Here is a 57,671-nt window from a genome sequence, read left to right as displayed (position 1 = left end):
AACTTCCGTCCCGGGTGCGGCCGTTGCCGGTGGCCGGGCAGCGGCTGGAGATCCGCGGGCACGCCGCGGTGGTGGACGGCGCCCTGCGTCCGGTGCCGCCGGCCGGGATGGCGCTGCTGCGCACGCTGGCCCGCCGGCCCGGCTGGGTGGTCTCCCGCGGGGAGCTGCTGCGCGCGCTGCCGGGCGCGGGCAGCGACGAGCACGCGGTGGAGACCGCGATGGCCCGGCTGCGGGTGGCGCTGGGCGCGCCCAAGCTGATCCAGACGGTGGTCAAGCGTGGTTACCGGCTGTCGCTGGACCCCCATGCGGAGTCGGACAAGTACGGCGGGGAGTAGGGGGAGCGGCCCGGCGGAGGGGGCGGCCCGGCGGGGCGGCTGGGCGCGGATCGGGGCCGGTCCGGCGGGGAGCGGCGTGCCGGCGCGGATCGGGGCCGCCCCATCGGATCGGGGCTCGCCCGCGCCCTAAGCCGGGTTGTTCACGCGGATCTTGGACTGGCCGTGCGGCCGCTTCTCCCAGTCCTCCATGAAGCGCGCCTCCAGGCCGTGCCGGTGGGCCAGCTCCAGCAGGGTCTCGGTCCGGTAGTAGAAGTCCTCGCGCAGCACCTGGTGTTCGGTGCCCTCGGTGCGGTCGAAGGTGAAGTCGAAGAAGCCGCCGGGGGCCAGGATCCGGCCGACGTGGGCGAGGCACTCGTCGATGACCTCGACCGGCGAGTGCGAGAAGACGCTGTGCGCATGGACGATGTCGAAATGGGCGGACGGCAGGAAGTCCAGCGTCAGGTCCTGGGTGATCGTCAAGTGCGGCAGCTTGTCCTGGAGTCCGTAGGTCGTCAGGGTCTGCTTCGCGGATATCAGGATGTCCGGCGAGATGTCGATGCCGTAGTAGTGGCCGGTGTGCAGATGGGCGATGAAGCGCCAGCCCGCGCGCAGATTGCCGCAGCCGATGTCCAGCATCCGGTGGCCGGGCCGCAGACCGTGCTCCGCCAGGTAGTCGAACTGCATCTCGCCCAGCGCCAGCCAGCGTTCATGGCTGCGGCTGCCGACCGCGGCCTCCGGGTTGCGGCCGGCGTCGGAGGCCATCACCGCCCGGTAGTACGCGATGTGGTCGGGGTGCTTGAGGCGCAGCCAGGTGTCGCGGGCGGTGCGCTTGACGTACGGGGTGATCCGGGCCGGGTGGCGGACCGCGTAACCGATCTTGTGGGTCAGGCCGGCGCGGTTCGTGAGCAGGGACTTGCGCGACATGGAGACCTTCGTCCTGGAGTGGCTGAGGGCATTGCGGCAGGCGGACGGACGGGCAGACGGACAAGCAGGCGGACGGACAGACGGGCAGGCCCGCAGACGGACGGGGCGCACATGCGGACAGAATGGACGAACCGGAGCGTGAGAGCGCGTGGATCACCCGCCAACGGACTATACGCTAGATGTATACACGCAGGGTCTACCTGTTGTGTCCAGGTGCAGCCCCTCCCCGGAGTGGCTGACTCCGGAGGGTTCCGGCCGGCCCGTGCGCCGGGCACTCTGGGGGCACAGGTGTGTGGTCCCTAAGGAGTGACAGGCACATGGCGGCGCATGGTGACCTGCGGTTCGACTGCGGGCGGATCTGCCTGGACCTGGCGGCCACGGCCGACGGCATCCCGGCCGAACGGCTCGCCGGCCCCGAGGAGTTGCGGGCCTGGCTGGTCGGCGCCGGCCTGGTGCCGCCCGGCACCCCGCTGGACGGTGTCGACGGCCGCTGGCTCGGCCGCTTCCGCACGCTGCGGGAGCTGCTGCGCCGGGTGGTGCACGACGAGCTGCGGGGCCGGGCGGCCGACGCCGATCTGGCGCTGCTCAACTCCGCGGCCGGGGCCGGAACGCCGCCCGCCGTATGTGCCGTACGGGCCGCGGACGGCGCCCTGGCCCGCACGCTCCCCGGCCCGCCCGACTGCGCCGGACTGCTGGCCGCGGTGGCCCGGGACGCGATCGGGCTGCTGACCGACGCGGAGGCCCGCCGGCAGCTCCGCCAGTGCGAGGGCGAGAGCTGCACGCTGGTCTACCTGGACACCTCCCGCGGCCGGCGCCGCCGTTGGTGCTCCAGCGAGGTGTGCGGCAACCGGGAGCGGGTGGCGCGGCACCGCAGGCGTACGACGGTGCGCAGGAAGCAGGAAGGAAGCGCCGGTCAGGGGCCCGTACCCGGCGCGGAAAAATATTCCGCCGGCCGCTGAACACCCCGTCCGTCCCGTCCGTACTCCTCACTGCAAGTCCGATTCATGGCGCGGTCCCCGGCGATCTTGGGCGATCTGGGCTATCGACCCGGGAGTTGGAGTGCGTAAGGATGCCGTCGTGGCAGACAGGACGACACCTGACGAGGAGCTCATGCGAGCCCTCTATGACGATCATGCGGGCCCGCTTCTCGCCTTCGTCCTGCGATTGGTGGCGGGCGACCGGCATCGCGCGGAGGACGTGGTGCAGGAGACGCTGGTCCGCGCCTGGCGCAACGCCGATCAGTTGCAGCGGGCCACCGGCTCCATCCGGCCCTGGCTGGTGACCGTCGCCCGGCGGATCGTGATCGACGGGCACCGCAGCCGCAAGGCGCGGCCGCAAGAGGTCGATGCGACGCCCCTGGAGACGATGCCCGCCGCCGATGTGATCGACCGGGCGCTGCGGCTGATGACGATCTCCGAGGCGCTGAGCGATCTGAGCAAGGCCCACCGAGAGGCCCTCGTCGAGACGTACTTCAAGGAGCGTACGGTCAGCGAGGCGGCACAAGTGCTGCGGGTGCCGGCCGGGACCGTGCGGTCCCGGGTGTTCTACGCGCTGCGCTCCCTGAAGCTCTCGCTCGAGGAACGAGGAGTAACGGAGTGACCCCGCCCATGCCGCCGGACCGGCACACCGACGTCGGCGCCTACGCCCTGGGCGTCCTGGACGCTGCCGACGCGGACCGGTTCGAGGCGCATCTCGTCGGCTGCGACCGGTGCGCGGCCGAGCTCGAACAACTGATGCGTCTCACGCCGGTGATGGCGGAGTTCAAGCAGTCCGCCCCCACCCCGCAGACGATCACCGCCGTCCCCGGCCCGGCGATGCTGGACGGGCTGCTCGACGTGGTCACCACCACCCGGCGCGGCCGCGCCCGGCGCCGGCTGTTCCTGGTCGCCGCGGCGGTCGTACTGATCGTCGGCGGCCCGCTCGCCACCTTCGCGCTGAAGGGGGCGGAGTCCCCGCAGAGCCCTCCGGCGCCGCCGCTGGCGAACGCCGTCCGGGCCCAGTACGCGGCGGGCGAGAAGGTGAGCTCCGTCGACCCGGACACCAAGGTGTCGGCGGGCGTCTCCATGGCCGCCAAGCCCTGGGGCACCCAGGTCGTCCTTGAGCTCGCCAACGTCAAGGGGCCGCTCGCCTGCGATCTGGTCGCCGTCGGCAAGGACGGCAAACGGCAGACCGTCACCACCTGGGCCGTCCCCAAGGGCGGCTACGGCATCCCGGGCAGCACCGCGAAGTGGAACCGCGAGCCCCTCTACGCGGCGGGCGGCGCGGCCCTCAACCGCGGCGACATCGACCACTTCGAGATCAACACACTGGACGGCAAGCGGCTGGCGAAGGTGAACGTCTGAGGCCCGCCCCCGGCGCCCCGGCCCGGTGCGGCCCGGGGCGCCGGTCACGCACCTCCCCGTGCCGGACCGGCGCGTCCCCCGACCGGCCCCACCCGGAGCCACGGTCTGCGTCACCCCACAGCCATGGCCTGCATCAACATCCGACCGAACTCGTCCGACTTTGTCCTTCTGACCAGGTGCGCATGATGCCCGGTTCGCGTACGGTTGACGGCTGCCCTACGCACAGCAGAAGGGGGCCTGGGTGGCCGCGCACAACGCCACGCACGCACCGGACCACGCTTCGGATTCCGTTCGCGCCCGCGAGATCGAAGCCGAGCAGACGCATCTGGACCGCGTCTACCGGCGCCTTGAGGAGAAGATCCACGAGGCCGAGTTCCTGATGGACGACGCCGCCAAGCGCGGCCAGGTCGGCACGCCCGGCGCGTACGCCGAGCGCGACGCCCAGGTCTTCCAGGCCGGCGTCCATCTGCACCGGCTGAATTCCGAGTACGAGGACTTCCTCTTCGGCCGGATCGACCTGCTCCTCGGCAAGGACGGCAAGAAGGGCCCGGACGGGGCCTTCACCTCCGTCGAGCCCGCCGACGGCGCGATCGAGGACAACCGCGCCGAGATCGCCGAGACGCTGCACATCGGCCGCCTCGGGGTCCTCGACGCGGACTACTCCCCGCTGGTCATCGACTGGCGGGCGCCGGCCGCCGCGCCCTTCTACCGGGCCACCCCGGTCGCCCCCGGCCGGGTCGTCCGCCGGCGCGTGATCCGCTCCAAGGGCCGCAAGGTCCTCGGCGTCGAGGATGATCTGATGCGCCCGGAGGTCACCGCGACGCTGGCCGGCCGGGAGCTGCCGGCGATCGGTGACGGTGCGCTGATGGCCGCCCTGGGCCGGGCCCGCAGCCACACCATGCGCGACATCGTGGCCTCCATCCAGGCCGAGCAGGACATGGTGATCCGGGCCCCCGCCGCCTCCGTCACCGAGGTCGAGGGCGGGCCCGGCACGGGCAAGACCGCGGTCGCCCTGCACCGCGCCGCCTACCTCCTCTACCAGGACCGCCGCCGCTACGCGGGCGGCATCCTGATCGTCTCCCCGACGCCGCTGCTGGTCGCGTACACCGAAGGCGTGCTGCCCTCCCTCGGCGAGGAGGGCCAGGTCGCCATCCGGGCCCTGGGCTCGCTGGTGGAGGGCGCCGAGGCGACCGCGTACGACTCGCAGGCCGTCGCCCGGATCAAGGGCTCCGCGCGGATGCAGAAGCTGCTGCGCAAGGCGGCCCGCGGGGCGCTGGAACTGGCGGCTCCGGCGGCGTCGCCGGACGGCACCGGCCCGGCCGCCGCGGCGGCCGAGGACGGCCAGCTGTCCCTGGAGGACCTCGTCGCCCCGCCCCCGGACAGTGGCGCCGCGCAGGAGACCCGCCGGGCCCGCCGCACGCGCTCCAGATCCCCGCGGCCCGCCGCGGCCGCCCCCGCCCGGCTGCGGGTCGTCGCCTTCGGCGGCCGGATCGAGTTGGACGCCGACGAACTGCACGCCATCCGGCAGTCCGCGCTCGGCGGCACCGCACCGGTCAACCTGCTGCGCCCGCGCGCCCGCCGGCTGATTCTGGACGCGCTGTGGGCCAAGTCCGGCGCCGCCCGCCGCTACACCGACCCCGAACTCGCCGCCGAGGCCCGCGAGGGCTTCGACGAGGACATCACCACCGAGCACGACTTCCAGGAGTTCCTGGACAGCTGGTGGCCCGAGCTGACCCCGCGCGGCGTATTGGCCGCGATGGCCGACGAGCGGCTGCTGGGCCGCTGGGCCCGCCGGACCCTCAACCAGCGCGAGGTACGCCAACTGGCCCGCTCCCTCCAGCGGCTGGACGCGCACGGACACGGCCCGCTGTCGGTGCACGACGTCGCGCTGCTGGACGAGCTGCAGCTGATCCTCGGCGCCCCGATGCGCCCGGCCCGCCCGCGCGAGGCCGATCCGCTGGACCATCTGACGGGCCTGGAGGAGCTCACCACCTACGCCGACCGCAACGGCGGCGGCCGCCGCCGGCGCGAGCGGCTGGAGGAGGAGCGCACCGAATACGCCCATGTCATCGTCGACGAGGCGCAAGACCTGACGCCGATGCAGTGGCGGATGGTCGGCCGCCGCGGCCGGCACGCGACCTGGACGGTGGTCGGCGACCCGGCGCAGTCGTCGTGGTCCGACCCGGACGAGGCCGCCGTCGCCCGCGACGAGGCGCTCGGCACCCGCCCGCGCCGCCGCTTCACGCTCACCGTGAACTACCGCAACCCCGCGGAGATCGCCGACCTGGCGTCCCGGGTGCTGGCGCTGGCGATGCCCGGTATGCAGTCGCCGAAGGCGGTCCGCTCCACGGGCCTCGAACCCCGCTTCGCGCTCACCTTCGACGGCAGCGGCCCGGCCGGTGACGAGGCGCTGGCGCGGGCCACGGTCGCCGAGGCCGAGCGGCTGCTGGGCGAGGTGGACGGCACGGTCGGTGTCGTGGTGGCCATGAACCGCCGCGAGCAGGCCCGCAGTTGGCTGGCCCCGCTCGGCGACCGGGTGGCGGCGCTGGGCTCCCTGGAGGCCAAGGGGCTGGAGTACGACGCCACCCTCGTGGTCTCACCGGCCGAGATCGCCGACGAGTCCCCGGCCGGCCTGCGGGTCCTGTACGTGGCGCTGACCCGGGCCACCCAGCAGCTGACCGTCCTGTCGGCCGAGCGGGACGAGCCGGACGCGTCCGCAGTGCCCGATCTGCTGCGGGACTGACCCCGGCCGGCCCCGCCCGGCACCCGTACGGCGGCCCCGGCCGGGCGCCGGGCACCGCCGTACGAGGGGTCTTCAGATCGGCCCCCCGGGACGGGATTCGCTTCCGGGGATGGTTTGTTAGCCTGGGTGACGGCACCGGCTCGATCCAAGCCCCCGGGCCCAACCATCGTCGCTACGAGCGACCACTTGCCGCGAGGCGAGCATGGCGGGTCGGTGCCGCTTGATCGTCGACTACGGGCGTCTCTCCTGCGGGAGAGGCGCCCGCAGTCGTTCGGGGCCGGCTGAACGGCGGGCGACGGGCGGATGACCGTTGCCCGAGATCTTCCTCAGGGCCGCCCACCGGGGTTCCGTACCCTCGCTCACCTCTCGTATGGTGAAATCTACTTTCCGAAAGTCGTGGCTGGTTACCGCGTACCGGCAGGTAGGTGCGACGATCGGTCAACATTGCTCCGGACCCGGTACCCCCGGGCCACGAAGCCGCTTAGAGAGCACCAGGGAAAGCAGAGGAAGTCGGCCATGGCAACGGCGCCCAGCGTCTCGTACTCGATGACGGTTCGGCTGGAGGTCCCTGCCAGCGGGACCGCGGTCAGCCAGCTCACCACGGCCGTGGAGTCCTCCGGCGGCTCGGTCACCGGCCTCGACGTGACGGCATCCGGCCACGAGAAACTCCGGATCGACGTCACCATCGCCGCGTCGTCCACCGCGCACGCCGACGAGATCGTCTCCAAGCTGCGCGGCATCGAGGGCGTCTCGCTCGGCAAGGTCTCCGACCGTACCTTCCTGATGCACCTCGGCGGCAAGATCGAGATGTCGTCGAAGCACCCCATCCGCAACCGTGACGACCTGTCGATGGTCTACACCCCCGGCGTCGCCCGCGTCTGCCAGGCCATCGCCGACAACCCCGAGGACGCCCGCCGGCTGACGATCAAGCGCAACAGCGTCGCGGTCGTCACGGACGGCTCCGCGGTGCTGGGCCTCGGCAACATCGGCCCCAAGGCCGCGCTGCCCGTCATGGAGGGCAAGGCGGCCCTCTTCAAGCGCTTCGCCGGCATCGACGCCTGGCCGCTGTGCCTGGACACCCAGGACACCGACGCCATCGTGGAGATCGTCAAGGCCATCGCCCCCGGCTTCGCCGGCATCAACCTGGAGGACATCTCCGCCCCCCGCTGCTTCGAGATCGAGGCGCGGCTGCGCGAGGCCCTGGACATCCCGGTCTTCCACGACGACCAGCACGGCACCGCCATCGTGGTGCTCGCCGCGCTCACCAACGCGCTGCGCGTCGTCGGCAAGAAGACCGAGGACGTCCGGGTCGTGATGTCCGGCGCCGGCGCGGCCGGTACCGCCATCCTCAAGCTGCTGATCGCGGCCGGCGTCCGGCACGCCGTCGTCGCCGACATCCACGGTGTGGTGCACGCCGGCCGGACGGACCTGGTCGACGCCGACCCGGATTCGCCGCTGCGCTGGATCGCCGACAACACCAACCCCGAGGGCGTCACCGGCACCCTCAAGGAGGCCGTGGTCGGCGCGGACGTCTTCATCGGCGTCTCCGCGCCCAACGTCCTGGACGGCGCCGACGTCGCGAAGATGGCCGACGGCGCGATCGTGTTCGCCCTGGCCAACCCCGACCCGGAGGTCGACCCGACCATCGCCCGGCAGACCGCCGCGGTGGTGGCCACCGGCCGCTCCGACTTCCCCAACCAGATCAACAACGTCCTGGTGTTCCCCGGTGTCTTCCGCGGCCTCCTCGATGCCCACTCCCGTACGGTGAACACCGAGATGATGCTGGCCGCGGCCGGCGCCCTCGCGGACGTCGTCCTGGAGGACGAGGTCAACCCGAACTACATCATCCCCAGCGTCTTCAACGAGAAGGTCGCCGGCGCGGTGGCCGACGCGGTCCGGAACGCGGCGAAGAGCGGCGAAGCGGCTGTGACAGCCGCCACGACGCTCTGAGTCGGCGCGTCGCTGGACACGCCGTCGTTGGGGCGCCCATAGGGTGGCGGGCAGCAAGCGACCGCCGCCCTGTGGGGCCGGCCCGGAGCGGGAATGATACGGAACGTGACCACCAACGAGGCAGTGGCACTTTTCGTGTGACCCTCCTGGGTGCCGGATTGGCTTTACCGCCGCAGGTAGGGGCAGGATGCGTAATCGGGCGCGAGGGTCTGGCACCAGACCCGGGTCCGGGGACTGTCCGAGGACCCTGGCAGCATCGGCTTCGATCTCACGCCTCATTGGCAAGAAGAACACGGGAGTACAAACATGAACCGCAGTGAGCTGGTGGCCGCTCTGGCCGATCGCGCCGAGGTGACCCGCAAGGACGCCGACGCCGTTCTGGCCGCCCTCGCCGAGGTGACCGGCGAGGTCGTCGCCAAGGGCGACGAGAAGGTCACCATCCCCGGCTTCCTGACCTTCGAGCGCACCCACCGTGCCGCTCGCACCGCGCGCAACCCGCAGACCGGCGACCCGATCCAGATCCCGGCCGGCTACAGCGTGAAGGTCTCCGCGGGCTCCAAGCTCAAGGAAGCCGCCAAGGGTAAGTAAGACCCTCAGCACGGCACGCCAGGGCGGCCATCCCTTCCAGGGGTGGCCGCTCTGTCGCGTTCCATGGCACGGGCGGCCGGTGGACGGCCCGATCCGGCCGTCCGCGGCCAACGGGAAGTCCGCCGGGCGTACGCCCGCCAACGAGGCCACCAGGGCCCTGCAGGGGCCGGAAATGCCGCCCGGCGCGGCCGGATCCGTCGGCGGCCCCGCGCCGGGCGCCGCTGGGGCGCCCCTGGGGGCGCCCTCGACGGCCGAACGGTCCGCGCGACCTCGGCGGTGCCGTTCCGGCCCTGTCCCGGTCCCGTACGGGGCCGCCGTACGGGTGAGACCTGGGCCGCGAGAACGGACGGCTTGAACGGCGCGCCGCGCCCGCCGAGTTGTCTGCCGCACGGACGACGCCGCACGGCAGCGGGCCCCGGCGGTGTACGCCGGGGCCCGCTGCCGTCGAGAAGACCGCTGTGCCGTGGTCAGTTGCTGCGCAGTGCGCCGTTCGGGAGCTCGACCTTGGCGCCCAGCTCCACGAGCTTCTCCATGAAGTTCTCGTAGCCGCGGTTGATCAGGTCGATACCGTGCACCCGGGAGGTGCCCTGCGCCGCCAGCGCCGCGATCAGATACGAGAAGCCGCCGCGCAGGTCGGGGATGACCAGGTCGGAGCCCTGCAGCCGGGTCGGTCCGGAGACGACCGCGGAGTGCAGGAAGTTGCGCTGGCCGAAGCGGCAGGCGGAGCCGCCCAGGCACTCGCGGTAGAGCTGGATGTGTGCGCCCATCTGGTTGAGCGCGGAGGTGAAGCCGAGCCGGGACTCGTACACCGTCTCGTGCACGATCGACAGGCCGGACGCCTGGGTCAGCGCGACGACCAGCGGCTGCTGCCAGTCGGTCTGGAAGCCGGGGTGGACGTCGGTCTCCAGGGCGATGGCGTTGAGCGAACCGCCCGGGTGCCAGAAGCGGATGCCCTCGTCACCGATCTCGAAGGCGCCGCCGACCCTGCGGAAGGTGTTGAGGAAGGTCATCATCGACCGCTGCTGCGCGCCGCGGACGAAGATGTTGCCCTCGGTGGCCAGCGCCGCGGACGCCCAGGAGGCGGCCTCCAGGCGGTCCGGGAGGGCGCGGTGGGTGTAGCCGTCGAGTTTGTCGACACCGGTGATCCGGATCGTCCGGTCGGTGTCCATGGAGATGATCGCGCCCATCTTCTGCAGTACGCAGATGAGGTCCTCGATCTCCGGCTCCACGGCGGCGTTCGACAGCTCGGTGACGCCCTCGGCCAGGACGGCGGTCAGCAGCACCTGTTCGGTCGAGCCGACCGACGGGTACGGCAGCCGGATCTTGGTGCCGCGCAGTCGGTGCGGGGCCTCCAGGTACTGCCCGTCGGCGCGCTTCTCGATCGTCGCGCCGAACTGGCGCAGCACGTCGAAGTGGAAGTCCACCGGGCGGCCGCCGATGTCGCAGCCACCGAGGCCGGGGATGAAGGCGTGGCCGAGGCGGTGCAGCAGCGGGCCGCAGAACAGGATCGGGATCCGCGAGGAACCCGCGTGGGCATCGATGTCAGCGACGTTGGCGCTCTCGACGTGCGACGGGTCGAGGATCAGCTCCCCCGGCTCGTCACCCGGGCGCACCGTGACGCCGTGCAGCTGCAGCAGCCCGCGCACCACGCGTACGTCGCGGATGTCGGGCACATTGCGCAGCCGGCTGGGGCCGCTGCCGAGGAGGGCGGCGACCATGGCCTTCGGTACAAGGTTCTTCGCGCCGCGAACCCGGATCTCGCCCTCGAGCGGGGTGCCGCCGTGGACAAGCAGTACGTCGTCAGTAGAGACGGTCATGGATCTCGCGTTCCTGGAGACGGGCAGGGGCCAAGCTGAAATGGTAAGGGCGGCCGGGGGTGAGTCCGTAGGCCCGTGCAGGTTTCGCGTGTGTAATGGCTTTGCGACAACACGCTCCGCTACCTTCCGCCTTGGATCTGTAATCGACCTTTGGCTGAAATTGCCGGGGATTGTCTTGAATGGGCTATCTGGTGTCGAGGTCGTGCGCCGGTGCTGCCGCCGTACGCCCTGCCCTGCTCTCGCACGGGCCTCGGCGTTGACTCCCCGCTCCGGGCAGAAGTGCGGGATCATGTGGCCATGACCGAGGTGTCCTCGCTCACAGGGCGGCTGCTCGTCGCGACACCCGCGCTCGCTGATCCGAACTTCGACCGCGCGGTGGTGCTGCTCCTCGACCACGACGAGGAGGGCTCCCTCGGCGTGGTCCTCAACCGTCCCACCCCGGTCGGCGTGGCGGACATCCTCGCCCCCTGGGCCGCGCTGGCCGGCGAGCCGGGCGTGGTCTTCCAGGGCGGCCCGGTGTCGCTGGACTCCGCGCTCGGGGTGGCCGTGGTGCCCGGCGGGATGTCCGGCGAGGGCGGCATCCCCTCCGTGGACGGGAGCGCGCTGGCGGGCGGCGACGGCGCGGAGCCGGCCGGCGCCCCGGCCGCCCCGGCGGCGGACCGGGCGGACGTCCAATCGGGTGACGAGCCGCTGGGCTGGCGCAGGGTGCACGGCGCGATCGGTCTGGTCGACCTGGAGGCTCCGCCGGAACTCCTCGCGGCGGTGCTCGGCAGCCTGCGGATCTTCGCCGGGTACGCGGGCTGGGGCCCGGGCCAGCTGGAGGACGAGCTCGTCGAGGGCGCCTGGTACGTGGTCGAGTCCGAGCCCGGCGATGTCTCCTCGCCCGACCCGGAGCAGCTGTGGCGCGCGGTGCTGCGCCGCCAGCGCAACGAACTGGCGATGGTGGCCACATATCCGGACGACCCGTCGCTGAACTGAACGCCGTCCGGGCGCGGGTGCGCGTGGTGGCGGGGGAGGACGCCCGGTCAAAGGTCTCTGAACCCCGTCCTGGCGCGGGTGCGCGTCGGCCGGGCGGCTGCCCGCAATCCGGCGCGAGGGCCCGGATTTTGTTGACGACTGGATTATTGTGACGGCTCGGTCATGGGGAATTGTCGGACCCCGTCGCTAGGGTTCGGTGGTGACAGGCGGGTGTGCGGCCGCGTCGGCGGGGCCGCGCCGGACAAGCGGGGGAGAGCGCCATGCACAGGCCGAGCGTGCCCGAGGACCTCGACCATCCGGAGCGCCTGTGGGCGCGCGCCGCGACCTTGGCGGTGGTGGCCGCCGGCGTGGACGACGGGGACGAATACAGCTGGGGCCGCAACGGCCTGCAGTGCTGGAACGACGGCGGCAGCTACTGGTGGCGGCTGCAGCTGTTCGAGGGCGGCCGGGCGCTGCTGTGCGGCCAGGACTCGGACGGCAGCTACACCCACGACGGGGGCCGGCGGATCGACTTCCTGGCCGGCGGCCCGGAGTGGCTGCCCCGGGAGCGGCTGCGGGACGACGCCGAGGGCAATCTCCTCGGTTTCGTCTACTGGTGGCAGGACGGCGGCTGGGCCCGTGCGCCCTATCCCGCGAAGATGCCGGACGACGGCCTGGAGATGGCGATGAACTGGGCAGCGCCCGGTGACGCCGCGATCGACAAGCTCGTCGAGGACCTCGTGGCACGGGCGGAGACGGAGGTCGACCCCGGTGCGGCGGTCCGTGCCTTCCTCGCCCTCGCCGCGGCCCGCACGGTAGCGGCGCCGGACATCGCGGCGCTGCTGGACGCGGTCTGCGACAAGGATTCCTGGTACGACGTCCGGCCCGATGCCGCGCTGGCCTTCGCCGCGCAGCTCGGCCTGACGGCCGGCGACCGGGGCGGTATGGCGGTCGCCTCGTAGTCCTGGGGGTCGTGCGCCCGGCCCGGCACCGGCACCGGGCCGACGCTCCCGGGTTGTGGCGGGCGTGAGTACCCTTGGCTGTTATGAGCACTGTTGAGCCCGAGCGCGGGGCAGGTACGGGGACCCTCGTAGAGCCGACACCGCAGGTGTCGCACGGCGACGGCGACCACGAGCGCTTCGCCCACTATGTCCAGAAGGACAAGATCATGGCGAGCGCGCTCGACGGCACGCCCGTCGTGGCGCTGTGCGGGAAGGTCTGGGTCCCGGGCCGCGACCCGAAGAAGTACCCGGTCTGCCCCATGTGCAAGGAGATCTTCGAGTCCATGGGCGCCGGCGGCGACAAGGACAAGGGCGGCAAGGACGGCGGCAAGAAGTAGCGACCGCGGACCGTAACTCCCGGCCGGCGACGGCCGGTCGTGCGCGAGCGCAAGCAGCGTGACGGGCTGAGGACGCGGTCCGGCCGTCCGGCCGTCCGGCTGTGCGTCGTGCGGCGTGCGGTGGTTGCGTTGACACCCCGCCTCGGTATGGGCCCGGGTCCCTCGTGGGCCGGGGCCCGTCGGCGTTCTGGTGCTGCGCAGGGTGTGGGGACACCTGGGGCGTCAACCCCAACGTGGCGTCAACCCCAACGTACTGGCACCCACCGACAACACCCCCCTGCGGTTCTACGAGCCCGTGCCGGCGGAGGTCCCGGCGCTCTTCCCGTCGCCGTTCGTGCACCTCGGCGGCGACGAATGCCCCACGGACCAGTGGCGGGCGTCCGCCACCGCCCGGGCGCGGAGGGCCGAGCTGCCACCGGCCGGCGAGGGCGCGCTGCAGAGCTGGTTCCTCGGGCACTTCGACCGCCGGCTCGCCGCCCGCGGCCGTTGGCTGATCGGTGGGGGCGAAATCCTGGAGGGCGTCCACCGCTTCGAGCCGGTGCCGCCCGAACCGTCCCCGGAGCGGGCCGCGCACGTCCTGGGCCCCAGGTCAACGCCCGGGCCGAGGTCATGGACGGCCAGCAGCGCCTCGACCACCAGGACTTCACCCGGCGGACGGCCGTCCACTGCGCGACGCCCTCGGTGTCGACTGCCGCCTGCCCGGTGGCCCCCTCCTCTGGCAGAAACGGCCCGGAGTCCTCGGACGCCCGATCGACGGGGCGCCCCCAAACGTGTGAGCCCCGGTGCAAGGAGGGCGTCCGTGCGGCCGGTCCCTGGGACGGTGGTGCGGTACGGCGGTCCCCCCGCACCTGCCGTACCGAGCACCGCATGTGCCGGCGGGCGCGTCCCGCTGCACCTTTCCGGACGCCGCCGCCGACGCGCCACACCGCAGTGCCCGTACCGTCGGTGGCGGACGAAACCGGACGAGAACCCTGTCCCGGGACCGACCGCCGCTTCGTGGACCCTCGCGCCGAGGGCCCGGGAAGATGTGCCAGAGTTGCCACGTCCGGGCTGTGAGCACGTACCGTACGGCGGAGCGGAACTGCCGGGACACCGGGGAAGGGGCAGCTGGCTTGACCACGCACGCACCGCACGCGTCGCACACGGTGACGTTGCCGGCCTCGCTCGACGAGGCGGTGGCGGCGCTCACCGCCATGCCCACCGCCGTGCCCGTCGCGGGCGGCACCGATCTCATGGCGGCGGTCAACGCCGGACATCTCAGACCCGCAGCCCTGGTGGGTCTCAACCGGATCAGTGAGATGCGCGGCTGGCAGTACCTGGACGGCCATGCACTGCTCGGTGCCGGCCTGACCCTCGCCCGTATGGGACGCCCCGACTTCGCCGCCCTGATCCCCGGCCTGGCCGCGGCCGCCCGCGCGGCCGGCCCGCCGCAGATCCGCAACGCCGGCACCCTCGGCGGCAACATCGTGACCTCCGCGCCCACGGGGGACACCCTCCCGGTGCTCGCCGCCCTCGAAGCCACGGTGATCATCGCCGGCCCCGGGGGCAGTCGCCGGGAGATCCCGGTCAGCCATCTCCTGGCCGGCCGCGAGATGCTCAACCCCGGCGAACTCGTCGGCTTCGTACGGGTGCCACTGCTGCACGCGCCGCAGACCTTCCTCAAGGCCACCGGCCGCACCGGCCCCGGCCGCGCCACCGCGTCGGTGGCGCTCGTCCTGGACCCGGCCCGGCGCGGGGTGCGCTGCGCGGTGGGCGCGGTCGCTGCCATGCCGCTGCGCCCCCTGGAGGCCGAACAGTGGGTGGCCTCGCTCATCGACTGGGACGGCGAACGCGGCCTGGTCCCCGAGGCGCTGAGGGCCTTCGGTGACTATGTCGCCGCCGCCTGCATCCCGGACCCGGCGCCGCCCGAGGACGGTTCGGAACCGGCCACCCTGCCGCCGGCCGCACTGCACCTGCGCCGTACGGTGGCAGCCCTGGCCCGCCGCGCACTGGGGAGGGCGCTCTCATGAGTGAGCGCAGCGAGCTCATCGGCGAGCCAGTCATGGAGAGGTGCGCGCCTCGCGGATGCGAGGCCGAGCGAAGTGAGGGCTCGGCATGAGCGACGCCGACAACCGCCATCCGTATCAGCCGCACCCCGAACAGGGCTGGCAGCCGCTGCCGCAGGGCGGCGAGTACGAGTCGGAGGCGACGGCCTTCGTACAGCTCCCGGAGGGCTTCACCAGCGGGATCTACCAAGGACGGGCGCCCCGTTACGGCACCCCGGGCGCCGAACCGCTCGCGGCCCCGGGCCACGGCTACACCCCGCCGTCCTCCTTCACCCCGCACACCGGCCCGCCGTCGGCCCCGGACGCGGGCGCCGACCCGTCCGCCACCGGCCAGTGGACGATGCCGTTCGCGGACCGCTCGGCCGGATACGCCGACCCGTCCGCCGGATACCCGGCCCATGCCGAGCAGGCGCCCCACCAGGGCCACACCGCGGCGTACCACAGCGGCGCCCCCGAGGCGGCCCCGCCGTGGGGCGAGCGGGTGGACTGGCCCGTGGCGGGCAGCGCGGAGGCGGGCGGCACGGGGACCTGGTCGGTCCCCGCGGCGGCGGACGACGGACCGGAGGAGTCCGGCGAGTATCTGCTCGGCGACGAGGAACTGACGGGGCATACGGGACTTACCGGCGGCTATCAGGGCGCCCATGGCCACCAGCGCCATCCGGGGCATCCGGGCCTTACGGGGCGCGGCGCTGCCGCCGGCTACCAGGACGGCGGATATCCGGCCGCGTACGACGGGGCACCGAGCCAGGCGGACGCCGAAGAGGCCGCCCGGACCGGGCACTGGAACTTCACCGCCGGGCAGGATGCGGCGGGCGGGACGCAGGCGCACCCTGCGCAGCCGCAGGAGACCGCGCACGGCGGGGAGGCGCACGACCCCTTCGGCGTCCCCGCGGGCGACCCGTACGCACACGAGCGCGGTCTTTCCGGCCCCGGCGCCGAGCCCGAACTGCCCGGCGGCGGCGACCCGTACGCGACGGGCGGCGGCCTGCACCCCGCGGCCGGCGAGGCGACCGGGCACTGGTCGCTGCCGGCCGATGCGCTGGCCCAGTGGCCCCCGGCCACGGAGGCGGCGCAGCCGTCGCACGACGGGGCGCCGGAGCGGCAGGAGGCGGCCGACCCGTCCGACGCGATGGCGGACATGCCCGACATGGCGGGTGTGGGCGGATGGCCGGCCCGGGGAGTCGACGGCGAACAGCCGCAGGATCCGGGCGACTTCGCGCACCCCGACGACCCGGCCGACTCGGCCGCGTCCGAGGACGACGGTGCCGCGCAGGACGCCCCGCAGGAGACCAACGGGCCCGGCGCGCACATCGAGCCCGGCGCGCACCCGGACCCCGACGACTTCGCGGGCCCGGAGGACTTCGCGGGCCCGGAGGACGGCAGGGACGCCGACGACGGTGCCAGCACGGACGACCGCATCGGCGACGGAACCGCCGGCGACGGGGAGCCCCTCGTCGGCATCGAGCCCCTCGCCGACGCCGCCGACCCGGACCCGGTGTCCGGCTCCGGCCTCGATGTCCACGGCGATCACGACGATCACGACGAACACCCCGCCGCCTCCTTCGTGCTGCGGGTGAACGGCATCGACCGGCCGGTCACCGACGCCTGGATCGGCGAATCACTGCTCTACGTCCTGCGCGAGCGGCTCGGCCTGGCCGGCGCCAAGGACGGCTGCTCGCAGGGCGAGTGCGGGGCGTGCTCGGTCCAGGTGGACGGCCGGCTGGTGGCGTCCTGCCTGGTGCCCGCGGCCACCACGGCCGGCAGCGAGGTCCGTACCGTCGAGGGGCTCGCGGAGAACGGCGTGCCCTCCGACGTACAGCGCGCGCTCGCCGCGTCCGGTGCGGTGCAGTGCGGCTTCTGCGTACCGGGGATGGCCATGACCGTCCACGACCTCCTGGAGGGCAACCACGCCCCCAGCGAGCTGGAGACCCGCAAGGCACTGTGCGGCAACCTCTGCCGCTGCTCCGGCTACCGGGGCGTGCTGGACGCCGTCGAGGAGGTCGTCAAGGCCCGCGCGGTGGCCGCCGACCCCGCGGAGGACGAGACGGGCGGGGAGGCGCCGGCGGACACCGCCCGTATTCCCCACCAGGCGGGCCCCGCCGACCCCATGGGCCACGCCCCGCACGACCAGGATCCGCACATGGGAGGCTCCGCATGAGCAAGCGCAGCATGGGGGGCTCCCCGGCCGGCGGCCGGGGGAGCAGCAGGGTGAGGTGCGCGCTGAGCGAATGCGAGGCCGAGCGAAGCGAGGTTTCGGCATGAGTGGCACGTCCGACGGCGCAGCCGCCGTCACCGCGACCCCTGCGGCGGGCGTCCAGATCCCCGACGAGCCGCCGCCGCACGGCCTGGGCGTCTCCCTGCCGTCCGAGGACGCGTCGGCCAAGACAGAGGGCACCTTCCCGTACGCCGCCGACCTGTGGGCCGAAGGGCTGTTGTGGGCCGCGGTGCTGCGCTCCCCGCACCCGCGCGCACGGATCCTGTCCATCGACACCAAGCACGCCGTGGAGATGCCGGGCGTACGCGTCATCGTCACCCACGAGGACGTCCCCGGCGACGCGGCGCACGGCCGGGGCACCGCAGACCGCCCGGTCTTCGCCAAGGACGAGGTCCGCCACCACGGCGAGCCGATCGCCGCGGTGGCCGCCGACCACCCCGACACGGCCCGGCTGGCCGCCGCCGCCATCGCCGTCGAGTACGAGGTCCAGGAGGCGGTCACCGACCCCCAACTGGCCTTCGAGGCCGAGCCGCTGCACCCGGACGGCAACCTCATCCGGCACATCCCGCTCCGCTTCGGCGACGCCGACGCCGTGGGCGAGGTGATGGTCGAGGGGCTCTACCGGATCGGCCGCCAGGACCCGGCGCCCATCGGGGCCGAGGCGGGGCTCGCGGTGCCGCGCCCCGACGGCGGCGTGGAGATCTACACCGCCTCCACGGACCCGCACACCGACCGCGATCTGGCCGCCGCCTCCTTCGGTCTCGCGCCGGAGCAGGTGAAGGTCGTGGTGACCGGAGTCCCCGGTGCCACCGCCGACCGCGAGGACCCGGGAGTCTCGCTCGCGCTCGGTCTGCTGGCGCTGCGTACGGGCTGCCCCGTCAAGCTCGCCGCCACCCGTGAGGAGTCCTTCCTCACGCACGCCCACCGCCACCCCACGCTGCTGCGCTACCGCCACCACGCGGACGCCGACGGCACCCTGGTCAAGGTGGAGGCGCAGATCCTGATGGACGCCGGCGCCTACGCGGACACCTCCGCCGATGCCCTGGCCGCCGCCGTCTCCTTCTCCTGCGGCCCGTACGTCGTCCCGCACGCCGTCGTGGACGGCTGGGCGGTGCGCACCAACAACCCGCCGTCCGGCCATGTGCGCGGCGAGGGCGCGATGCAGGTCTGCGCCGCTTACGAGGGCCAGATGGACAAGCTGGCCGCCCGCTTGGGCATGGAGCCCGACGAGATCCGGCTGCGCAACGTCATGGCCACCGGCGACCTGCTCCCCACGGGGCAGACGGTGACCTGCCCGGCCCCGGTGGCCGAACTCCTGCATGCCGTCAAGGAAGCGCCGCTTCCCGAGCTGCCCAAGGATGCACCCGAAGCGGAGTGGCTCCTGCCGGGCGGCCCCGAGGGCGCGGGGGAGCCGGGTGCGGTGCGCCGCGGCGTCGGCTACGGGCTGGGCATGGTGCACATGCTCGGCGCGGAGGGCACCGACGAGGTCTCCACCGCCACCGTCAAGGTCAGCGGCTCGGTCGCCACCGTCATCTGCGCCGCCGTCGAGACCGGTTCGGGGTTCTCCACCCTGGCACGGCAGATCGTGCAGGAGACGCTCGGCGTCGAGGAGGTGCACGTCGCGCCCGTCGACACCGACCAGCCGCCGGCCGGCCCGGCCTGCCACGGCCGGCACACCTGGGTCTCCGGAGGCGCCGTCGAGCGCGCCGCGAAGATGGTCCGTACGCAGCTCCTCCAGCCGCTGGCCCACAAGTTCGGCATGTCCACCGAGCTGCTGCAGATCAACGACGGCAAGATCACCTCCTACGACGGGGTGCTCAGCACCACCGTTGCCGAGGCGCTGGACGGCAAGGAACTGTGGGCCACGGCCCAGTGCCGGCCGCATCCGAGCGAACCGCTGGACGAGAGCGGTCAGGGCGATGCGTTCGTCGGTCTCGCCTTCTGCGCGATCCGCTGTGTCGCCGATGTCGACATCGAGCTCGGCACCATCCGGGTCGTGGAGATGACCGTCGCCCAGGACGTGGGGCGGGTGCTCAACCCCCGCCAGCTGCGGGCCCGTATCGAGGCCGGTGTCACCCAGGGGCTGGGCGCCGCCCTGATGGAGAACCTGCGGACCGCCCGCGGTCAGGTCCGCCACCCCGACCTGACCGGCTACGCCCTGCCGACGGCCCTGGACGCGCCGGACATCCGCATCGTCAAGCTCGTCGAGGAGCGGGACGTGGTCGCCCCCTTCGGCGCCAAGCCCGCCAGCGCGGTCCCGGTCGTCACCTCACCGGCCGCCGTGGCCTCCGCGGTCCGCGCCGCCACCGGCCGCCCCATCGGCCGCCTCCCGATCCGCCCACAGGCGGCGGTGGCACAGGTGGCGCAGCAGTAGGGGGTGTTGGCCGCTGCGGGGGTTGCTTTCTCGCCGCGGGGGTTGTTTCCCCGCCGCCCACCCCCCTTCGGGGGGTGGGCGGGTGTATGTGGCCCGGTTTCGGGTTCGGTTCGTGCGTGCCTGCGTGCCTGCGTGCCTGGGTGCCTGCGTGCGACGAACCGACCGGGGCCCTGTCGGCGGTCGAAGACGTGTGCGATGCTGACGCGATGTCGCTCTCCCCTGTCCCTGCGGAGCCGATAACGCCCGATCCGGTGCACGAGGTTCCGGACACGCTGCTCACCCAGTCCTGGCTCGACCTGTCGTTCCTGCACTGGGCCGCCGACCCCGCGGACGTGGCGCCGTTCCTGCCGGCCGGGACAGTGCCCGACACCCACGACGGGCTCACCTACATCGGCCTGGTGGCGTTCCGGATGCACCGGGTGGGCTGGTTCAGGGTGCCGGGTGTCCCGTACCTCGGCACCTTTCCCGAGACCAACGTGCGGCTCTACTCGGTGGACCGGCACGGCCGACGCGGCGTGGTGTTCCGCTCGCTGGAGGCCTCGCGGCTGCTGCCGGTGGCCGTCGCCCGCAGCGCCTTCCGGCTGCCCTACATGTGGGCCAGGATGGCGATCCACCGTGACGCGGACACCATCAGCTACACCAGCAGCCGACGGTGGCCGGGGCCGCGCGGGGCGCGCTGTCGGATCGCGGTGCGCATCGGCGGGCGGATCGAGGAGCCGACCGCCCTCGAACACTTCCTGACCGCCCGCTGGGGCATGCACAACGCCTTCTTCGACCGACCGGTGTATCTGCCGAACACCCACCCGCGTTGGCCCCTGCATCGGGCCGAACTCCTGCACTGTGAGGATGAGCTGGTGACCGCCGCCGGGCTGCCGTCGCCGACCGGGCCGCCGGTCAGCGTGCTGTACTCCCCCGGCGTACCGGTTCGCTTCGGCCGGCCTGCCCGCCCGGGCGGCCTGCCCACCCCTTGAGCCCGCGCGGGGCGACGGTCAGGCGTTGGCCGGGAGCGTGGTGGCCGGGTCTACGACGTCTCTCGGTGCCGGAAGAGCACGGCCGCAGCCCGTCCCACCGCCGGGACTGGACCGAGTGGAAGGCCCTGCTGAAAGAGGCGAACATTCGGGACGGGCGTCTGCACGACGCGCGCCACACGGCCGCCACGGTTCTGCTGATCCTCGGGGTACCCGAGCGGGCCGTCATGGGCCTCATGGGATGGTCGACGACTGCCATGGCCGCCCGGTATCAGCACATGGTCGACGCGGTGCGGGCCGATGTGGCAAAGCAAGTTGACGACCTCATTTGGCGGCCGAATGGGCAGACTACGAATAGCGCTAGCTGATCCATAACGGATGCCGAAGCCCTATGCCCCGACCTAGCGGTCGGGGCACCCGAGGGGGCACGTGAAGCTCTGCATTGCGTAAGTTTGCCACCAATCTCGATGATCGCGTTGGTGTGCGTGGTTGTGGTCACGTTCTAGCGTGGCTAAAGCTCATCTCGTTCATTGAATCGGCTGTATCGACCAGAAGTGGTGGCGACGTTGACAGGATTTAAGAAGGTGGTTGGCTGTGAGTTCCTGGTCCAAGGTGGATTTGTCGGGAGCGAATGGAGGAAGGGTAAAGTGCGCTTGATGCTTTAGAGGTGGTGCCCATGGTGCTTCTTAAAGCTTTTGGGGGCACATGACGATGCTTCGCAACGTTTTGCGCTCTCGTGCGCCTTCGTGCGCCTTCGTGCGCCCTGGCGGCGACCTTGCCAGACGTCTACTTTCGACGCTCCAAGGACGGCAGGGTCATTGGAGCGACAAATGGCAACCGGCGAACCACCTCCCACAGGCGAACCATCTTTCCCTGGCGTACCGGCGCCCCCAACCGGCTGGACAAGAGAGCAGCGGTTGGCCTTAATTGGCGTGCTTTTAGGGGCAGCAGCCCTACTGGTCGCCATCTTCGTTGTCTACTACGGTAATGACCACAAGGACAAAGATCGGGTTAAGTCCGCCCGAGAGGCCTTCGCTTCCTATCTTGAGGCGTCCGATGCGGCATGCGCAAAATACGGTCCAGCCCTTGCGGAGTTGGGGGATGGGCCGTGGCAAGGTGATCCGAGAGCTTATGCTGCGCACCTTCGCAAGAGGAATAAGGTCCTCGGCGCAGTGGTCCGTGACTGGCAAGCCCTCGCTGTCCCCGATTATGCAGACATGAGGGAGAAAGTTCCGGAAGCCCAGTCCCTGGCCTTGGGGTCCATACGTGAATACGAGATTGCTGCCGATGTGATGGAGGAGGGGGGAGAGGACGCCAATCCTTATATCGCCGAGGGCGGGCGTGTGGGCGGGGAGGCCATCACAAAAGCGAGGGCGGTCGGCTTCCAAATCTGCCCTGGAGGTCGATGAGATGTACGCCCTACCTCGACCGGTGAGGCCAAGGCGCCTGTTTGGTCGTGTGGTCGCTGCCAAATGAGACGGGAACTGAGACGGACGGCCAAAGGGCGGCACCCCTCCTGGGGTGCCGCCCTTTTCCTTTGCCTGGTCAAGGCGCCAGAGGCCGTGGCGGGATTCGAACCCACGTAACTCGCTTTGCAGGCGAGCCCCTGAACCACTCGGGCACACGGCCGGGGTGCGGTGTGTTCCCGACTGTAGGCCGCGGGGCCGGGTGCCCGGCAAGGGCGTGGGGCCGGCTGCCACAGAGCTGCAATGGGGAGCAATGTGCGGCAACAAGCGGCAATACGGGGGTCATGAATGACGCCCTGCGTAGCCGGACCCGCCCGTCCTCGGCCCTGTCCGCCCGCCCTCCGCCCCCTCCTTACCCCTCACACCGCGTGCAGGAATTCCTCCACCACCGGGGCGAACAGGTCGGGTTCGTCCACCCACGGGTAGTGGCCCACCTCGTGCAGGGGGCGGACCCGGGCGTCCGGGAAGGATGCGGCCACGAGTTCGCCGGCTCGCATGCCGGCCACCGCGTCGCGGTCACCGGTCAGCACCAGCACGGGGCAGGTCACTTCACGCAGGCCGGACAGGAGAGCCAGGCGCAGCTGCTCGTCCACGCCCTGCCAGAAGCCGGCCCGCGGGACCGGGCCCAACTGGGCGCCTTCCGTGGCGGCATGGGCGCGTTGCGGCTCGTCCCATCGCCCGTAGGCGAGGGGTGCCGCGGCGAACAGCAGCTCCCGTACGTCGCTCATGTCGGAGGCCTCCGTGAGTTGTTGCACGGCCACCGAGGCCTCCGGCCACCAGTCCTCGTGGGCCCGTGCTTCGAAGATCTCCCGGGCGTCGTCGGGGAGTTCGCCCTGTAGCCGGGAGCCGGGGCAGACCAGTACCAGTCGGGTCAGCCGCTGTGGGTGTCTTGTCGCGTACGCCTGCGCGACCGCGGCGCCCGCGTCGTGTGCGAGCAGGGCGAAGCGCTCCAGAGCCAGATGTGCGCGGAGGGCCTCGATGTCCTCGGCGAGTTGCGGGAAGGCGTAGCGGGAGGGGTCGTCGGCGGCGGGGGAGGCGCCGGTGCCACGGCTGTCCGGGATGATCAGCTGCCGGTGTGCGGCCAGCCCGCCGAGGTCGCCCAGATACGCGGCGTTCCGACCGGGCCCGCCGGCCAGGCAGACCAGGGGCGGCAGCGGCGAGTCGGCCGGGCCGAGCACGCGGTAGTGGAGCTCGGCATCGTCATACGTGCGGAAGTGCGGCATACGGACAGCTTGCCCCACGTGGGGTGGTGAGCGGGCGGAGCGGGATGGCCCGCGCGGGCCGGGCGGCGTAGGACCGATGACCGATCCGATCCCCGTCCCCCGACAGGGGCGCAGCCGCCGGATGACTCTTACGCTGGCCCGATGACCGCTGACCGCCCCCACGACACCGGCACCACCAGCGACCTCGGCAGCCACGACGGGGACACCTCCGGCACCGGTGTCCTCGGCCGGGCCTACCGTGCCCTGACGCTCGGCATCATCTCCGTCGTCTCGCTGGTTGCGTTCGAGGCGATCGCCGTGAACACCGCGATGCCGGTGGCCGCCCGTGCGCTGCACGGCATCGGTCTGTACGCGTTCGCCTTCTCGTCCTGCTTCACGGCGGGCCTGTTCGCGATGGCGCTGGCGGGGGAGTGGAGCGACCGGCGCGGTCCGCTCGCGCCGCTGTTCGCCGGGATCGCCGCGTTCGGTGTGGGGCTCCTGGTCGCGGGCGGCGCGCAGAGCATGGGGATGTTCGTCGTGGGCCGCGGGGTGCAGGGCATCGGCAGCGGGCTGGTGGTGGTCTCGCTGTATGTGGTCGTCGGCGGCGCTTATCCCGAGCGGCTGCGTCCCTCGATCATGGCGGCGTTCTCGGCGGCGTGGGTGATGCCGGTGATCGTCGGACCGCTGGTCGCCGGGACCGTCACCGAACAGCTCGGCTGGCGCTGGGTGTTCCTCTCCATCCCGGTGCTGATTCTGCTGCCGCTCGCGGTGATGCTGCCCGCGCTGCGCTCGCTGCCGCGGACCCGCCCGGGCCCGGGCAACGGCGTGCGGCAGATCCTGGGCAACCGGCGCTGTCTGCTCGCGCTGGCCGTCGCGGTGGGCGCCTGCCTGCTGCAGTACGCGGGCCAGCACCCGGTCCGGCTCGCGCTGTTGCCCGCGGCCGCCGGACTGGCCCTGCTGGTGCCGGGCATCGTGCGGCTGCTGCCCCGCGGCACGTTCCGGGCGGCGCGCGGACTGCCGACCGTGGTGCTGATGCGCGGGCTGGCCGCCGGGTCGCTGGTCGCCGCCGAGAGCTTCGTCCCGCTGATGCTGGTGACCCAGCGCGGGCTGTCCGCCACCCTGGCCGGTCTCTCCCTCACCGGGGGCGGGCTGACCTGGGCGCTCGGCTCGTACGCACAGAGCCGGCCGCGGCTGGAGCCGTACCGGGAGCGGCTGATGGGGCTGGGCATGGTGCTGCTGGCGGCGGCCATCGTGACGGTGCCGCTGGCGCTGCTCGACGGGGTGCCGGCCTGGATCGTCGCGGCGGCGTGGACGGTCGGCGGCTTCGGGATGGGCCTGAACATCTCCAGCGGCGGTGTGCTGTTGCTGAAGCTGTCCCGCCCGGAGGACGCGGGCAGCAACTCCGCGTCCCTGCAGATGTCGGACGCGCTGGGCAATGTCACCTTCGTCGGCCTCAGCGGGGTGCTGTTCGTGGCCTTCGGCGGCGGCTCGGTCACGGCGGACGGGCCCGCGGCCACCGCCGCGGCCGGCGGGGCGAGCCACCCGGCGGCCTTCGCGGCCGTGTTCGCGGCGATGGCGGTGGTGGCCGTGGCCGGCGCCGGGGTGGCGGGCCGGCTGCGGCCCGGGCAGGGGTGACGGCGCGGAGCCGGACCGGCGGCTACGGGCGGAAGAATGTGAGCTCGGTCCCACCCCAGGGTGACCCGGTGCGGTACCCCCGGAGCGTGAACGGGAGCACCGGTAGGCTGACGCGGTTGCCGATCGCCGACCTCAGCCGACGGAGACCGTGACTACCACCACCAGCGCCACCAATAACCATCACCTGTCCCCGGCCTTTCCGGGACGGGCCCCTTGGGGTACCGCGAACAAGCTGCGCGCCTGGCAGCAGGCGGCCATGGACCGCTACATCCAGACGCAGCCGAGAGACTTCCTCGCCGTCGCGACGCCGGGAGCCGGCAAGACGACGTTCGCGCTCACGCTCGCGTCGTGGCTGCTGCACCATCACGTCGTGCAGCAGGTGACGGTCGTCGCGCCGACCGAGCACCTGAAGAAGCAGTGGGCGGAGGCGGCGGCCCGGATAGGCATCAAGCTCGACCCCGAGTACAGCGCGGGGCCGCTGGGCCGCGAGTACCACGGCGTCGCGGTGACCTATGCCGGCGTGGGCGTACGGCCGATGCTGCACCGCAACCGCATCGAGCAGCGCAAGACGCTGGTGATCCTCGACGAGATCCACCACGCCGGTGACTCGAAGTCATGGGGCGAGGCGTGCCTGGAGGCGTTCGAGCCGGCCACCCGGCGCCTGGCGCTGACCGGTACCCCCTTCCGGTCCGACACCAACCCGATTCCGTTCGTGACGTACGAAGAGGGGAACGACGGCATCCGGCGTTCCTCGGCCGACTACACCTACGGCTACGGCAACGCGCTGGGCGACGGCGTCGTCCGGCCGGTCATCTTCCTCTCCTACAGCGGCAACATGCGCTGGCGGACCAAGGCGGGCGACGAGATCGCCGCCCGGCTCGGCGAGCCGATGACCAAGGACGCGGTCTCGCAGGCCTGGCGTACGGCGCTGGATCCGCGCGGCGAGTGGATGCCCAATGTGCTGCGCGCCGCCGATCAGCGGCTGAGCGAGGTCCGCAAGTCCATTCCGGACGCCGGTGCGCTGGTGATCGCCTCCGACCAGGAGCAGGCGCGGGCGTACGCCAAGCTGATCCGGGAGATCACGGGGGAGGGCGCCACCCTGGTGCTGTCCGACGACTCCGGGGCCTCGCAGCGCATCGACGACTTCGCGCACTCCCAGGACCGCTGGATGGTCGCGGTCCGGATGGTGTCGGAGGGCGTCGACGTGCCGCGGCTGGCGGTCGGGGTGTACGCCACGACCATCTCGACCCCGTTGTTCTTCGCGCAGGCGGTCGGGCGGTTCGTGCGGTCCCGTAAGCGTGGCGAGACCGCCTCCGTCTTCCTTCCCACCGTCCCGATGCTGCTCGGCTTCGCCAACGAGATGGAGGTCGAGCGCGACCACGTCCTCGACAAGCCGAAGAAGGACGGGGAGGAAGACCCGTACGCCGAGTCCGAGAAGGAGATGGACGAGGCGAACAAGGAGCAGGACGAGGACACCGGCGAGCAGGAGCAGTTCTCGTTCGAGGCGCTGGAGTCGGAGGCGGTCTTCGACCGGGTGCTCTACGACGGTGCCGAGTTCGGGATGCAGGCCCACGCGGGCAGCGAGGAGGAGCAGGACTACCTCGGCATCCCGGGGCTGCTGGAGCCCGATCAGGTGCAGATGCTGCTGCAGAAGCGGCAGGCCCGGCAGATAGCGCACAGCAAGAAGCGGCCGGATGAGGAGGCCGACCTGCTGGAACTGCCGGCCGAGCGGCGGCCGGTGGTCACGCACAAGGAGCTGCTGGAGCTCCGGAAGCAGCTGAACACGCTGGTCGGTGCGTACGTCCACCAGAGCGGGAAGCCGCACGGCGTGATCCACACCGAGCTGCGGCGGGTGTGCGGCGGCCCGCCGAGCGCGGAGGCCACCGCCGGGCAGCTGAACGAGCGGATCAAGAAGGTACGGGAGTGGGCCACGCGGATGCGGTGAGTCCGTGCGTGGCCCGGGTGGGCCGGTGTGCCGCAGTGGTGGCGCGCCGGCCCACGTGCGTTTCCGGGGGCGCCGGCCCACATCCGTTTCCGGAGTGGGGCCGACCCATGCCCGTTTCCCCAGGGCCCCGGCAGCGCGTCGCGCCCCGTGCCCCACGCGTCTCGCTCTGTGAACATACGTACCCTCCCTGGAACACACGTAGCGCTCGCTGAAACACCACAGGGCACCTTCTGGACGGACCTATCGGGATATTCCGGGCAGGGGGGACCGGATTCTGGACGGACCCTTCCGCTCACCGGACCGGCTCGCTACTGTCCCGCTCACCTACACGCCCCGTGGCAGCGCCGCCGCGGAGCGCAGCCGGTGCCATGCGGCCGGCGGCCTCCCTCGCGCGCTGTTCCGGGACTCGCAGCGCGTCGCGTCGGAGCGCCGCCACTCACCCAGGAGGGGGCGTCGTGACCGCAGAGACCTCCCAGACACTCGACAGAGGACTACGTGTCCTCAAACTTCTCGCCGACACCGACCACGGGCTGACCGTCACCGAGCTGTCCAACAAGCTCGGCGTCAACCGCACCGTGGTCTACCGCCTGCTGGCCACGCTGGAGCAGCACGCCCTGGTACGCCGTGACATCGGCGGCCGGGCCCGGGTCGGTCTGGGCGTGCTGCGCCTGGGCCGCCAGGTGCATCCGCTGGTCAGAGAGGCCGCACTCCCCGCGCTGCGCGCGCTCGCCGAGGACGTGGGGGCCACCGCGCATCTCACCCTGGTCGACGGTACGGAGGCGCTGGCCGTCGCCGTGGTGGAGCCGACCTGGACCGATTACCACGTGGCCTACCGGGCCGGTTTCCGCCATCCGCTGGACCGCGGGGCCGCCGGGCGGGCGATCCTCAAGGCCCGGCAGGGCCGTACCCACGACGCCGGACTCGCCCTGACGCACGGGGAGTTGGAGGCCGGTGCGAGCGGCGCCGCGGCACCGCTGCTCGGGGTGAGCGGCATCGAGGGGAGCGTGGGCGTGGTGATGCTCGCCGATACGGTCTCCGAACGGATTGGACCGCGGGTGGTCGATGCGGCCCGGGAGGTGTCCGAGGCGCTGCGGTGAGGCGGCCGGGCGCACCCGTCCGGCGGCTGCGGGGTGTGAAGGCGCCGTGGCTGTGTGGTGCGGCCGCGGTGCCTTAGGACAGGTCCTAACGTCCTGGTGAGGCGGGTGTCAATTAGGGTGGCGGGGTGTCTTCACGCGCCCGCGCTCTGGCGGTCTGCACCGCCCTCGTTCTCGCCCTCCTCGTCGCCGCGGCCTTCGCGCCGTTGCCGTACTCGATCGCCTATCCGGGCATGACGGCCAATGTCCTCGGTGACGACAAGGGCAAGCCGGTGATCACCATCACCGGTGCCGCCACCCGGAAGACGAGCGGGCAGCTGCGGATGACCTCGATCGTGGCCACCGGCCCGGACGCCTCGGTCCATCTGCCGGACATGATCAAGGGCTGGTTCCGTACGGACGAGGCCGTGATGCCGCGCGAGGCGGTCTACCCGGTGGGCAACAACACCGAGGAGATCGCCGAGCACAATGCGCAGCAGATGCGGGAGTCCCAGGACACCGCCACCCGCGCCGCGCTCGGGGCGGTCGGCAAGTCCGCCAAGGACATCAAGGTCAAGCTGAGTCTCGCGGACGTCGGCGGGCCGAGCGCCGGGCTGATGTTCGCGCTCGGCATCGTCGACAAGCTGAACGGCAACGGCGCGGGCAAGGACCTCACCGGCGGGCGCACCATCGCCGGCACCGGGACCATCACCGCCGGCGGCGCGGTGGGCGCGGTGGGCGGGGTCCCGCTGAAGACCCAGGCCGCGCACCGCGACGGTGCCTCGGTCTTCCTGGTCCCGCGCAAGGAGTGCACGGACGCCCAGGCCGAGCTGCCGAAGGGGATGCGGCTGATCCCGGTCGGCACGCTCGACGGTGCGGTGCAGGCCCTGAAGGCGCTGCAGACCGGGGGCAAGGTGCCCAGCTGCGGCAGCTGAGCCGTTCCCGGCACCGAGCCGCCGTACTGCCTGCTCGCCCGGTCTCCTCCTGCGGATCACCCCGCCTTGATGAACCCCTCCTGGATCAGCCAGTTCTTCGCGACCTCGTGCGGGTCCTCGCCGTCCACGTCGACCTTGCGGTTCAGCTCCTGGGCGACGGTGTTGTTGAGGGCCTTGGTGACCGGGGCCAGGACCTCGGCCATGGCCGGGTACTTCTTCAGGGCCTTGGCGTTGATCTCGGGGGCGACGTTGTAGTTGGGGAAGAAGTGCTTGTCGTCGGCGAGGACGTGCAGATGCATCGCCTTGATCCGGCCGTCGGTGGTGAACACCTCGCCCAGCGCACAGGTGCCCTTCTGCGTCTCGGTGTAGACGACACCACCTGTCATCTTGCGGATGTTGGCGGACGGCACGTTCATGCCGTAGGCGCGCGCCATGCCCGGCAGTCCGTCGTTGCGGGTGGCGAACTCGTTCTCCACGCACATCGTCACGGCGCCGGGGTTCTTGTGGGACAGCGCCGCGACCTCCGAGAGGTTGTGCACGCCCAGCTTCTTCTGGTTGGCGGTGTTCAGCGCCAGCGCGTAGGTGTTGTTCAGGGTCGAGGCGGGCAGCCAGACGATGCCGTTCTTGCGGTCCTCGTCGCGGACCGCCTTCCACTGCTGCCGGGGGTCGACGATCGGCTTGGTGTGGCCGAGATAGGTGATCCAGCCGGTGCCGGTGTACTCGAAGGCGGCGTCCGCGGTGCCGGTCTTGACGGCCTCCCGCGCGCCGATCGACCCCTGGATGCTGGTCTTGTCGATGACCAGGGCGCCGGCCGCCTCGAAGACCAGCCCCATCATCTGGCCCAGGATGATCTGCTCGGTGAACTCCTTCGAGGTCACGGTCAGATGCGCGCCGGTGAGCGGGCGGTCGGGGTAGCCGGCCTTCGGGCCGGGCAGCACGGTGTCGGACATCGCACTGCCGCTGACCAGGCCGCAGCCGGCGACGGTGACGAGGGCGAGCAGCGCGGCGGCCGGGCGGGCCCGTCGCCGCCCGGGGCGGCGTACGGCCGGGTGCGCAAGGTGCCTCCTCATCCCCCCACCTCCAGGCCGCGCGGCCGCAGCAGCAGTTCTGCGAGCGAGGCCAGCCACTCGACCAGCAGGGCGAGCGCCACGGTCAGCACGGATCCGAGGATCAGGACGGGCATCCGCTGGGTGACGATGCCCGCCGAGATCAGGTCGCCGAGGCCGCCGCCACCGCCGAAGGTGGCCAGCGTCGCGGTGCCGACGTTCAGTACCAGCGCGGTGCGGACGCCGGCCAGGATCAGCGGGACGGCCAGGGGGAGTTCGACCTTGGTCAGCACCCCGCCGGCGGACATGCCGATGCCGCGGGCCGCCTCGGTCAGCGTCGGGTCGATCCCGCGCAGCCCGGCGATGGTGTTGGCGAGGACCGGCAGCACGGCGTAGATGACCATGCCGACGATCGCCGAACGGGCCCCGATACCCAGCCAGATGACCAGCAGGACCAGCAGACCCAGGGCCGGTACGGCCTGCCCCAGGTTGGCGAAGGCCATCGCGACCGGGGTGGCCCGGCGCAGCTTGCCCCGGGTCAGGGCGATGCCCAGCGGGATCGCGATGATCAGTACGAAGAAGGTGGAGATCGCGGTGAGCTGGATGTGCTGCCGCAGCGCCAGCCACACCTTGCCGTTGTCCACCGCCTGGTGGGCGATGGAGTCCAGCCGGGCGCCGCGGAACCACAGAAAGGTGATGAGCAGGGCGACGACCAGGAAGGCCGGCATGAAGGTCCACTTCTGCCAGCTGATCCGGCGCACACCGGGCGGCGCGGACGGGGCGGGCTCCTCACCGGCGGCCAGCTCCCGCTCCTCCATCTCGACCCCGTCGCGGAAGGCCAGCGCCTCGTGGTCGCTGGGGTGCCGGTGGCGGGGGCCGTTGTCGGGTGGGCTGTTCCCGTCGCGGGGGCTCATGCCCGGCCGCCTTCGGTGGCGCCCTCGTCCAGGCCCTCCTGGGCCAGCTGGGTCTGCCGGGCCCGCTGCTCCCGGAGCCGGTGCTGCTGCTCGATGGCTTCGAGGCGGTCCGCCTCCAGCAGTTCGTGGACGTTGTTCATCAGCGTCTCCATGTCGACCACGCCGATGTACTCACCGCGCCGCCCGGTGACCGCGACCCGGCCGGCGTTGTCGGTGAGCACCGCCTCCAGGGCGTCGCGCAGCGTCGCGTCCCGGGTCACCGTGTCGGCCACCAGGGTGCCGGCCCGGGCCAGCGACTCCTTGGCGAGGGACAGATCGCCGCGGCGCAGCCATTTGTACGGGCGCCCGTTGTGGTCCAGCAGCAGCAGATCGTTGTGCGGGCCCGAGCGCAGCCGTTCGAAGATGGACTCCAGCGGGTCGTCCATGCTCGCGGTGGGGAAGTCGACCACGCCCACGTCCCGTACGCGGGTCAGATTCAGCCGCTTGAGTGCCGCCCCGGCGCCCACGAAGCCGGAGACGAAGTCGTCGGCCGGGTTGGTGAGGATGGCCTCGGGGGTGTCGAACTGGGCGATGTGCGAGCGCTCGCGGAGCACCGCGATCCGGTCGCCGATCTTGATGGCCTCGTCGAAGTCGTGGGTGACGAAGCAGATGGTCTTGTGCAGCTCGTGCTGGAGCCGGATCAGCTCGTCCTGGAGGTGGTCGCGGGTGATCGGGTCGACCGCGCCGAACGGCTCGTCCATCAGCAGGACGGGCGGGTCGGCGGCGAGCGCGCGGGCCACCCCGACGCGCTGCTGCTGACCGCCGGAGAGCTGGCGCGGATAGCGCCCGTGGAACTCGCCCGGGTCCAGGCCGACCAGGTCGAGCATCTCCTCGACCCGGTTCTTGACCTTCGTCTTGGACCAGCCGAGCATCTTCGGGACCAGCGCGATGTTCTGGGCGACCGTCATGTGCGGGAAGAGGCCGGACGCCTGGATGGCGTAGCCGATCGTGCGGCGCAGTTTGACCGGGTCCATGTCGGTGACGTCCTCGTCGCCGATCCTGATCCGTCCGGAACTCGGCTCGATCAGCCGGTTGATCATCTTCAGGCAGGTGGACTTGCCGCAGCCGGAGGGCCCCACGAGGATCACGATCTCGCCGGCCTTGACCTCCAGGTTGACGTTGTCCACCGCGGGGGAGGCACTCCCCGGATAGACCTTCGTCAGATTCTCCAGCCGGATGCTCGCGCCGGAGGTGGTGGTGGTCTCGGGCGTCTCAGGCACGGATCCCCCTGGAGATGGTCAGGCGTCCGATCAGGACGTATGCGGCGTCGAAGAGCAGGGCGAGGATGGCGATCCCGAGGGTTCCGGAGAGGACCTGGTTGAGGGAGTTGGCGCTGCCCAGCGAGGCGATCCCGCGGAAGATCTCATTTCCCAGGCCGGGGCCGGAGGCGAAGGCGGCGATGGCGGCGATGCCCATCAGCATCTGGGTGGCGACCCGGATGCCGGTGAGGATGGGCGGCCAGGCCAGCGGCAGTTCGACGCGGAAGAGTTGTGCGGTGCGCGACATCCCGATGCCCCGGGCCGCGTCGACCAGCGACGGGTCCACCCCGCGCAGCCCGACGATGCAGTTGCGGACCACCGGCAGCAGTCCGTACAGGGTCAGGGCGATCACCGTGGGCGGCACGCCCAGGCCGACGATCGGGATCAGCAGACCGATCAGGGCCAGGGACGGGATGGTCAGGATGGTGGCGGTGGACGTGGTGGCGAGGTTGCCCGCCCATTCGCTGCGGTAGGTCACGACGCCGATGAAGACCCCCAGCAAGGTGGCGAGCACCATGCACTGGAAGACCGCGCTGGCGTGCTGATACGTATCCGTCAGCAGCTGGGCGTGCCGGGTGCCGACGTACTCCCAGAAGCTCACTCGGTCTCCTCGGTTCAGTCTCCCGATGCCTGTTTCACCAGCGGGATGATCCGCAACGGAACCGGATTTTCCATGACGATTGCCGTTGAGGCCCGCACGATCCCATCAAAGCCCACAACCCGGTCGATCACCCGCTGTAGATCGGCGTTCGACCGAGCGACGAGCCTGCAGAGCATGTCCCCATGTCCGGTCGTTGTATGCAGCTCCAGCACTTCGGGAACGGTCGTCAAGTGGGCGCGTACGTCATTACCTTGTCCCTGTTTGATCTCAAGTGTGGCGAAAGCGGTCACCGGATAGCCGATCGCCGCCGGGTCCACCTCCGGTCCGAAACCCCGGATGACTCCATTCGCCTGAAGCCGGTCGAGCCGGGCCTGCACCGTCCCGCGGGCCACCCCCAGCCGTCGGGACGCCTCCAGGACCCCGATCCGCGGCTCCTGTGCGAGCAGTTCCAGCAGCTCCCCGTCCAAATGATCGATCGCCATCGCCTGCTCCTTGGATTTCAATGGTCATCATGTACAGATAGCCCGGCTGATCGGGCCCTGCGCTATGCATAATGCCCAGGAATTACGCCAACTATTGCGCACCTTGTGGATCGGAGAGACGCTCCGACCATGGCAGACACCACGATGCACCCCCAGCCCATCACCCCCGACACGGCCCGGCAGGCGGACCCGTTCCCGGTCAAGGGGATGGACGCGGTCGTCTTCGCCGTCGGGAACGCCAAGCAGGCCGCGCACTACTACTCCACCGCGTTCGGCATGAAGCGCGTCGCCTACCGCGGCCCGGAGAACGGCAGCCGCGAGACCGCGAGTTACGTGCTCGAATCCGGTGGCGCCCGGTTCGTGTTCACCTCCGTCATCAAGCCCACCACCGAATGGGGCCGCTTCCTCGCCGACCACGTCGCGGCGCACGGCGACGGCGTCATCGACCTCGCCCTAGAGGTCCCGGACGCCCGCGCCGCCTACGAGCACGCCGTCGCGCACGGCGCCACCGGCCTGGAGAAGCCCCACGAGGTCGAGGACGAGCACGGCACCGTCGTCCTGGCGGCCATCGCCACGTACGGCAAGACCCGGCACACCCTCGTCGAGCGCACCGGCTACCACGGCCCCTACCTGCCCGGCTTCGTGGCCGTCGAGCCCCTGGTGGAGCCCGGGCCGCGGCGCTTCCAGGCCATCGACCACTGCGTCGGCAACGTCGAACTCGGCAAGATGAACGAGTGGGTGGCCTTCTACAACGAGGTCATGGGCTTCACCAACATGAAGGAGTTCGTGGGCGACGACATCGCCACCGAATACAGTGCGCTGATGTCGAAGGTCGTCGCCGACGGCACGCTCAAGGTCAAGTTCCCGATCAACGAGCCCGCGATCGCGAAGAAGAAGTCGCAGATCGACGAGTACCTGGAGTTCTACGGCGGCCCCGGCGTCCAGCACATCGCGCTGGCCACCAATGACATCGTCGCCAGCGTCCGGGCGATGCGCGCCTCCGGTGTGGAGTTCCTCGACACACCCGACTCCTACTACGACACCCTCGGCGAGTGGGCCGGCGAGACCCGGGTGCCGCTGGAGACGCTGCGCGAACTGAAGATCCTGGTCGACCGCGACGAGGACGGCTATCTGCTGCAGATCTTCACCAAGCCGGTCCAGGACCGGCCGACCGTGTTCTTCGAGATGATCGAGCGGCACGGCTCCATGGGCTTCGGCAAGGGCAACTTCAAGGCCCTCTTTGAGGCGATCGAGCGCGAGCAGGAGCGCCGCGGCAACCTCTGACGGCCCGTCGCCCGACCTCCGCCCCCAGAAGACAGCGCTGCGCGCCGCCCCCGACCCGTTGGCCGTACACGATCTTCCGTGTACGGCCCACGGATGCGAGGCTTGAGGGCATGGACCTCATCGCACGGCTGCGCGCCGGCCTCCCGGATGAAGCGCTCCTCACCGACCCGGACGTCACCGGCTCCTACGCCAGGGACATGGCCAGCTTCTGCGAGGCCGGGACGCCCGCCGTGGTCGTCCTGCCGCGCACCGTCGAGGAGGTCCAGCACGTCATGCGGACGGCCACGGAGCTGCGGGTCCCCGTCGTCCCGCAGGGGTCGCGCACGGGACTGTCCGGCGCCGCCAACGCCTCCGACGGCTGCATCGTGCTCTCCCTGGTCAAGATGGACCGGATCCTGGAGATCAACCCCGTCGACCGGATCGCGGTCGTCGAACCCGGCGTCGTCAACGCCGCGCTGTCCCGCGCGGTCGGCGCCCACGGCCTCTCCTACCCGCCCGACCCCTCCAGTTGGGAAGAGTGCTCCATCGGCGGCAACATCGGCACCGCCTCCGGCGGCCTGTGCTGCGTCAAATACGGGGTCACCGCCGAGTACGTCCTCGGCCTGGACGTCGTCCTCGCCGACGGGCGGCTGCTGACGACCGGCCGCCGTACCGCCAAGGGAGTGGCGGGCTACGACCTCACCCGGCTGTTCGTCGGCTCCGAGGGGAGCCTGGGCATCGTCGTCCGCGCCGTCCTCGCCCTCAAGCCGCAGCCGCCCGGGCAGCTCGTGCTGGCCGCCGAGTTCGCCTCCACCGCGGCCGCCTGCGCGGCGGTCTGCGAGATCATGGCCCGCGGCCACGCCCCCTCGCTGCTGGAACTGATGGACCGTACGAGCATCCGCGCGGTCAACGACATGGCGCAGATGGGCCTCCCGGACAGCACCGAGGCGCTGCTGCTGGCCGCCTTCGACACTCCGGAGCCGGCCGCCGACCTCGCCGCCGTCGGTGAGCTGTGCACCGCGGCGGGCGCCACTCAGGTCGTGCCCGCCGAGACCGCCGCCGAGTCCGAACTGTTGCTGCAGGCCCGCCGGTTGACCCTGACCGCGCTGGAACGGGTCGCCTCCGCCACCATGATCGACGACGTCTGCGTACCGCGCTCCCGCCTCGCCGAGTTGCTCGACGGCACCGCCGCCATCGCGGAGAAGTACGACCTGACGATCGGCGTCGTCGCCCATGCCGGCGACGGCAACACCCACCCCACCGTCTGCTTCGACGCCGCCGACCCGGACGAGTCGCGCCGGGCCCGCGCGTCCTTCGACGACATCATGGCGCTCGGCCTGCAACTGGGCGGCACCATCACCGGGGAGCACGGCGTCGGTGTCCTGAAGAAGGAGTGGCTGGCCCGCGAACTGGGGCCGTTGGGCGTGGAGTTGCAGCGCGGCATCAAGCAGGTCTTCGACCCGCTCGGCATCCTCAACCCCGGCAAGCTGTTCTGACCTGCCCGGCCGCCGGTGCCGCACCCGCTTCGGTGCGCGAGTCCCGGGCAGCCGCACCACGTTCCGCGGACCCGCCGACGGTCTCCCGAAATATTCTGATTCTGCAACAGCGTCGCGAGGCCGCAGCACGCCCCACCCGGTTCCGCACTCTTCAGATGCGTACGAACGCAGCGAGCAGCACCTGAGGAGAGAGGCACGCATGATGCGGAAGAAGCCGGCGCTGGTAGCTGTGGCGGGAGTGTCAGCGGCGCTGATCGCCGTACAAGGAGCTGCGGCCGCCGCGGCCCCACCCCACGGGAGCGGCCCGGCGAAGGCCGCGCGCACCACTGTGTCCCCGGCCCGGACCGGCGTGGGCCACGGCGTACGCGTCGGCACGGTCCCGCTCACCACGAGGGAGCACAACGGGACCTACGAGCTGGTCGACCCCACCCGAGGGGGCCTGTCCACCCACGACTTCTTCGCCGCCGACAACGAGAAACCGCTCACCGACAGGGACAACGTGTGGGGCGACGGCACCATGAAAAGCCGTCAGTCCGCCGCGGTCGACGCCCACTTCGCGGCCGGGCAAGCCTGGGACTACTTCAAGAACACCTTCGGCCGCAGCGGTATCCACGGTGACGGCAAGGGCCCTGCCATGACCGTCCACTACGGCAGAAACCAGGCCGACGCCTATTCGGATGGAGACGGCTCGTTCTTCGGCGACGGCAAGGACGGCAAGAACCCGGTCACCGCTCTGGACGTCGTGGCGCACGAATACACGCACTCCATCAATCAGGCCACCGCCCGGCTCGCCTCCAGCGGCGAAGGCGGCGGGCTCAACGAGGCGACCTCGGACATCTTCGGCACGATGGTGGAGTTCCGGGCCGATATTCCGGCGGACACTCCCGACTACCTCATCGGCGAGAAGGCCAACTATTACGGTGACGGCAAGCCGCTTCGCTACATGGACAAGCCGTCCAAGGACGGTAAGTCCCCCGACTTCTACCAGCCGGGCATCGGCCGCCTCGACAATTCCCACCACGCGGCCGGGGTGGCCAACCACTTCTTCTACCTGCTGTCCGAAGGCAGCGGCAAAAAGGTCATCAACGGCACCACGTACAACAGCCCCACCTACGACGGTGCGAAGGTCACCGGCATCGGCCGGGACAAGGCCGCCCGCATCTGGTACAAGGCACTGACCACCCGGTTCAGCTCCGCCACCGACTACAAGGGCGCCCGGGCCGGAACCCTGAAGGCCGCCGCCGCCCTGTACGGCAAGGGCAGCACCGCGTACCGGACCGTCGCGAAGGCCTGGACCGCGGTCCACGTCGGGTAAGGGCACGCCAGGGGCGACGGTGCCGCGCCCGCCACCGAGGCACTGCCGGCTCGCGAACGGGGCCCGGTGGGGGAGGAGTTGCCGCGCGGTGTCACGCACGTCTTCGACCCGCGCGGGACCCGCCCCCGCACGCAGATCCGGCCTGCCGTGTTCATGGCACACACCCGCGCCTCGTAAAGTTTTCCGCCATGGACTCCTTGCTCCCCGGAATAGCCCTGCTCGTCCTCGCCATCGGCATGGTGGCCTCGGGCACCGACCGACGCTCCAAGACCCTGGAGCGTCGGCTCCAGCGGCTGGAGAAGAAGGTGGACCTGCTGCTCGCACACGCCGGGATCGCGGAGCCGGAGGACCCCCGGATGGCCGAGATCGACGAGCTGCTGGCCCAGGACAAGAAGATCCAGGCGATCAAGGTGCACCGCGAGCTCACCGGCTCCGGGCTCGTCGAGGCCAAGGAAGCGGTCGAACGCCGGATGCGCTGACGGCCAGTTGGGCAGAGGATGGCCAGAAGGACCGTCGGGCCCCACCGGGCCACCTCATGCCCACGCAGGAAGCGAGAGCCGATGGCAGCCACCGAAGCGACCAACGCCGCTGATGAGGCGTATGACGTGATCGTGCTGGGGGCGGGGCCGACCGGCGAGAACGTCGCCGACCGGGCGCACGCCGCCGGCCTGAGCGCGGCGATCGTGGAGAGCGAACTGGTCGGCGGCGAATGCTCGTACTGGGCCTGTATGCCCAGCAAGGCCCTGCTGCGCCCGGTCACCGTCCGCTCCGAGGCGCGCCGGGCCCCCGGCTTCAAGGACGCCGCCGACGGCCCCCTGGACGCCCCCGCCGTCCTCGGCCGCCGGGACGCCGTCGTCTCCTACTGGAAGGACGACGGACAGGTCCGCTGGCTGGACTCGGCCGGTATCGACCTCGTACGCGGCCAGGGCCGGCTGGCCGGGCCCCGCCGGGTCGTCGTCGACGGCGGCCGGGTGCTCACCGCCCGCCATGCGGTCGCGGTGTGCACCGGCAGCCGCGCGGTGCTGCCCCCCATCCCCGGCCTCGCCGAGGCCCGGCCCTGGACCAGCCGCGATGCGACCAGCGCGAAGACCGTGCCGGGCCGTCTGGTGGTGGTCGGCGGCGGCGTGGTCGGCGTCGAAATGGCCACCGCCTGGCGGGCCCTGGGCGCCTCCGTGACCCTGCTGGTGCGCGGTGACGGGCTGCTGCCCCGGATGGAGCCGTTCGCCGGCCATCTGGTCGCCGAGTCGCTCGCCGAGGCGGGCGCGTTCCTGCGTACCGGCGTCGAGGTGCGGGAGGTGCGCCGGGAGGCACCCGGCGGGCCGGTCACCGTCCTGCTGGACTCCGGCGACGAGATCGTCGCCGATGAGCTCCTGATCGCCACCGGCCGGGCCCCGCGCACCGAGGACATCGGCCTGGACTCGGTCGGTCTGCAGCCCGGCTCCTGGCTGGACGTCGACGACAGCTGCCGGGTGAAAGGGGTGACCGGCGGCTGGCTCTACGGCGTCGGCGACGTCAACCACCGGGCCCTGCTGACCCATCAGGGCAAGTACCAGGCCAGGATCGCCGGCGCCGCGATCTCCGCCCGCGCCCGGGGCGTCCCGATCCTGGAGTCCGACCCCTGGGGCGCGCACGCCGCCACCGCGGACACCCGCGCCGTCCCCCAGGTCGTCTTCAGCGATCCGGAAGCCGCCGCGGTGGGGCTGAGCGCCGCCGAGGCGGAGCGGGCCGGGTACCGCATCCGGGTGGTCGACCAGGACCTGGCGGCCGTATCCGGGGCGTACCTCTACGCGGACGGCTACCGCGGCCGGGCCCGGATCATCGTCGACCTGGACCGCGAGGTGCTGCTCGGCGCCACCTTCGTCGGCCACGGCGTCGCGGAGCTGCTGCACTCCGCGACGGTCGCGGTGGCCGGTGAGGTCCCCGTCGAGCGGCTGTGGCACGCGGTGCCCTCCTACCCGACGATCAGCGAGGTGTGGCTGCGGCTGCTGGAGGCGTACCGCGGCTGACCGCGGGGCGCCGGGCGGCCCGCACCGGACGAGTCCCCGTACCTCACCCGTCACGCCCCGGGGTCCGGGGACTCCTCCGACGCGGCGCCGCCCGGCCACAGTTCGTCCCCCGGCGCCAGGGCCAGCAGGTCGCTCAGGCCTTTGTCGAGCCCGAGATGCTGCTGCTCGGACCCCGGCGGGACCACCCGCAGGGTGCGCTCCAGCCATGCGGAGACCGCCGCGGCCGGCGCCTGCAGGAGCGCCTCGCCGTCCGGCGAAGCCAGCGCCAGGCAGACCAGGCTGCGCCCGTCCACCCGGATCGGCCAGGCCCGCACATCGCCGTCACCGCACGGCCGGAACACGCCCTCGACGAGCAGTTCGCGGGCGAAGGTCCACTGGATCGGGGAGTCCGAGCCGATGTGGAAGGTGACATGGACGGCATAGGGGTCATTCGTCCGGTACGTCAGCCGGGCCGGCACCGGAATGCTTCGCTCCGGCGAGAGGACCAGGCCCAGCTCCAGCTCTCGCTCCACCACGGTGTACATGACGTCCGCCTTTCTTCGCTCCCTGCGGACGCCCGAAACGCGGCCCGCAGGGTAGGAGAGGCACCAGGAGCCGGACCCTTACGCGACTTCGTACAACTTTTTTCCCGCGCCTCTTCCAGGTGGTCGTGGGCGGGCATGGGCACCGTGCAACCCGGGGTCTGATAGATGTGGACGCCGCGTTGCGGCAGACTGCACTCCACATTCCACAGGCCGAGTACAGATACGGGACTTCGGACATGAGCGCCCCTACCTCAGGATCCGCCGGCGGTAGCCCCACGCCAGGCTTCTACCCGGACCCGTCCATCCCCGGCTACATCCGGTACTGGAACGGTGCCGCATGGGTGCCGGGCACCAGTCGGCCGGCCCCGGCCGAGGGCGAGGCCATGCCGGCCCCGCCGCCCGGCGCGGCCCCGCCCTCCCCCGCCGTCGAGGAGACCGGCCCGGTCTTCTTCGACGAGGAGGACGCGGCCGGGGGCTCCGCGCTGCCGGCCGTCCGCCGCGCCGGCGAGGTCGCCGCCCGGCCCGCCGCGAACTGGGACGACACGGCCCGGCTGCACGGCGCCGGCCCCGAAGCGGGCGCCGCCTGGGGGGGCCGACGCCTCCCGCCAGGGCGGGTTCGCCGGCGAGAGCGACCACCGGGTCTCCTGGGGTTCGCCGGAGCAGGCACCTCCCGGCACCCCGTCGGGCGCCCCTGCGTGGGGTGCGGTGCCGCCGCAGCGCGCGGAACCGGCCGGCGTGGAGGCGGCGGAGGCGTCCGCCCCCGCCGCACCCAAGCCCCCGTCGGACGGGACGGTCGCCATCCGCGCCGTGAACCCGGCCGCCCGCCGCGGCAAGGGCTCCGGCGACCAGGGCACCACCGCGATCCGTGCGGTCCGGCCGGACGCCGGTGAGCCCGCCAAGGCCCACGAGACGATGACCTTCCGCGCCGCGGGCACCGGCCGCCCGGCCTCCGCGGCGCCCGATGGCGGGTCCCCGCAGGCGCTGCCCTCCGTCGGTGCACCCCAGCAGCAGAACCGCCCGGCCCCGCAGCAACAGGCCCCGCAGCACCAGGCCTCCCGCCCGCAGGCAGCCGCGGCCCCGCAGGCCCCGGCCCCGCAGGCGTCCGCCCCGCAGGCCCCGGCGCAGCAGTCGCCCGGTCAGCAGGCGCCCGCAACCGGTTTCCCGGCGCGGGGCGGTACCGCGCCAGCCGCGCCCGGCCCGCAGGGCGGCGACGCCGACGGTGTCATTCCCTGGAAGCCGCCGGCCGCCGCCGACCCGTTCTACGAAGCCCTCCAGGCGGCGCAGGGCCACCCGGCGGGCCTCGGCCGCAGGTTCGCGGCCCGGCTGATCGACACCGTGGTGCTGGGCGCGATCACCGCCGCGGTGGCCGTTCCCATGTGGGGCACCGTCACGGACCACCTCGCCGCCAAGGTCGAGGCGGCCAAGCAGTCCGGCCGCCAGGTGACGGTCTATCTCATCGACGGCACGACCATCCCGGTCTTCGCCACGATCCTGGCCGTCCTGCTGATCGGCGGTGCGCTCTACGAGGCGCTGCCGACCCTCAAGTGGGGCCGCACCCTGGGCAAGAAGCTGTGCGGGGTCCGGGTCCTCGACATCGAGAGCCACGACAGCCCGACCCTCGGCGCCGCGCTCAAGCGCTGGTTCGTCTACGGCGTGCTCGGCGTCCTCGCGGTCGGCGTGCTGAACGCCGCCTGGTGTCTGTTCGACCGGCCGTGGCGCCAGTGCTGGCACGACAAGGTGGCGCGGACGTTCGTCGCGTCCGACTGAGCGCGTTCGTGGGACCGGCTGCCCGCCGCCCGGGTGGCCGGTCCCTCGCGTGAGGGCCGGCGCCGTCGCGGTCCGGTTGCGGCCGGCGGCGTTTTCGTGGGGCCGGCGCCCGTCCCCCGAACGGGCCTTTGCCGGATGCGGCGGGCCGTGACAAGCGGTCGACTCGGGCCATGAGTACCGACCAGCCCGGACCCGGCCCCGGTGAGCCGCCGGAGGACGAGCCGTTCCTGAAGAAGTCGCAGGAGCCCCCGGCGGGCGGCGCTCCCCGCAACAGCTCTCCCCGCGAGAACGGTTCCCCGCGCAACAACCACGCCAACGGGACGGGTGGCGGCGAGGGCGCCGCACCACCCCCGGGCGGCCAGCAGCCTCCGCCGCCCCCCGGTGGGACTCCGCCTCCTGGCGGCACTCCGCCTCCCGGCGGCACTCCGCCTCCCGGCGGGACTCCGCCTCCGGGTTGGACTCCGCCTCCCGGTGGCACCCCGCCCCCCGGAGGCGGCCCCTACGGCGGTGGCCCGTACCCGGGTGGCCCGTATGCCGGCGATCCCTACGGCGGGCAGTACGGGCAGCCGGCCGATCCGCTGGCCGGGATGCCGCCGCTGGCCAACCGCGGCCGTCGGCTCGTCGCGCGCATCATCGACGCGATCATCATCGGGGTGCCGGTGGGCGTGATCATGTCCCTGATCGTCGGCGGGGTGAACTACTTCAGCGCCAACAGCGACGAGGCCCGCGCGCAGTGGACGGTCTCGGGCGTCACCATGCTGGCGTATCTGATCTACGAGGGGCTGATGCTCAGCAGCCGCGGCCAGACCCTCGGCAAGATGGCGATGAAGATCCGGGTGGCGATGCTCTCGAACGGCTCGATCCCCACGCCCCAGTCGGGCTGGACCCGGGCCGCGGTCTATACGCTGCCGGAGATCGTGCCCTGCTGCGGCTTCATCTTCTGGCTGATCAACGTCTTGTGGTGTACCTGGGACAAGCCGTATCAGCAGTGTCTGCACGACAAGGCGGCGAAGACCGTGGTGGTGTCCACACAGCCGGCCCCGACCGCGGCCGCGGCTCCGCCCCCGCCCCCGTCAGCGTGAGTGCTCGCCGAGCCGGCCCCGGGCGGCCGCGGCCGGCTCGGTGACCTTCCACCGGCCGCCACGGGACGAGGACCTCGCCGGCCGGATACGCCCGGACGGCGACGGTACGGCCTGCAAAGGGGCGGGCGCGGCGGGCGACTTGGCCCGCCCGGCATGCCGGCGGACCACCCGCGGCACCTCGGGCATCGGCACCGTCATGGCGACCAGCAGCCCGAGCCCGAGTCCGGCGATGGCAATGACCGCGATCCCGATCCCGGTCTGCGTCTGCGAGAGCAGCAGCATCGCGAGGGTGGAGAAAAAGACGGTGGCCGAACCGTAGGCGAGCTGTGCGGCAGTCGGACGAGGCATGGCGGAATCCGTCCTCAGAGGGTCGGCAGGGGGTGTCGGTCAAGCACGCGCCATCGAAGGAGCCTACGGTCCTGACTGCCCGGGCGGAACGCCAAGTAAGCGTGACCTAACCCACGGTTCCGAAGCACAGGGGCGCACGAAACGGCCTGCTGCGCGCGGGGGGCGTGGCGTCATGCCAGTTGGGGGCGGGGGCGCATGCCCAGCGGGCATATACGCCCGGTCCCTGCCCGGGTGGGGTGACATGAGGTGACCTCCGCCACCGCGTCGCCCTCCGGTGTCCGATAGCCGCAACTGGCGGACCGAGTAACGTACTTCGCTGTCGTGCCCAAGTCAAGATCTGTCTTTTTCCCCGTACTTCCGGTCGAATGCCCTCGAACAGTGACCGGTCTAAGGGGAGGACAGCGCCAAGTGAGACAGCAGAGAAGGGTGTTCAGATCGGCCGCCCTGGCCACGGCAATCGCCGCGATCGGGGCGGCCGCTTTGTCTTCGGGGGTGGCTTCGGCAGACCCGCAGGGTCCGTCGCCCGTCGCCAGGCGCCATGACCCGGCCCCTGAGCGGACCGTGGACCACGACCTCAAGGGCCCGTTCAGCGACCGGCAGGCGGCCGAGCGCAAGGAAGCGCTCCAGCAGGTCCTCGCCGGTGACGCCAAGCCGACCGAGCGGGGCGGCTCCGCGGTCGTCAAGCTCGGCAAGAGCAAGTACGTCGAGCTGGCCCGGAAGAAGACCGACAAGATCTTCACGATCCTGGTGGACTTCGGCGACAAGGTCGACGACACCACGATGTACGACCCGGACGGCGACGGTCCCCAGCCGCCGGTGAAGAAGTACGGCGGCGCCCCCGGCCCGGCGCACAACCGGATAGCCCAGCCGGACCGTGCCAAGGACAACAGCACGGCCTGGCAGAAGGACTTCAACCAGCAGCACTTCCAGGACCTGTACTTCTCGCACGACAAGAAGAAGCAGTCGCTGGCCAAGTACTACGAGAAGCAGTCCTCGGGCCGCTACTCGGTCGACGGCGAGGTCTCCGACTGGGTCAAGGTCGACGCGAACGAGGCCCGCTACGGCTCCAACTACTGCGGCCAGCACAACTGCAACAACGTCTGGGACCTGGTCCGCGACGGCGTCAACCAGTGGGCCAAGGACCAGAAGGCCAAGGGCCGTACCGACGCCCAGATCAAGGCCGACCTCGCCAAGTACGACCAGTGGGACCGCTACGACCACGACGGCGACGGCAACTTCAACGAGCCCGACGGCTACATCGACCACTTCCAGATCGTGCACGCCGGCGAGGACGAGTCCGCCGGCGGCGGCGTCCAGAAGGCCGACGCCCTCTGGGCGCACCGCTGGTACGCCTACGGCACCGACGCGGGCAAGACCGGCCCGGCGGCCAACAAGGCGGGCGGCACCCAGATCGGCGACACCGGGATCTGGGTCGGCGACTACACCATGCAGCCGGAGAACGGCGGACTCGGCGTCTTCGCCCATGAGTACGGCCACGACCTGGGCCTGCCGGACGAGTACGACACCTCCGGCACCGGCGAATCCTCCGTGGACTTCTGGTCGCTGATGTCGGGCGGCTCCTGGCTGGGCACCGGCAAGGACAGCATCGGCAACCTGCCCGGCGACATGAGCGCCTGGGACAAGCTGCAGCTGGGCTGGCTCAACTACGGCAAGGCGAAGGCCGCGGCCAAGTCCTCCCACAAGCTGGGCGTCGCCGAGTACAACACCAAGAACAAGCAGGCAGTGGTGGTCACCCTGCCCGCCAAGCAGGTCAAGACCGAGGTCGTCCAGCCCGCCGAGGGCTCCCACCAGTGGTGGAGCGGCAGGGGCGACGACCTGAAGAACACCCTGTCCCGGCAGGTGGACCTCACCGGCAAGTCCAAGGCGTCCCTGGGCCTCAAGGGCTGGTGGGACATCGAGAAGGACTACGACTACCTCTACGCCGAGGTCTCGACCGACGGCGGCACCAACTGGACGGCGCTGGACGGCACCGCCAACGGCAAGGCCATCCCGCGCGACGGCAGCGACAAGCCCGCCCTGACCGGCACCGTGGCCGCCTACCAGGACCTCGCCTACCCGCTGGACGCCTACGCGGGCAAGAAGATCGACCTGCGCTTCCGCTACCAGACCGACGGCGGCACCAACGGCAAGGGCTTCGCGGCCGACACCGTCAGCGTGACCGCCGACGGCCAGCCGCTGTTCAGCGACAACGCCGAGAGCGGTGACAACGGCTGGACCAGCAAGGGCTTCTCGCGGATCGGGGCCTCGTTCACCAAGTCCTACCCGCAGTACTACATCGCCGAGAACCGCCAGTACGTGTCGTACGACAAGACCCTCAAGGTCGGCCCGTACAACTTCGGCTGGACCACGGACAAGCCGTCCTGGGTGGAGCACTTCCCCTACCAGAACGGTGTGCTGATCTGGCTGTGGGACACCTCGCAGCCGGACAACAACGTCGGCCAGCACCCCGGCTACGGGCAGATCCTGCCGGTCGACGCGCACCCCAAGGCCGAGCACTGGGCCGACGGCAAGCTGATGCGCAACCGCTTCCAGAGCTACGACTCGACCTTCACGCGGTTCCCGACCGACGCGCTGACCCTGCACCGGGACGGCAAGCCGGTCACGATCACCTCGAAGAAGGGCGTCACGCTCTTCGACGACCGGCACGGCGTCTACTACGACAAGACGAACCCGACCGGTGGCGTGATCGTTCCTGACACCAACACCCGGATCAAGATCCTCAAGGAGGCCCGGGACGGCTCCACGGTGACGGTTCAGGTGGGCCCGGCCGGTAAGTAGAAGGTAAAACCGCAGGTCAGATGCTATTCGGCCGTCGCCCCCTAGCGGGCGGCGGCCGATTAGCGTTTAGATGCGTTCTACAGTTCCTTGTTGACGCGAAGTCTCACGGGGGAGAAATGACCAAGTCCGGTGGCGGTTACATCAGGCTCCCTGGAGGGAGCGTGGTGGTCGCCCTCTCACTGCCCAGGCCGGCACACGGCCCGCGGCCCGGCCCGTACGACTGCGGGTGCCGGGTCCGGGTGCTGGTCCATGCGGTGAACCGCCAGCGCGCCCTGACCAGGCTGCGCAACCTCGGGCTGCGCAGGGTCTACCTGCGCGGCAACACCGAGCCGCCCACACCCGACGAGATCACGGCCGTCCTGCACCACCCCGACGGGGTGGTCTGGCGCGAGACCCCGGAGGACGACACCGAGTCGTGGCATCCGATACGGGCGCTGATGCGACCGCAGATCCACCCGGCGCCCGCCGCCGACTACCGGGCCGCGGGGTAGGGCGCGGGGCCCGGAGGGCGCCCGCGGACGGCCGCCGTGACACCCGCTGACCGACACCCGCCGGGGCACCCGCCCCGGTGGGTGTCAGCCGCCGAGGACCACCGGCTTCCCGGTCAGCTCGGCGCCCGCCGCGCGCAGCTCCGCCAGCGCCCGCTCGGTGGTGTGCGCGGCCACGCCGGCCGTCAGATCCAGCAGGACATGGGTGCGCAGCCCGGCGCGGAGCGCGTCCAGGGCGGTGGCGCGTACGCAGTGGTCGGTGGCCAGGCCCACCACGTCGACCTCGGTCACGTCGTGCCGGCGCAGCCAGTCCGCGAGCGGGGTGCCGTTCTCGTCCCGGCCCTCGAAGCCGCTGTACGCGCCGGAGTGGGTGCCCTTGTCGAAGACCGCGTCGATCGCGCCGGAGGCGATCGCCGGGGTGAAATTGGGGTGGAAGCCGCTGCCCTCCGTGCCGGCCACGCAGTGCACCGGCCAGGAGTGCTCGTAGTCCGGGTGGTCGGAGAAGTGGTCGCCGGGGTCGATGTGGTGATCACGGGTGGCCACGACGTAGCGGTAGCAGCCGCCGGCCGCCTGGCCCACCAGATCGGTGATGGCCGCCGCGACATCCGCACCCCCCGCCACCGCGAGGCTGCCGCCCTCGCAGAAGTCGTTCTGCACATCAACGACGATCAATGCCCGGTGCATGGTGCGTGCCTTCCGGCTGGGGAACGGAGGAGGGGCGCGGAGTGTGGTGTGACCGAGGCTAGCCACTGGCGGGGGATTGCGGGAGTGGGGCGGAGCCCGGCCGCCGCCCCCGCGCCCCGGCCGCCGGCGCTCCGCCGCGGGCGGGTCGGACCTCTTCGGTCAGACGTATTCGGTGGGCAGCACGGCCTCGCCCCGGGAGAGCTGGGTCGCCGACAGCGGCAGCTGGTCGCGGGCGGCGATGTGCCGTTCGCGGGCGGCGTCCAGCGGCTCACGGGCCACCACGGTGCCGCCGCTCACCAGCGGCACCAGCAGCTGCCGGTCGGCCAGCTCGGCCGGGACCGGCCCGGTGCCGATGACCTCGGCCTCGGCGACACCCTCCGCGTCCAGCCGGCGCGCCGCCCACTTGCGGCCGCCGAGCGAGCTCTTGGCGCCCATCGACCGCTTGGCGACCGGCCGCAGCGGGGCACCGGGCTCGTCGCTGTCGGCGCGGGCGACCAGCTTGTAGACCATCGAGCAGGTCGGGTGGCCGCTGCCGGTCACCAGCTGGGTGCCGACGCCGTACGCGTCCACCGGCGCGGCGGCCAGTGAGGCGATGGCGTACTCGTCCAGATCGCTGGTGACCACGATCTTGGTCTTGGTGGCGCCCAGCTCGTCCAGCTGCTGGCGCACCCGGTGGGCGATCAGCAGCAGATCGCCGGAGTCGATCCGTACGGCACCGAGGCCGGGCCCGGCCACCTCCACGGCGGTGCGCACCGCCTCGGCGACGTCGAAGGTGTCCACGAGCAGGGTCGTGCCGCTGCCGAGGGTGTCGACCTGGGCGGTGAAGGCGTCCCGCTCGGTGTCGTGCAGCAGGGTGAAGGCGTGCGCGCTGGTGCCGACGGTGGGGATGTTGTAGCGGAAGCCGGCCGCCAGGTCGGAGGTGGTGTGGAAGCCGCCGACGTAGGCGGCTCGGGCCGCGGCCACCGCCGCCAGCTCGTGGGTGCGGCGGGCGCCCATCTCCATCAGCGGGCGGTCGCCGGCCGCCACCGACATCCGGGAGGCGGCCGCGGCCACCGCCGAGTCGTGGTTGAGGATCGAGAGGATCACCGTCTCCAGCAGCACCGCCTCGGCGAAGGTGCCCTCGACCCGCATGACGGGGGAGCCGGGGAAGTAGACCTCGCCCTCCGGGTAGCCCCAGATGTCGCCGCGGAAGCGGAAGCCGGCCAGCCAGTCGAGGGTCGGCTCGTCGAGGATGCCGCGCTCGCGCAGAAAGCCGAGGATCGTTTCGTCGAAGCGGAAGTTCTCCACCGCGTCCAGTACCCGGCCGGTGCCGCCCACCACGCCGTAACGGCGGCCCTCGGGCAGCCGGCGGGTGAAGACCTCGAAGACCGAGCGCCGGTCCGCGGTGCCGGACCGCAACGCGGCCTGCAGCATGGTGAGTTCGTACTGGTCGGTGAAGAGCGCAGTCGACGGCACGGCCACCGGCAGCCCCAGGTCTGCTGTGTTCATAGGGGAGATGCTACCCCCAATACTCGTCACTTTGACGATAGTGGGCCGAGGCCTCCGCGGACCCCCGGCGGCGGGCGGCTGCGGCTCGCCGACGCGGCCCGCGCGAGGGGCATTTGTGCGTCGCAGGTCCCCGGGTGGCAGCATGGGGCCTGTGAGCGCCCACCCGTCACCCACGATCACGCTCCGGCCGCACCACTGCACCCTCAGTGTCCCGGTCGAGACCGAGCGTCCCGAGTCGAGCGAGGCTCCCTTCGAGGTCCCCGAGCCCGACCTCCCGTGGGTCACGATCGTCCACAACGACCCCGTCAACCTCATGAGCTATGTCTCCTACGTCTTCCAGACGTACTTCGGCTACTCCAAGGACAAGGCACACCAGTTGATGCTCGACGTCCATCACAAGGGCCGCGCGGTGGTCTCCAGCGGCAGCCGCGAGGAAATGGAGCGCGACGTGCAGGCCATGCACGGCTACGGCCTGTGGGCGACCCTTCAGCAGGACCGCCGATGACCGGGCACTTCGAACCGCTCCCCGACGGCGGTGCATCCGTCCCCCTCGACGAGGTCGAGATCTCCATCCTGCGCAGCCTCGCCGTCCAGCTGATGGAGCTGATCGGCCCGGGCGAGGAGGCCGGGGAGCGCGAGGGCGACGACCTGCTGGCGTCGATCTTCAACGACGGACCCAGCGAACCGCCCGCCGACCCGGTCCTGGCCCGCCTCTTCCCCGATGCCTACGGCGGTCCCGACCTCGTCCCCGACGACGACGTCCGCGCCGCCTCCGCCGAATTCCGCCGCTACACCGAGAACGATCTGCGCTCCCGCAAGCGCGAGGACGCCCTCGCGCTGATCCGCGCGCTGGACACGCTGGCGCCGGCCGGCGGCGGCAGCGCCGAGCTGCGGCTGAAGCCCGAGGAGTGCCGGCAGTGGCTGGGGGCCCTCAACGACCTCAGGCTGGCCATCGGGACGCGGCTTGAAGTGACCGATGAGGAGGACGGCGGCGAGCTGCTGCGGCTGCCGGACAGCGATCCTCGCAAGCCGATGGTGATGGCGTATCTCTGGCTCGGCGGCCTCCAGGAGACTCTCGTCGAGTCACTGATGGGGTGAAATCGGGGCGTACTACCCCCGGGAGTTCACGCAGTGTTCGCTCAGCGGATGCTCAAATCCGCATAACGATCGCATCACTGCCGCCATGCAAGTTGCGGCCACTTGTAGGGATTGTCCCCTTTTCCGCGTGGTGCGGTTCACGCCATCTGTAGGTGATCTTCGGAGCGTCGTGATAGATGTTCACGACCTGCCGTGAGTGACGCCACCCTTGTCGCTGCGGGAGCGCTCAGCCGGCCGACCGTCGGCGTGCAGGACTCCATCCGGGGGGATCGGGACCCGATCCGGACAGACCGGGTCGGTATGGAGAAAGGCGCACCACACATGACCTCTGTGCAGGTCGACAAGCAACACGACGGCAACGAGGCAGCTGACGAGGCCCCCGAAGAGGGCTATCAGCGCGGTCTGGGAAACCGTCAGATCCAGATGATCGCCATCGGTGGCGCCATCGGTACCGGTCTCTTCCTCGGAGCCGGTAAGGCGATCTCGATGGCCGGGCCGAGCATCATCCTCGCCTACGCCATCGTGGGTCTGGTCATCTTCTTCATCATGCGGGCCCTGGGCGAACTGCTCATGTACCGGCCCGTCTCCGGCTCCTTCTCGGAGTACGCGCGAGAATTCCTCGGCCCCTTCGTCGGCTTCGTGACCGGCTGGACGTACTGGCTGTTCTGGGTCGTCACCGGTATCACCGAAGTGACCGCCGCGGCCACGTATGTGCAGTACTGGAACAAGGGCATACCGCAATGGGCCGCAGCGCTGGTCTTCACCGTCGCGCTCTTCGGTATCAACCTGATCTCCGTGAAGATCTTCGGTGAGCTGGAATTCTGGTTCTCGATGGTCAAGGTCACCGCGATCATCGGCATGATCCTGATCGGCCTCGGCGTGATCACCCTCGGCTTCTCCGACGCCGGTGACACCGCCTCCTTCGCCAACCTGTGGTCCCACGGCGGCTTCTTCCCCAAGGGCATCGGCGGCACGCTGATGACGCTGCAGATCGTGATGTTCGCCTTCCTCGCCGTCGAACTCGTCGGCGTCACCGCGGGCGAGGCGACCAACCCGAAGAAGGTCCTGCCCAAGGCGATCAACACCGTGCCGTGGCGGATCGGCCTCTTCTACATCGGTGCGCTGATCATCATCCTGTCCGTCGTCAGCTGGACGGCCTTCAAGCCGGGCGTCAGCCCCTTCGTCGCCGCCTTCCAGCAGATCGGACTGCCGGCCGGTGCCGGCATCGTCAACTTCGTCGTGCTGACCGCCGCGCTCTCCTCGGCCAACTCCGGTATGTACTCCACCGGCCGGATGCTGCGCGACCTCGCGCTCAACGGCCAGGGCCCGAAGTTCTTCACCAAGCTCAGCAAGAACGGCCTGCCCACCTGGGGCACCGGCGTCTCGGTCGCGATGATGCTGTTCGGCGTCTACATCAACTACCAGTGGCCCGGTGACGCGTTCAACTACGTCGTCTCCTTCGCCACCATCTCCGGTATGTGGGCGTGGATCGTCATCCTGGCCTCGCAGCTGCGCTACCGCGCCAGGGCGAACCGTGGTGAGCTGCCGCAGTCCGAGTTCAAGGCCCCCGGCAGCCCCTACACCTCGATCTTCGCGCTGGCCTTCATCGCCATGGTGATCGTGATGATGGGCGCCGACCCGGACGCCAGGATCTCGCTCTACGCGGCTCCCCTCTGGGCGCTGATCCTGGGCGTCGGCTACCTCTGCATCAAGCGGCGTGACGCGGCGAACGGCCTGGCGGCCGGCACGGCGGCCCAGGAGGCCTCCGCCAAGGACGCCAAGAACTGAGGCAGCACCCCGGAAGGAACGGGCAACGCCCCGTAGGTCCAGCATGCGGGCCCGTACGTACCAGTCCTCGGTACGTACGGGCCCGCCGGGTGTCCGCCTCCCGCCGCCACCCTCGGCCGAGCGCTCCGCGGGCTCCTCTTATCCTTGGCGCCATGCTGACCCTCACCAAGGCCCTCTACGACCAGATCGTCGAGCACTCCCGGCAGGACCACCCCGACGAGGCCTGCGGCGTGGTCGCGGGCCCGGCCGGCAGCGGCCGCCCCGAGCGGTTCATCCCGATGCTGAACGCCGCCCGCTCGCCCACGTTCTACGAATTCGACTCCGCCGACCTGCTCAAGCTCTACCGGGAGATGGACGACCGGGACGAGGAGCCGGTGATCATCTACCACTCGCACACCGCCACCGAGGCCTACCCCTCGCGCACCGACATCTCCTACGCCAACGAGCCGGCCGCCCACTATGTCCTGGTATCCACCGCTGATACCGAGGACGCCGGGCCGTTCCAGTTCCGCTCGTTCCGTATCGTCGACGGCACGGTGACCGAGGAAGAGGTCGAGGTCGTGGCCGCGTACTCCTGAGCGCGTCCCACCTGGCGTACACCAATCGTCCGCATCATGGGACGAGGTTCCAATACCCGGACCGGGAATCGATACGATGACCGCATGGTTGACCCTGACGTGAGCGAAAAGAGGCCGGGCATGCTGCTGCTCGCTCCGCTCGCCACGCGTCGCTCCGCATCTGCTCTGCTGGGCGCGTTCGGCTGCGGAGCCGCACGGCTGCACGTCGATCTGTGCCGCCTTTCCAGCGCGATCTGTCCGCGCTGCGCCGCCGCCTGACCCGGCCTGCCCCGGGCGCGCGGCGCGCGCCTTCGGCACCCCGCACTTCCCGCGTCACCCGACGCCCTCCCGGCACGCCGCACGCCGTGCACCCGGGAACCCCGCCCCCACCCCGCACTCCGACTGGAGCACTCCATGGCCATCGAGGTCCGAATCCCGACCATTCTGCGCACCTACACCGACGGCCAGAAGGCCGTCGAGGGCAGCGGAGACACCCTTGCCGACCTCTTCACCGACCTGGAGAGCCGGCACACCGGCATCCGCGAGCGCCTGGTCGACGGCGAGCAGCTGCGCCGCTTCGTGAACGTCTACCTCAACGACGAGGACGTCCGCTTCCTGGAAGGCATCTCCACCAAGCTCGCCGACGGCGACAACGTGACGATCCTGCCGGCAGTGGCCGGGGGAGCGGTCTGAGGTGAGGTACGACTCCCCGCTGGCGGCGGTCGGGAACACCCCTCTCGTCCGCCTTCCGCGCCTCTCGCCCTCCGACGACGTCCGCATCTGGGCGAAGCTGGAGGACCGCAACCCCACGGGTTCGATCAAGGACCGGCCCGCGCTGCACATGGTCGAGCAGGCCGAGAAGGACGGCCGGCTCACCCCCGGCTGCACCATCCTGGAGCCCACCAGCGGCAACACCGGCATCTCGCTCGCCATGGCGGCCAAGCTCAAGGGCTACCGCATCGTGTGCGTGATGCCGGAGAACACCTCGTCCGAGCGGCGGGAGCTGCTCGCCATGTGGGGCGCGGAGATCATCTCCTCGCCCGCGGCGGGCGGTTCCAACACGGCCGTACGGGTCGCCAAGGAGCTGGCCGCCGAGCACCCTGACTGGGTGATGCTCTACCAGTACGGCAACCCCGACAACGCCGGTGCGCACTACGCCACCACCGGCCCCGAGATCCTCGCCGACCTCCCCTCCGTCACCCATTTCGTGGCCGGTCTGGGCACCACCGGCACCCTGATGGGCGTCGGCCGGTATCTGCGCGAGCACGTCCCCGGCGTCCAGATCGTCGCCGCCGAGCCGCGCTATGACGACGTGGTCTACGGGCTGCGCAACCTCGACGAGGGCTTCATCCCCGAGCTCTACGACGAGTCCCAGCTCACCACCCGCTTCTCGGTCGGCTCCGAGGACGCGGTCCGCCGCACCCGCGAACTCCTCGCCGAGGAAGGCATTTTCGCGGGCGTCTCCACCGGCGCGGCGCTGCATGCCGCGATCGGCGTCGCCAAGAAGGCCGTCAAGGCGGGGGAGAGCGCCGACATCGTCTTCGTCGTCGCCGACGGCGGCTGGAAGTACCTCTCCACGGGCGTGTACACCGCCGAGTCCACCGAGGCGGCGATCGAAACGCTGCACGGGCAGCTCTGGGCGTAACCGCGGGGTTCCGGCACGCCAGGTGACGGGCGACATCCCCTGGCGTGCCGGAACGAGTGCGGCCCCCGGGAGCCCCGGCGCATCCCGGGGCACACGCGGCGGCCGGGGGCCGGGGCAGACGGCCGGGGGCCGGTGGACGGGACGGTGGCAGCGGCCACTGCGTACGGGCGTACGGGGCGTCAGCCCGGACTGGTGATTCCGCCCACAGCTCGCCCCGCTGGAGGCGCCACAGCCCCTTTTGCGCCTTACGCTCGTGGGCACCGCACAGACCGCCAAGGACCCGGCAACGACCCGGCAGGGCCCCGCCGGGAAGCCCCGCATGGATCCTTCCCCGAGTTCTCCACCGCGTGAGAGCGAGGGGAGGCGCCTGACCGCCGCCCCCGCCCACGGAGGTTCACGCCCGTATGAAGCTCACTGTCGTCGGATGCTCGGGGTCGTTCCCTTCGATGGAATCGGCCTGTTCGAGCTACCTCCTGGAGGCCGACGGCTTCAGGCTGCTCCTCGACATGGGCAACGGCGCCCTGGGTGAGCTGCAGCGCCACACCGGCCTCTACGACCTGGATGCCGTACTCCTGTCGCACCTGCATGCCGATCACTGCATCGACCTGTGCGGCTATTTCGTCGTGCGCTACTACCGCCCGGACGGCGGACGGTGCGCGCCGATGCCGGTCTACGGCCCGGCCGGAACCGAGCGCCGGCTGACCGTGGCGCACGCCGACCTGCCCTACGACGGCGCGATGAGCGAGGTCTTCGCTTTCCGCACCCTGTCGCCGGGCACCTTCACCATCGGGCCGTTCACGATCCGTACGGAGCGGGTCAGCCACCCCGTCGAGGCCTTCGGCGTCCGGGTCGAACACGGCGGCAGGTCGCTGACGTACTCCGGGGACACCGGCCCCTGCGACGCGCTGGAGATCCTCGCCGCGGGCACCGACTTCTTCCTGTGCGAGGCGTCCTTCACCTACGGCAAGGAAGACATCCCGGATCTGCACCTCAACGGGCGGGAGGCCGGCGAGGCCGCCCGGCGGGCCCGCGCGGGGCGGCTGGTGCTGACCCACATCCCGCCGTGGACCGACCCGGACATCAGCATCCGCGACGCCCAGAAGGTCTACGACGGGCCGGTCGAGGTCGCAAAGGCCGGCGCCGTCTACGAGATCTGAACCGGGCGGGGATCCGATCCCCGCGGGAATTCCACGGCGCACGGCGAGGGCCCCCGGAAACCGTACGGTCTCCGGGGGCCCTCGCCATGCGCTGCGGACCTTTCGAGGGTCAGGCCTTGTACTGGGCCTTGTCCTCCGCGGCGATCTCCTCCTCGGACTCGCGGCCCGGGGTCGGGAGATTGAACTTGAGGATCGCGAACCGGAACACGGTGTAGTACAGCGCCGCGAAGACCAGCCCCATCAGGGCCAGCAGCCACGGCTTGGTGGCGATGCCGAGGTTCAGCGCGAAGTCGATCGCGCCGGCCGAGAAGCCGAACCCGTCCTTCATCCCCAGGGCCCAGGTCAGCGCCATCGAGACACCGGTCAGCACCGCGTGGATGGCGTACAGCACCGGGGCGATGAACATGAAGGTGAACTCGATCGGCTCGGTGACGCCGGTGACGAAGGCGGTCAGCGCGATGGAGAACATCATGCCGCCGACGACCTTGCGGCGCTCGGGCCGGGCACAGTGCACGATCGCCAGGCAGGCGGCCGGCAGCGCGAACATCATGATCGGGAAGAAGCCGGTCATGAACTGTCCGGCGGAGGGGTCATGGGCCAGGAAGCGGGCGATGTCGCCGTGCTTGCCGTGGTAGTCACCGGCCTGGAACCACGGGAAGGAGTTCAGCAGGTGGTGCATGCCGACCGGGATCAGGGCACGGTTGGCGACACCGAAGATACCGGCGCCCACCGCGCCCGAGCCGACGAGCCAGGCGCCGAAGCTGTGCAGACCGGCGCCGAGCACGGGCCAGATGTAGCCGAAGACGATGCCGATGACGAGGCCGGCGAACGCGGCGAGGATCGGCACGAGGCGGCGGCCGCCGAAGAAGCCGAGCCAGTCGGGCAGCTTCTTGCGGCTGTAGCGCTGGTAGAGCAGCGCGACCACGAGGCCCATCACGACGCCGCCGAGCACTCCCGCGTCCACCGGCGGGGCGGCATCGGTTATCTTGCCGTCGACGATCTTCTGGACGGTGGGCAGGCTGCTGTCCGGGAAGGTGCCGAGCACCTTGCTGAAGACCAGGTAGCCGACGACCGCGGCCAGGGCGGTGGAGCCGTCGGACTTCTTCGCGAAGCCGATCGCGATGCCCACGGCGAAGAGCATCGGCATGTTGTCGAGCAGGGCGCCGCCACCGGCCGCCATGAACTCGGCGATCTTGTTCAGGAAGGCGGGGAACGACTCCCGGCCGAGCATGTCCGGCTGGCCGAGCCGCACCATCAGCGCGGCCGCGGGCAAGGTGGCGATCGGTAGCATCAGGCTGCGGCCGATGCGTTGGGCCACTGCCATGGCGCCGGCGCCGCGGCCTTTCTTCTCGGGAGCCGCTGTCGCGGTGGCCGAACTCATCGGATTCCTCCTGGTGAGGCGGGGACTCGGTGGGGGGCCACCGGCCTCCTGGTCTATACCGGTCAGTGGTTTAGACCATTCTTACCACGGTGGTTCACCGCAGCGGAATCCCCGTGAAGCGGTCGCCATACCCGCGATGGGCGGGGGCGTGGGCGGGCTGCGGGTGAGGGCAGCGCCGGCTGCCGCGCTGTGACGCATCGGAGGAGGCGGGGTGGCGGTGCGGGTTCCGGGCCGTTCGGTGGGTCGGGGCGGGCCGGGCAGCCGGGGGAGCGCCCCACAACTTCCGCCGCTTCCAGGCGAGTCGACCACCGGTAAGGGGGCTGGTCCTGCCTCGGTGGCCCCCCGGCCGGCTCCTACTTCACGTTCTCCTGCTCCATCGCGTCCCCGACCTCATCCGGTTCCCGGCCGGGCGTCGACAGATTGAACTTCGTGATCACGAAGCGGAAGAGGGCGTAATAGACCAGCGCGAAACACAGGCCGATGGGAATGATCAGCCAGGGCTTGGTCGCCAGCCCCCAGTTGATGACGTAGTCGATCAGGCCCGCCGAGAAGCTGAAACTGTCGTGCACCCCCAGCGCCCAGCTCACCGCCATCGACACACCCGTCAGCACGGCATGGATCACGTACAGCAGCGGCGCGACGAACAGGAACGAGTACTCGATCGGCTCGGTCACGCCCGTCACGAACGAGGTCAGGCCGACCGACAGCATCATGCCGGCGATCTCCTTGCGGCGGTGCGGCTTGGCGCAGTGCGCGATCGCCAGCGCCGCGGCCGGCAGCGCGAACATCATGATCGGGAAGAACCCCGTGGTGAACTGCCCGGCCGTCGGGTCGCCCGCCAGGAAGCGGTTGATGTCACCGTGGACGACCGTGCCGTCCGGCTTCGTGAAGCTGCCGAACTGGAACCAGACGAAGGTGTTCAGGAACTGGTGCAGGCCGATCACCAGCAGCGCGCGGTTGGCGACGCCGAAGAGCCCGGCGCCCCACGCCCCCAGCCCCGTCAGCCACTCGCTGAAGCTCGTCAGCGCGTCACCGATCGGCTGCCAGACGAACAGGCACAGCACCGCGAAGACCAGCCCGACGAAGGCCATGATGATCGGGACCAGCCGGCGGCCGTTGAAGAACCCCAGCCAGTCCACCAGCTTCACCCGGTGGAAGCGCTGCCACAGCCAGGCGGACAGAAACCCCATGACGATGCCGCCGAACACCCCCGGGTTCTGGAAGGAGGCCTGCGTCACGGTCAGCGTCTTGTCGACGCACACCCCGCTCCACAGGCCGGCCTGGGTGTACGTCTGCCCCGCGGCGCAGCCCGCCGGGAACGCGTGCATCACCGAGAAGTAGACGAGGAATCCGGCCACCGCCGCCAGCGCCGTCGACCCGTCCGACTTCTTGGCCATACCGATCGCCACACCGATACAGAACAGCAGCGGCAGCCCGAGCCCGGAATCCAGCAGGGCGCCGCCCGCGGCCGCGAAGACCTTGCCGACCGCATCCCAGCCCAGCCCGTCCGCGCCGAACACATCCGGCTGCCCGAGACGGTTGAGAATCCCCGCAGCGGGCAGTACGGCAATCGGCAACTGCAGACTGCGCCCCATCTTCTGCAGCCCCTGGA

49 protein-coding genes, 1 tRNA gene and 3 pseudogenes (2 of these 53 running past the window's edge) are annotated in these 57,671 nt (G+C 71.3%); 38 read left to right on the top strand and 15 right to left on the bottom strand.

Features of this window, described 5'->3' with window-relative positions; all coding sequences use genetic code 11:
• Positions 1-335, top strand: the final stretch of a protein-coding gene (locus BKA18_RS13880; protein WP_366043415.1) for a uroporphyrinogen-III synthase. It extends 850 nt beyond the left edge of the window; the window shows 335 of its 1,185 coding nt (coding positions 851-1,185); its start codon lies beyond the left edge, outside the window; it ends in the stop codon at positions 333-335.
• Positions 336-461: 126 nt separating this feature from the next.
• Here the strand turns inward: BKA18_RS13880 and BKA18_RS13875 are convergent, their stop codons facing one another.
• Positions 462-1,238, bottom strand: a complete 777-nt coding sequence (locus BKA18_RS13875) for a class I SAM-dependent methyltransferase (RefSeq protein ID WP_366043413.1) — start codon at positions 1,236-1,238, stop codon at positions 462-464.
• A 317-nt stretch (positions 1,239-1,555) separates the two neighbouring features.
• On the opposite strand from BKA18_RS13875, the gene BKA18_RS13870 reads away from it, so the two are divergent.
• The 6 genes from BKA18_RS13870 (at position 1,556) to BKA18_RS13845 (ending at position 8,861) form a co-directional block, all read left to right on the top strand.
• Positions 1,556-2,197 (top strand): CGNR zinc finger domain-containing protein, encoded by a 642-nt coding sequence (locus tag BKA18_RS13870; RefSeq protein ID WP_366043412.1) that lies wholly within the window; start codon positions 1,556-1,558, stop codon positions 2,195-2,197.
• A gap of 100 nt (positions 2,198-2,297) precedes the next feature.
• Positions 2,298-2,837, top strand: a complete 540-nt coding sequence (locus BKA18_RS13865) for a sigma-70 family RNA polymerase sigma factor (protein ID WP_093483464.1) — start codon at positions 2,298-2,300, stop codon at positions 2,835-2,837.
• A complete protein-coding gene (locus BKA18_RS13860) occupies positions 2,834-3,580 on the top strand; it encodes an anti-sigma factor family protein (protein ID WP_366043411.1) in 747 nt (248 codons plus the stop codon). The genes BKA18_RS13865 and BKA18_RS13860 overlap by 4 nt, the downstream gene beginning before the upstream one ends.
• 241 nt (positions 3,581-3,821) lie before the next feature.
• The gene (locus BKA18_RS13855; protein ID WP_366043410.1) at positions 3,822-6,323 is read left to right on the top strand and encodes a HelD family protein; all 2,502 of its coding nucleotides are present in this window, start codon (positions 3,822-3,824) and stop codon (positions 6,321-6,323) included.
• Between the two features lie 516 nt (positions 6,324-6,839).
• Positions 6,840-8,273 (top strand): NAD-dependent malic enzyme, encoded by a 1,434-nt coding sequence (locus BKA18_RS13850; protein WP_093483461.1) that lies wholly within the window; start codon positions 6,840-6,842, stop codon positions 8,271-8,273.
• Positions 8,274-8,579: 306 nt separating this feature from the next.
• Positions 8,580-8,861 carry an HU family DNA-binding protein gene (locus BKA18_RS13845; protein ID WP_006605312.1) on the top strand — a complete coding sequence of 94 codons (282 nt, stop codon included), beginning with the start codon at positions 8,580-8,582 and terminating at the stop codon, positions 8,859-8,861.
• 467 nt (positions 8,862-9,328) lie between these two features.
• Here the strand turns inward: BKA18_RS13845 and murA are convergent, their stop codons facing one another.
• On the bottom strand, positions 9,329-10,678 hold the full coding sequence (murA, locus tag BKA18_RS13840; protein WP_006605313.1) for a UDP-N-acetylglucosamine 1-carboxyvinyltransferase: 1,350 nt from the start codon (positions 10,676-10,678) through the stop codon (positions 9,329-9,331).
• Between the two features lie 297 nt (positions 10,679-10,975).
• On the opposite strand from murA, the gene BKA18_RS13835 reads away from it, so the two are divergent.
• The 10 genes and pseudogenes from BKA18_RS13835 (at position 10,976) to BKA18_RS13790 (ending at position 21,985) form a co-directional block, all read left to right on the top strand.
• Entirely contained in the window at positions 10,976-11,656 is a 681-nt protein-coding gene (locus BKA18_RS13835; protein WP_006605314.1) for a YqgE/AlgH family protein, read from the top strand.
• 260 nt (positions 11,657-11,916) lie between these two features.
• Positions 11,917-12,597 carry a hypothetical protein gene (locus BKA18_RS13830; RefSeq protein ID WP_366043409.1) on the top strand — a complete coding sequence of 227 codons (681 nt, stop codon included), beginning with the start codon at positions 11,917-11,919 and terminating at the stop codon, positions 12,595-12,597.
• Positions 12,598-12,680: 83 nt separating this feature from the next.
• Positions 12,681-12,974: a DUF3039 domain-containing protein gene (locus BKA18_RS13825; RefSeq protein WP_078568732.1), complete on the top strand. Its 294-nt coding sequence runs from the start codon at positions 12,681-12,683 to the stop codon at positions 12,972-12,974.
• Positions 12,975-13,209: 235 nt separating this feature from the next.
• Positions 13,210-13,750 (top strand): annotated as a pseudogene (locus BKA18_RS13820) (family 20 glycosylhydrolase); the annotation flags it as partial.
• 336 nt (positions 13,751-14,086) lie between these two features.
• Positions 14,087-14,983 (top strand): FAD binding domain-containing protein, encoded by an 897-nt coding sequence (locus BKA18_RS13815; protein WP_006605318.1) that lies wholly within the window; start codon positions 14,087-14,089, stop codon positions 14,981-14,983.
• An 85-nt stretch (positions 14,984-15,068) separates the two neighbouring features.
• Positions 15,069-17,177: a 2Fe-2S iron-sulfur cluster-binding protein gene (locus BKA18_RS13810; RefSeq protein ID WP_366043408.1), complete on the top strand. Its 2,109-nt coding sequence runs from the start codon at positions 15,069-15,071 to the stop codon at positions 17,175-17,177.
• 100 nt (positions 17,178-17,277) lie between these two features.
• Positions 17,278-19,608 carry a xanthine dehydrogenase family protein molybdopterin-binding subunit gene (locus BKA18_RS13805; RefSeq protein WP_366043407.1) on the top strand — a complete coding sequence of 777 codons (2,331 nt, stop codon included), beginning with the start codon at positions 17,278-17,280 and terminating at the stop codon, positions 19,606-19,608.
• A gap of 206 nt (positions 19,609-19,814) precedes the next feature.
• On the top strand, positions 19,815-20,579 hold the full coding sequence (locus BKA18_RS13800) for a YqjF family protein (protein WP_366043406.1): 765 nt from the start codon (positions 19,815-19,817) through the stop codon (positions 20,577-20,579).
• Between the two features lie 65 nt (positions 20,580-20,644).
• Positions 20,645-20,944, top strand: a pseudogene (locus BKA18_RS13795) (tyrosine-type recombinase/integrase); the annotation flags it as partial.
• Positions 20,945-21,493: 549 nt separating this feature from the next.
• A complete protein-coding gene (locus BKA18_RS13790; protein WP_366043405.1) occupies positions 21,494-21,985 on the top strand; it encodes a hypothetical protein in 492 nt (163 codons plus the stop codon).
• 148 nt (positions 21,986-22,133) lie between these two features.
• Here the strand turns inward: BKA18_RS13790 and BKA18_RS13785 are convergent.
• Both BKA18_RS13785 and BKA18_RS13780 read right to left on the bottom strand, forming a co-directional pair.
• Positions 22,134-22,205, bottom strand: a tRNA-Cys gene (locus tag BKA18_RS13785).
• A 196-nt stretch (positions 22,206-22,401) separates the two neighbouring features.
• Positions 22,402-23,265, bottom strand: coding sequence for an alpha/beta fold hydrolase (locus BKA18_RS13780; protein WP_366043404.1), 864 nt, complete (start codon positions 23,263-23,265; stop codon positions 22,402-22,404).
• A 141-nt stretch (positions 23,266-23,406) separates the two neighbouring features.
• On the opposite strand from BKA18_RS13780, the gene BKA18_RS13775 reads away from it, so the two are divergent.
• From BKA18_RS13775 to BKA18_RS13760, 4 genes are all read left to right on the top strand, one after another.
• A complete protein-coding gene (locus tag BKA18_RS13775; RefSeq protein ID WP_366043403.1) occupies positions 23,407-24,879 on the top strand; it encodes an MFS transporter in 1,473 nt (490 codons plus the stop codon).
• A gap of 148 nt (positions 24,880-25,027) precedes the next feature.
• Complete coding sequence (locus tag BKA18_RS13770; RefSeq protein ID WP_093483452.1) at positions 25,028-26,824, top strand: DEAD/DEAH box helicase; 1,797 nt, start codon at positions 25,028-25,030, stop codon at positions 26,822-26,824.
• Positions 26,825-27,279: 455 nt separating this feature from the next.
• Complete coding sequence (locus tag BKA18_RS13765) at positions 27,280-27,921, top strand: IclR family transcriptional regulator (RefSeq protein ID WP_006605329.1); 642 nt, start codon at positions 27,280-27,282, stop codon at positions 27,919-27,921.
• 125 nt (positions 27,922-28,046) lie between these two features.
• Positions 28,047-28,832, top strand: a complete 786-nt coding sequence (locus BKA18_RS13760; RefSeq protein ID WP_366043402.1) for a S16 family serine protease — start codon at positions 28,047-28,049, stop codon at positions 28,830-28,832.
• Positions 28,833-28,888: 56 nt separating this feature from the next.
• On the opposite strand, the gene BKA18_RS13755 is transcribed toward BKA18_RS13760, so the two are convergent.
• From BKA18_RS13755 to BKA18_RS13735, 5 genes are read right to left on the bottom strand one after another with little or no spacing between them, the layout of a single operon-like run.
• Complete coding sequence (locus BKA18_RS13755) at positions 28,889-29,902, bottom strand: glycine betaine ABC transporter substrate-binding protein (RefSeq protein WP_366043401.1); 1,014 nt, start codon at positions 29,900-29,902, stop codon at positions 28,889-28,891.
• On the bottom strand, positions 29,899-30,792 hold the full coding sequence (locus BKA18_RS13750; protein ID WP_429638324.1) for an ABC transporter permease: 894 nt from the start codon (positions 30,790-30,792) through the stop codon (positions 29,899-29,901). Before BKA18_RS13750 ends, BKA18_RS13755 begins: the two co-directional genes overlap by 4 nt.
• Positions 30,789-32,051: a betaine/proline/choline family ABC transporter ATP-binding protein gene (locus BKA18_RS13745; protein ID WP_235447843.1), complete on the bottom strand. Its 1,263-nt coding sequence runs from the start codon at positions 32,049-32,051 to the stop codon at positions 30,789-30,791. The genes BKA18_RS13750 and BKA18_RS13745 overlap by 4 nt, the downstream gene beginning before the upstream one ends.
• Positions 32,044-32,691: an ABC transporter permease gene (locus BKA18_RS13740; protein ID WP_093483447.1), complete on the bottom strand. Its 648-nt coding sequence runs from the start codon at positions 32,689-32,691 to the stop codon at positions 32,044-32,046. Before BKA18_RS13740 ends, BKA18_RS13745 begins: the two co-directional genes overlap by 8 nt.
• A 14-nt stretch (positions 32,692-32,705) precedes the next feature.
• A complete protein-coding gene (locus BKA18_RS13735; protein WP_006605335.1) occupies positions 32,706-33,173 on the bottom strand; it encodes an Lrp/AsnC family transcriptional regulator in 468 nt (155 codons plus the stop codon).
• Positions 33,174-33,302: 129 nt separating this feature from the next.
• Between BKA18_RS13735 and hppD the strand changes: the two genes are divergently transcribed.
• The 5 genes from hppD (at position 33,303) to BKA18_RS13710 (ending at position 39,253) form a co-directional block, all read left to right on the top strand.
• Positions 33,303-34,457: a 4-hydroxyphenylpyruvate dioxygenase gene (hppD, locus tag BKA18_RS13730; protein WP_147246781.1), complete on the top strand. Its 1,155-nt coding sequence runs from the start codon at positions 33,303-33,305 to the stop codon at positions 34,455-34,457.
• A gap of 110 nt (positions 34,458-34,567) precedes the next feature.
• Positions 34,568-35,932: an FAD-binding oxidoreductase gene (locus tag BKA18_RS13725; RefSeq protein ID WP_366043399.1), complete on the top strand. Its 1,365-nt coding sequence runs from the start codon at positions 34,568-34,570 to the stop codon at positions 35,930-35,932.
• A gap of 199 nt (positions 35,933-36,131) precedes the next feature.
• Complete coding sequence (locus BKA18_RS13720; RefSeq protein ID WP_366043397.1) at positions 36,132-37,247, top strand: M4 family metallopeptidase; 1,116 nt, start codon at positions 36,132-36,134, stop codon at positions 37,245-37,247.
• Positions 37,248-37,435: 188 nt separating this feature from the next.
• Positions 37,436-37,726, top strand: a complete 291-nt coding sequence (locus tag BKA18_RS13715; protein WP_366043396.1) for a ribosomal protein L7/L12 — start codon at positions 37,436-37,438, stop codon at positions 37,724-37,726.
• Positions 37,727-37,807: 81 nt separating this feature from the next.
• Positions 37,808-39,253 (top strand): dihydrolipoyl dehydrogenase family protein, encoded by a 1,446-nt coding sequence (locus tag BKA18_RS13710; protein ID WP_366043395.1) that lies wholly within the window; start codon positions 37,808-37,810, stop codon positions 39,251-39,253.
• Between the two features lie 50 nt (positions 39,254-39,303).
• Here the strand turns inward: BKA18_RS13710 and BKA18_RS13705 are convergent, their stop codons facing one another.
• Positions 39,304-39,777 (bottom strand): SsgA family sporulation/cell division regulator, encoded by a 474-nt coding sequence (locus BKA18_RS13705; protein WP_366043394.1) that lies wholly within the window; start codon positions 39,775-39,777, stop codon positions 39,304-39,306.
• Positions 39,778-40,013: 236 nt separating this feature from the next.
• Here BKA18_RS13705 and BKA18_RS13700 point away from each other — a divergent pair.
• A pseudogene (locus BKA18_RS13700) lies at positions 40,014-41,544 on the top strand (RDD family protein).
• Positions 41,545-41,714: 170 nt separating this feature from the next.
• Positions 41,715-42,626, top strand: coding sequence for an RDD family protein (locus BKA18_RS13695; RefSeq protein ID WP_366043393.1), 912 nt, complete (start codon positions 41,715-41,717; stop codon positions 42,624-42,626).
• Here the strand turns inward: BKA18_RS13695 and BKA18_RS13690 are convergent.
• A complete protein-coding gene (locus BKA18_RS13690) occupies positions 42,618-42,974 on the bottom strand; it encodes a hypothetical protein (RefSeq protein WP_366043392.1) in 357 nt (118 codons plus the stop codon). The two genes, BKA18_RS13695 and BKA18_RS13690, sit on opposite strands and share 9 nt — an antisense overlap.
• A gap of 408 nt (positions 42,975-43,382) precedes the next feature.
• Between BKA18_RS13690 and BKA18_RS13685 the strand changes: the two genes are divergently transcribed.
• Both BKA18_RS13685 and BKA18_RS13680 read left to right on the top strand, forming a co-directional pair.
• Entirely contained in the window at positions 43,383-45,773 is a 2,391-nt protein-coding gene (locus BKA18_RS13685) for an immune inhibitor A domain-containing protein (RefSeq protein ID WP_366043391.1), read from the top strand.
• A 116-nt stretch (positions 45,774-45,889) separates the two neighbouring features.
• Positions 45,890-46,264, top strand: a complete 375-nt coding sequence (locus tag BKA18_RS13680) for a hypothetical protein (RefSeq protein ID WP_040899147.1) — start codon at positions 45,890-45,892, stop codon at positions 46,262-46,264.
• Positions 46,265-46,348: 84 nt separating this feature from the next.
• On the opposite strand, the gene BKA18_RS13675 is transcribed toward BKA18_RS13680, so the two are convergent.
• A complete protein-coding gene (locus BKA18_RS13675) occupies positions 46,349-46,945 on the bottom strand; it encodes an isochorismatase family protein (RefSeq protein ID WP_366043390.1) in 597 nt (198 codons plus the stop codon).
• 159 nt (positions 46,946-47,104) lie between these two features.
• Entirely contained in the window at positions 47,105-48,433 is a 1,329-nt protein-coding gene (locus BKA18_RS13670) for a nicotinate phosphoribosyltransferase (RefSeq protein ID WP_366043389.1), read from the bottom strand.
• A gap of 175 nt (positions 48,434-48,608) precedes the next feature.
• Between BKA18_RS13670 and clpS the strand changes: the two genes are divergently transcribed.
• From clpS to BKA18_RS13630, 8 genes are all read left to right on the top strand, one after another.
• Positions 48,609-48,938: an ATP-dependent Clp protease adapter ClpS gene (clpS, locus tag BKA18_RS13665; protein ID WP_040900653.1), complete on the top strand. Its 330-nt coding sequence runs from the start codon at positions 48,609-48,611 to the stop codon at positions 48,936-48,938.
• Positions 48,935-49,531 carry a DUF2017 domain-containing protein gene (locus tag BKA18_RS13660; RefSeq protein WP_006605350.1) on the top strand — a complete coding sequence of 199 codons (597 nt, stop codon included), beginning with the start codon at positions 48,935-48,937 and terminating at the stop codon, positions 49,529-49,531. Before clpS ends, BKA18_RS13660 begins: the two co-directional genes overlap by 4 nt.
• A gap of 321 nt (positions 49,532-49,852) precedes the next feature.
• Positions 49,853-51,319 (top strand): amino acid permease, encoded by a 1,467-nt coding sequence (locus tag BKA18_RS13655; protein ID WP_366043388.1) that lies wholly within the window; start codon positions 49,853-49,855, stop codon positions 51,317-51,319.
• A 152-nt stretch (positions 51,320-51,471) separates the two neighbouring features.
• Positions 51,472-51,897 (top strand): M67 family metallopeptidase, encoded by a 426-nt coding sequence (locus tag BKA18_RS13650; RefSeq protein ID WP_366043387.1) that lies wholly within the window; start codon positions 51,472-51,474, stop codon positions 51,895-51,897.
• Positions 51,898-51,981: 84 nt separating this feature from the next.
• On the top strand, positions 51,982-52,155 hold the full coding sequence (locus BKA18_RS13645; RefSeq protein WP_329150806.1) for a putative leader peptide: 174 nt from the start codon (positions 51,982-51,984) through the stop codon (positions 52,153-52,155).
• A gap of 135 nt (positions 52,156-52,290) precedes the next feature.
• On the top strand, positions 52,291-52,569 hold the full coding sequence (locus BKA18_RS13640) for a MoaD/ThiS family protein (RefSeq protein WP_006605353.1): 279 nt from the start codon (positions 52,291-52,293) through the stop codon (positions 52,567-52,569).
• A gap of 1 nt (position 52,570) precedes the next feature.
• Entirely contained in the window at positions 52,571-53,521 is a 951-nt protein-coding gene (locus BKA18_RS13635) for a PLP-dependent cysteine synthase family protein (protein WP_366043386.1), read from the top strand.
• A 404-nt stretch (positions 53,522-53,925) separates the two neighbouring features.
• A complete protein-coding gene (locus tag BKA18_RS13630; protein WP_366043385.1) occupies positions 53,926-54,678 on the top strand; it encodes an MBL fold metallo-hydrolase in 753 nt (250 codons plus the stop codon).
• A gap of 109 nt (positions 54,679-54,787) precedes the next feature.
• Here the strand turns inward: BKA18_RS13630 and BKA18_RS13625 are convergent, their stop codons facing one another.
• Positions 54,788-56,059 carry a PTS transporter subunit EIIC gene (locus BKA18_RS13625; protein WP_366043384.1) on the bottom strand — a complete coding sequence of 424 codons (1,272 nt, stop codon included), beginning with the start codon at positions 56,057-56,059 and terminating at the stop codon, positions 54,788-54,790.
• 353 nt (positions 56,060-56,412) lie between these two features.
• A protein-coding gene (locus BKA18_RS13620) for a PTS transporter subunit EIIC (RefSeq protein WP_006605357.1) crosses the window boundary here: on the bottom strand, positions 56,413-57,671 show its 3' portion. It continues 55 nt past the right edge of the window; the window shows 1,259 of its 1,314 coding nt (coding positions 56-1,314); its start codon lies off the right edge, out of view — the gene reads right to left on this strand; it ends in the stop codon at positions 56,413-56,415.

This window comes from Streptomyces auratus (genome assembly GCF_050433025.1).
Lineage (GTDB): Bacteria > Actinomycetota > Actinomycetes > Streptomycetales > Streptomycetaceae > Streptomyces > Streptomyces sioyaensis.
Note: the sequence above shows the minus strand (reverse complement) of the source record. Positions and strands in the feature narration are given on the sequence as shown.

Excerpts from the sequence above, each read along its gene's own strand:
- BKA18_RS13875 (WP_366043413.1), bottom strand. The coding sequence starts at position 1,238 with ATGTCGCGCAAGTCCCTGCTCACGAACCGCGCCGGCCTGACCCACAAG.
- BKA18_RS13870 (WP_366043412.1), top strand. The coding sequence starts at position 1,556 with ATGGCGGCGCATGGTGACCTGCGGTTCGACTGCGGGCGGATCTGCCTG.
- BKA18_RS13850 (WP_093483461.1), top strand. The coding sequence starts at position 6,840 with ATGGCAACGGCGCCCAGCGTCTCGTACTCGATGACGGTTCGGCTGGAG.
- BKA18_RS13845 (WP_006605312.1), top strand. The coding sequence starts at position 8,580 with ATGAACCGCAGTGAGCTGGTGGCCGCTCTGGCCGATCGCGCCGAGGTG.
- murA (WP_006605313.1), bottom strand. The coding sequence starts at position 10,678 with ATGACCGTCTCTACTGACGACGTACTGCTTGTCCACGGCGGCACCCCG.
- BKA18_RS13835 (WP_006605314.1), top strand. The coding sequence starts at position 10,976 with ATGACCGAGGTGTCCTCGCTCACAGGGCGGCTGCTCGTCGCGACACCC.
- BKA18_RS13830 (WP_366043409.1), top strand. The coding sequence starts at position 11,917 with ATGCACAGGCCGAGCGTGCCCGAGGACCTCGACCATCCGGAGCGCCTG.
- BKA18_RS13825 (WP_078568732.1), top strand. The coding sequence starts at position 12,681 with ATGAGCACTGTTGAGCCCGAGCGCGGGGCAGGTACGGGGACCCTCGTA.
- BKA18_RS13810 (WP_366043408.1), top strand. The coding sequence starts at position 15,069 with ATGAGCGACGCCGACAACCGCCATCCGTATCAGCCGCACCCCGAACAG.
- BKA18_RS13805 (WP_366043407.1), top strand. The coding sequence starts at position 17,278 with ATGAGTGGCACGTCCGACGGCGCAGCCGCCGTCACCGCGACCCCTGCG.
- BKA18_RS13800 (WP_366043406.1), top strand. The coding sequence starts at position 19,815 with ATGTCGCTCTCCCCTGTCCCTGCGGAGCCGATAACGCCCGATCCGGTG.
- BKA18_RS13780 (WP_366043404.1), bottom strand. The coding sequence starts at position 23,265 with ATGCCGCACTTCCGCACGTATGACGATGCCGAGCTCCACTACCGCGTG.
- BKA18_RS13775 (WP_366043403.1), top strand. The coding sequence starts at position 23,407 with ATGACCGCTGACCGCCCCCACGACACCGGCACCACCAGCGACCTCGGC.
- BKA18_RS13755 (WP_366043401.1), bottom strand. The coding sequence starts at position 29,902 with ATGAGGAGGCACCTTGCGCACCCGGCCGTACGCCGCCCCGGGCGGCGA.
- BKA18_RS13750 (WP_429638324.1), bottom strand. The coding sequence starts at position 30,792 with ATGAGCCCCCGCGACGGGAACAGCCCACCCGACAACGGCCCCCGCCAC.
- BKA18_RS13735 (WP_006605335.1), bottom strand. The coding sequence starts at position 33,173 with ATGGCGATCGATCATTTGGACGGGGAGCTGCTGGAACTGCTCGCACAG.
- hppD (WP_147246781.1), top strand. The coding sequence starts at position 33,303 with ATGGCAGACACCACGATGCACCCCCAGCCCATCACCCCCGACACGGCC.
- BKA18_RS13725 (WP_366043399.1), top strand. The coding sequence starts at position 34,568 with ATGGACCTCATCGCACGGCTGCGCGCCGGCCTCCCGGATGAAGCGCTC.
- BKA18_RS13720 (WP_366043397.1), top strand. The coding sequence starts at position 36,132 with ATGATGCGGAAGAAGCCGGCGCTGGTAGCTGTGGCGGGAGTGTCAGCG.
- BKA18_RS13715 (WP_366043396.1), top strand. The coding sequence starts at position 37,436 with ATGGACTCCTTGCTCCCCGGAATAGCCCTGCTCGTCCTCGCCATCGGC.
- BKA18_RS13710 (WP_366043395.1), top strand. The coding sequence starts at position 37,808 with ATGGCAGCCACCGAAGCGACCAACGCCGCTGATGAGGCGTATGACGTG.
- BKA18_RS13705 (WP_366043394.1), bottom strand. The coding sequence starts at position 39,777 with ATGTACACCGTGGTGGAGCGAGAGCTGGAGCTGGGCCTGGTCCTCTCG.
- BKA18_RS13695 (WP_366043393.1), top strand. The coding sequence starts at position 41,715 with ATGAGTACCGACCAGCCCGGACCCGGCCCCGGTGAGCCGCCGGAGGAC.
- BKA18_RS13690 (WP_366043392.1), bottom strand. The coding sequence starts at position 42,974 with ATGCCTCGTCCGACTGCCGCACAGCTCGCCTACGGTTCGGCCACCGTC.
- BKA18_RS13680 (WP_040899147.1), top strand. The coding sequence starts at position 45,890 with ATGACCAAGTCCGGTGGCGGTTACATCAGGCTCCCTGGAGGGAGCGTG.
- BKA18_RS13675 (WP_366043390.1), bottom strand. The coding sequence starts at position 46,945 with ATGCACCGGGCATTGATCGTCGTTGATGTGCAGAACGACTTCTGCGAG.
- BKA18_RS13670 (WP_366043389.1), bottom strand. The coding sequence starts at position 48,433 with ATGAACACAGCAGACCTGGGGCTGCCGGTGGCCGTGCCGTCGACTGCG.
- BKA18_RS13660 (WP_006605350.1), top strand. The coding sequence starts at position 48,935 with ATGACCGGGCACTTCGAACCGCTCCCCGACGGCGGTGCATCCGTCCCC.
- BKA18_RS13655 (WP_366043388.1), top strand. The coding sequence starts at position 49,853 with ATGACCTCTGTGCAGGTCGACAAGCAACACGACGGCAACGAGGCAGCT.
- BKA18_RS13650 (WP_366043387.1), top strand. The coding sequence starts at position 51,472 with ATGCTGACCCTCACCAAGGCCCTCTACGACCAGATCGTCGAGCACTCC.
- BKA18_RS13645 (WP_329150806.1), top strand. The coding sequence starts at position 51,982 with ATGGTTGACCCTGACGTGAGCGAAAAGAGGCCGGGCATGCTGCTGCTC.
- BKA18_RS13640 (WP_006605353.1), top strand. The coding sequence starts at position 52,291 with ATGGCCATCGAGGTCCGAATCCCGACCATTCTGCGCACCTACACCGAC.
- BKA18_RS13630 (WP_366043385.1), top strand. The coding sequence starts at position 53,926 with ATGAAGCTCACTGTCGTCGGATGCTCGGGGTCGTTCCCTTCGATGGAA.
- BKA18_RS13625 (WP_366043384.1), bottom strand. The coding sequence starts at position 56,059 with ATGAGTTCGGCCACCGCGACAGCGGCTCCCGAGAAGAAAGGCCGCGGC.